The organism is Arthrobacter sp. Y3224055, from assembly GCF_059090825.1.
Map to the genome: position 1 here is coordinate 399,163 of NZ_JBNHGB010000003.1, position 56,351 is coordinate 455,513.

A 56,351-nucleotide genomic window follows, 5' to 3' on the forward strand; every position below is an offset into this window, starting at 1 on the left:
GTATCCGCAGATGTGGGCGAAATCCGGACTGCCTTACACCGAGTTGATCGACGAGCTGCTGTACCTGGCCCTCAACCGCAAGACCGGCCTCCGCTGACCATGCCGGCCAGCGCGGTGTCGCCGGCCGTGCCGCCTACAGGACGTCGGAAATGCTCAGGCATTCGCGTTCCTGCGGGATCTCCGACGCCGCCGCCGAGATGTCCATCAACACGGAGCTCTCTGCCACGTCATCGGGCTTGAACAGCAGTTCCGTGGCCGGGGTGCGCCCGTAGGTCGTGGCCGTCCAGTAGCCGTTCTCGCCTTCGCGCAGTACCCAGTCGACGCCGTCGACCGAGACGCATTGGTCCGTCGTCGGGCCGGGAACCGGCACACCGCACCGCAGGATGACCTGGGAAGGGTCCCCCCAGGCGGCGGTCGCCTGGCTGCTCGTTTCACGGCGCGGGAAATCGGCGACGTACTGGGGGAGGATGACCATCATCGGGGCGCATCCGGGGTTTGCCGCGTCCGGAGCGGCGTCAACGTCGACAACAGGCGAACACGCCGTGAGGCTGCCCAGGGCTCCTAGCGACAAAAGGACGGCAAAACGGCGGCGTCGGGGGAAGGCGCGGGTCATACAGCCAGCGTATCCCGACCATCGCGGCCCGCCGGAGCGACAGTGACCGCAGCCACGCCAGACCGGCCCTGCGGTGAGGAGACGGCCGCGGGGTTTATCCTTTTAGGTAGCCTCACCCCTAGGAAGTGACCCCATTGACTGCTGACCACGACAACGAATACCGCCCGCGGCGGCAGCGCCGCCAGCGGAAGAAAGATCCCATCCGCACCATCTTCTTCACCCTCGTGGGCATCGTTGTCGTCGCTGCAATCGTCGGAGGTGGCTACTTGTTCAACTTGGCCAACTCCTTCAACAGCAAGTCCCAAACGATCGAATCGGCCTTCCCGGACAATCGGGCCGAGAAGGACCCGAACGACAAGACGGTCAACATTCTTCTGATGGGCTCCGACAGCCGCGCCACGGGTACGCAGAATCTGACCGAGGTCTCGGACGGCAGCCGCTCCGACACCATGATGCTGATGCACATCCCGGAGAATCGGGAGAACGTCTACGTCATGTCGATCATGCGCGACACCTGGGTGGACATACCGGGCCAGGGCGAGCACAAGATCAACGCCGCCATGGCGTTCGGCGGGGTACCGCTTGTCGTCGAAACCATCGAAGGGCTGTTTGAGACCCGCGTCGACCACGTCGCCATCATCGACTTCTCGGGGTTCAAGGAACTGACCGACGCCTTGGGCGGGGTGGAGATCAACAATCCGGCGGCCTTCTCGGCAACCGGGTCGACCGGCGAGTTCTTCCCTGCGGGCACCCAGACTCTGGACGGCGAGTCTGCCCTGTCCTTCGTGCGCGAGCGCAAGGCCTTCAGCGACGGCGACTATCAGCGCGTGCGCAACCAACAGCTCTTCGTCAAGGCTCTGATGTCCGAGTTCCTGACGGCCGAGACACTGACAAACCCCGTGCGCATTAACGAGGTAGTCGACGAATTTTCCCCGTTCGTGAGCGTTGACAGCGAATTCGACGCCATGACCGCAGGCTCCCTGGGCGTCTCGCTTCGGGATGTACGGTCAAGCGACGTTCAGATGTTCACCCTTCCGACCCTGGGCACCGGCACTTCCGCGGACGGCCAGTCGATCGTCGTGCCGGACGAGGCGGCCATCGCCGAGATAGCCGACGCGCTGCAGAACGACAGCCTCGGCGAATATCTGAGTACTGCGGATCTCGAGTGAGCCGCGACGCGGCCGTATGCCGGTGAGCGGAGCCGGCTGCGGTAGGCTCAGGTAACGCCGGAGGACTGAGATCGATCGTTGGCGGGCATCGCCGGCGCATGCAGATGGGACCCCTTTGCAGACGAAAATTGCTGCCAATGCCGAAGCGCTGCGCCGCTGGCTGTCCAGGGCCGAGGTCGTCCTCGGCAACCACAGCGACCGCCTGAACGCCATCAACATCTTCCCGGTGGCCGACGGCGACACGGGGACCAACCTCTATCTGACCGTCCGGGCGGCGGCGAAGTCGGCCGCCGAAAACCGGACGGCGGACATCGGCGAACTCCTGGCCGGAGCAGGCCAGGCGGCGATGGAAGAAGCGCGCGGGAACTCGGGCACCCTGCTGTCCGTTTTCCTGGCCGCCCTGGCCGAACCCTTGCGGGGCACGACCCGGTTGACGGGGCCGCTGCTGGCCGCGGCCCTCCAGCGTGCCGAAATCAGGTGCTGGTCCGCGTTGAGCGAGCCCGTGGAGGGCACCATGCTCTCCGTCATCGCGTCGGTCTCGCGGGCGGCATCGGCGGTACATGCGGCGAAGAACGGCGACGACAGCAACCACGGCCTGGCGGCAACGCTGGAATCGGTCGTGGAAGAGGCGGTGGCCGCGGTCGTCAGGACCGAGACACAGCTCGGGGCACTTGAATCGGCGCACATCGTCGACGCCGGCGCCGTCGGGTTCCTGCTCATCATGGACACCCTGCGGGCCAGCGCCCTGGGCGTGGAACTGCAGCCGGAACTGCTGGACGGCCTGCACGGCTACAACGTGCAGGATCCGCACCTGCACCTGGACCACGTGCACGAAGGTGTCGAGGTCATGTGCACCGTCAACCTCAGCCCCCTCGACGCCGCGACGCTGCGCCTGAAACTGGACGAACTGGGCGACTCGGTCATCATGAGCGCCGTGACAGAAATCGAGGGCGGGTACCGTTGGCGCGTCCACGCGCACGTGCCGGACGGCGACGCGGCACTGGAGGTTATCCGGGAGCTGGGTGAACCGATGAACGTCAGCATGACGGAGCTGGCCGGCCCGCCGGAGCAAAACCATGGCGGTTGACCCAGCCGACGAGCTGAGCGTCCCGCTGGAGCGGCGGCTCGGCAAGCGCTCGGCCTCGGCACTCGAAAAGCACCTGGGCATGACGGTGACCGGGGAACTGCTCAACTACTTCCCGCGGCGATACATGAAGCGCGGAGAACTGACCATGATCGCCGAGCTGCCGATCGACCAGGACGCAACCCTGGTGGCCCGGGTGCTGAGCTCCAGTTCACGCAAGATGCGGGCCCGCCGCGGTTCGCTGACCGAGGTCGTCGTGACCGACAATTCCTCGGACATCAGCCTCACCTTCTTCAACGGCTATCAGGCTGAACGGGAACTGCGGCCGGGGACCATCGCCATGTTCTCCGGCAAGGTGACGTCCTACCGCGGAAACCTTACCTTGACCAACCCCGACTACCAGTTGCTCGAAGACGCCTTCGACTTCGACGCCGAGGAGGCCCTGCGCCCGGTGCCCATGTATTCGGCGACGGCAAAACTGGGCAGCTGGCGCATCAAGGCGGCCGTTGACCTGTTGCTCGATGCCGTGGACTTCGGGCGCCTGGGGGACCCCATCCCGACCGACATCGCCGTACGGGACGGAATGCTCTCACTGGCTGAGGCCTACGAACAGATCCACCGGCCCTCGACGATGGAAGCCGCCAGCGCGGCCCGCGACCGCTTCCGCTATCAGGAAGCGCTGGTCCTGCAGGCGGCCCTCGGGCGGAAGCGGGCCATCGCCGCGGCCGAACAGGCGACCGCACGCCCGGGCCGGAAGGGCGGTATTGCCGACAAGTTCGACGCCCGCCTGCCCTTCGACCTGACCGCGGGACAGCGCGAGGTCGGCGCGACGATCGCGGCGGAGCTGGCCGGAGATTCACCCATGAACCGGTTGCTGCAGGGGGAAGTCGGGTCGGGGAAGACCCTGGTTGCCCTTCGGGCCATGCTGCAAGTGGTCGACTCGGGCGGCCAGGCCGTCCTGCTCGCGCCGACCGAGGTCCTGGCGGGCCAGCATTTCGCATCGATCACCCGGACGCTTGGCCCGTTGGCGCAGGGCGGCATGTTGGGCGGCGACCCCGACGGCACTAAAGTCGTGCTGCTGACCGGCTCGATGACCGGAACGGCCAAACGCAGGGCCTTGCTCGATGTGGCGGCAGGCGAGGCGGGCATCGTCGTCGGCACGCATGCCCTGCTGTCCGACACGGTGCAGTTTTTTGACCTCGGCCTCGTGGTGGTGGACGAACAGCACCGCTTCGGCGTGGAACAGCGCGATCGCCTCCGGAGCCGCTCGGCCACGCCACCGCACCTGCTGGTCATGACTGCCACGCCCATTCCCCGGACGGTGGCGATGACCGTCTTCGGGGACCTGGAAACGTCCGTGCTGACGGAGCTGCCCGCGGGCCGCGCTCCGATCACCACCCACGTGGTGGCCCTCCAGGAACATCCTGCCTGGGAGGACCGGATCTGGGAACGGGCCCGGGAGGAGGTCGCCGCCGGCCGGCAGGTCTACGTCGTGTGCCCCAAGATCGGGGATGACGAGCTCGAAGAGGCCGATCCGCCGGACGAGCTGTCAGGGCAGCCGGAGCAACAGCGGCCCATGGCATCGGTGGCCGCCCTGGTCGAGTACCTGGGCGGGCTGCCGGTCCTGGACGGAATCCGGATCGGCATGCTGCACGGCCGGATGGAGCCGGAGCAGAAGGCCGCTGCCATGGCGGCGTTCAACGACGGAACGTTGGACATCCTGGTGTCCACCACGGTCATCGAGGTCGGCGTCGACGTGCACAACGCCACCATGATGGTGATCCTGGACGCCGACCGCTTCGGCATTTCGCAGCTCCACCAGCTCCGCGGACGGGTGGGCCGCGGCGGGCTCCCCGGCACCTGTCTGCTGGTCACGCAGCTGGAGCCCGGGCACCCCAGCCGCGAGCGGCTGCAGGCCGTAGCCGCGACCACCGACGGGTTTGAACTCTCGCAGGCAGACCTCCAGCTGCGTCGCGAAGGCGACATCCTCGGGGCGTCCCAGTCCGGCGGCAAATCCACCCTGAGGCTGCTGCGCGTGATCAAGGACGAGGCCGTTATCGCCCGTGCCCGGGAAGACGCCACGGCCATCCTGCAGCGGGACTCTACCCTGGCCCGGTATCCCGAGCTGGCGGCCGCCATCGAGCTGTACCTGAACCCCGAGCGGGAGGCCTTCCTTGAGCGCGGGTAACCGGTGAGCCGCATCGTGGCCGGCGTGGCCGGGGGACTGGCCCTGGCCAGCGTGCCCGGGGAGAACACCCGGCCGACGACGGACCGGGTCAAGGAGGCGTTGTTTTCCCGGCTGGAGTCCTACGATGTCGTGGCCGGCGCCCGGGTACTCGACCTTTTCGCCGGCTCCGGGGCTCTGGGAGTCGAGACCGCCAGCCGCGGCGCCGCCACGGTGGACCTGGTCGAAGCGGCCGACAAAGCCGCGGGGGTCTGCCGCCGCAACGCCGAGCTGGTTAACGGCAAACTGGGCCGGAAGACGGCCACGGTGCACCGGATGAAGGCGGAACGGTTCCTCAAGGACCTTCCGCCGGGACACCATTGGGACCTGGTGCTGATGGACCCGCCGTACCCGCTGGCCGAGGACGCGCTCGCCGGCATCCTCGCCTCCTTGTCCGGATTCCTCGCCGACGGCGCCGTCGTCGTCGTCGAACGCTCTTCGCGGTCACCCGAACCGGAATGGCCCGAAGGCCTCGTCCGGTTCGCCGTCCGGAAGTACGGCGAGACGCGTCTCTGGTTCGCCGAACCCGCCGTGGACCAGTCAGCTGCGGGCGAATGAATCGAGCTCCGGGCCGCTGAGGACCGCCGCCGGGTGCGGGCCCGCCGCCAGCAGGGCGGCCGACCATTCCGGCGGCCACAAACCGCCGCGGGCGGCCAGGACGATGTTGCCCGCCCTCCGGCTGCCGAACATGCCGGCCTCGCCCAACGCCGCCACCGAACCGGCGACGGACGCGAGCTCGGCGATCTGCCGCTTGGCGAACGCCAGCGGCGGGTCGTCTCCGACGTTGACCAGCAGCACCCCGTCCGGTTCCAAAGCCTCCAGCATCTCCGCGTAGAAGTCCGCCGTGGTCAGGTGCTCCGGGGCGTCGTCGCCGGCGAAAACATCCAGCACGATCACATCGAAGGTGCCCTCGATGTCCCCGAAGGCCAGTTCATGCCGGGCATCGCCGAAGTGGACCGTCAGGTCCGTGCCGTCGGGCATGGGAAGGTGCTCGAGGACGAAGTCCAGCAGCTCCCGCTCCAGCTCGACGGCGACCTGCCGGGAACCGGGCCGGGTGGCCTGCACGTACCGGGCCAGCGTCAGGGCGCCGGCGCCCAGGTGGAGGCAACGCAGCGGGACCCCTGCCGGGCCCGCCAGGTCGACGACGTTGGCGATCCGGCGCAGGTATTCGTAGAACACGTCGCCGGGATGACGCAGGTTGACGTGCGATTGCTCGGCGCCGCCAATGCTCAGGACGTAGGATCCCGGTACCCGGTCGTCCTTGTCGATGCCGGCGTGGAGGCCGGTGCCGCGCAGGTAGCGTTCGGCCACGGCTCAGATCCTGTCCGGCAGGGAGGCGAGGCGTTGCGCGGCGTCCTGCAGGACCTCGGTCCGCTTGCAGAACGCGAAGCGCAGCAGCGAGCGGGTCCGCTCGGCGCCGTCGGGGTGGCAGAAGACCGGCACCGGGATGGCGGCCACGCCGATCAGCCCGGGCATCCGGCGGGCCAGGTCGAGTGCGTCGGTGATACCCAGCGGTGCCGTGTCCACGTTGACGAAGTAGGTGCCCTGCGGCGTGAAGACATCGAAGCCGGCCTGCCGCAATCCGTCGCTGAGCAGGTCCCGCTTGGCCTTCAGGCCGGCGGCGATCCCGCCGTAGAACGAGTCCGGCAGCCCCAGCCCCGCCGCCACCGCATCCTGGAACGGTGCGCCCGAGCTGTACGTGAGGAATTGCTTGACCGTGCGGACGGCTGCTACGAGGTCCGCCGGGCCGGAGAGCCAGCCGACCTTCCAACCGGTGAACGAAAACGTCTTGCCGGCCGACGAAATGGTGAGCGTCCGCTCGGCGGCTCCCGGCAGGGTGGCGATGGGGATGTGGGGTGCATCGAAGGTCAGATGCTCGTAGACCTCGTCGGTGACGATCAGCGCGTCGTAGCGCTCAGCCAGCTCGACGATGCGCAACAGGGCCTCGCGGGAGAAAACGCTGCCCATCGGATTGTGCGGGTTGTTGACCAGGACGATGCGGGTGCGCTCCGAAAAGGCCGCTTCGAGTGAGTCGAGGTCCGGCTGGAAATCGGGGGCGAGGAGCGGGGCCGTGGTGTGCCGGGCTCCGGCCAGGCCGATGATCGCCCCGTACGCGTCATAGAAGGGCTCGAACGTCAGCACGTCGTCGCCCGGTCCGCTCAGGGCCAACAACGTCGCTGCCAGCGCCTCGGTCGCTCCGGTCGTGACGATGATCTCGGTTTCCGGGTCCGGTGACAGGCCGTAGAACCGCTGCTGGTGGGCGGCAACGGCGCTGCGCAGCGTGAGTGTTCCCTTGCCCGGCGCATACTGGTTGGCTCCGCCGCGGATGGCGTCAATGGCGGCGGCGGCGATTTCCGCCGGGCCGTCCTCGTCGGGAAACCCCTGCCCCAGATTGATGGCGCCGGTCCGCGCGGCAAGGGTCGTCATCTCCTCGAAAATGGTGAGGCCGAGGCCTCCGTCGTCGCCGAGGAGGTTCGATCCGGCCGCGGTCCGCTGCCACGGCGCCGGAACGCCGGCCCGCCGGCCGTGAACGAGTTGCCGCATAGCTGTGCTCATGACTCCCAGTATTACCACCGAAGCGTGGTGCACCGCCCGCCCGGATCGACTAGATTCGACTCTATGCGCCGTGCCGTCTGCCCAGGATCCTATGACCCGCTCCACAAAGGCCACGTGGAAATCATTGCCCGTGCCGCCAGCATGTACGACGAGGTCATCGTCGCCGTCTCGACAAACTATGCCAAGAAATACCGTTTCAGCCTGGACGAGCGGCTGACCATGGCCCGCGAGACGCTCTCCTACCTCCGCGGCGTGAGCGTTGAAGCGATGGGTGAAGGCCTGCTGGCCGAATACTGCCGCAGCCACGGCGCCGGCGTCATCGTCAAGGGCCTGCGCTCGTCGCAGGACTACCACTACGAGCTGCCGATGGCCCACATGAACCGGCATCTGGCCGGCATCGAGACGGTTTTCCTCGCCGCGGAGAGCAGCTACACGCACCTGTCGTCGACCTTGATCAAGGAGATTGCCTCGCTGGGCGGGGACATCTCGGAGTTCGTGCCGAAGGCCGTACTCGCCGGTTTCCGCGCCGCGGAGCAGCCCCGGTAGCCCGGCCCGGATCGCTTCCGGCGGTTGCGGCGGAGCCCGCGTTTGCTAACGTTTGACCATGCCTCAAGCTCAATCCGTACGAAAAGCCGTTCTGCCCGCCGCCGGGCTGGGGACCAGGTTCCTGCCGGCCACCAAGGCCATGCCGAAGGAAATGCTGCCCGTCGTCGACAAGCCGGCCATCCAATATGTCGTCGAAGAAGCGACGCGCGCCGGCCTGGACGACGTGCTGATGATCACCGGGCGCAACAAGCGTTCCCTGGAGGACCACTTCGACCGGGTCCCGTTTATCGAGCAAACCCTGGAGGACAAGGGCGACGCCGACAAGCTGGCCGCGGTCCGGGAATCTTCCCAGCTGGCCGACATTCACTACCTGCGCCAGGGCGACCCCAAGGGGCTCGGCCACGCCGTTCTCTGCGCCAGGCAGCATGTGGGCAACGAGCCCTTCGCCGTCTTGCTGGGCGATGACCTGATCGACGAGCGCGACGAACTGCTCACGGAGATGATCGCGGTCCAGCAGGCGACCGGCGGCTCCGTCATTGCCCTGATGGAGGTCGATCCGGAAGCGATCAGCGCCTACGGGTGCGCGGACATCAGCCGCATCGACGGCGCGGCGCACGTGAAGGTGAACGGCCTGGTGGAGAAGCCCGACGCCGCCGAGGCGCCGTCGAACCTGGCCGTGATCGGACGTTATGTCCTGCACCCCGCGGTCTTCGACGTCCTGGAGGAGACCCCGCCGGGCCGCGGCGGAGAAATACAGCTGACGGACGCGCTGCAGGTGCTGGCCGGCTCCGAGGAGGCCGGCGGCGGTGTTTATGCCGTGGTCTTCAAGGGGCGCCGCTACGACACCGGCGACAAGCTCAGCTATCTCAAGGCCGTCGTCTCCCTGGCCACGGAGCGCGAGGACCTGGGACCCGAGCTGCGTTCCTGGATCGTCGACCTGGCATCACAGATCCAGGCCGAGAGGCCGTTGGAGCCCGCCGGACGGGACTGACACCCCCGCAGCGCCGCCGGTTTGGGCCCGCGGGAGATCCGGGCTAAGATGATACGTCGGTCGTATGTTCTTTAGGAGTTCTCAGTACTGTGGTCTTGAACCATGATCAAAGTTCGGCCTTGACCCTTGCGGTCAAGGACCTCGGGCGCAGCCCGGGCACCATGCGGACTCTTGAAGAACGTATCGCTGCGCCGAAGGATTTCGGGGCAGCACTCATTGGCGTTCAGGAAGGCTCCGACATGGAGCTGGACCTGAAGCTTGAGGCCGTGCACGAGGGAATCCTGGTTTCCGGCACCGTTTCCGTGGCAGTCACGGGCGAGTGCGGGCGTTGCCTGGATCCCATCGCGTACGACCTCGACGTCAATGTGCAGGAACTCTTCTACTACGAGGAAGCTGAACTCCTCGAGGAAGAAGAACAGGACGAACAGCGGCGGGTTGAGCGCGATCTGATCGATCTCGAACCGGCGCTGCGGGACGCAGTGGTGACCGCCCTGCCGTTCCAGCCGGTGTGCCGGGAAGACTGCCAAGGCTTGTGCCCGGAATGCGGGATGCGCCTTGAAGAGGATCCGGGTCACCACCATGAGGTCGTGGATCCTCGCTGGGCAGCCCTTGCCGGGTTGGCCGGTACGGCCGCCGACGAGGCGCCCGAAAGTAAAGAGTCAGACGAGAGAGAAGAGAGTTAGCCGTGGCTGTTCCCAAGCGGAAGATGTCCCGCTCGAATACGCGCGCACGCCGGTCCCAGTGGAAGGCCACTGCGCCCAACCTGGTCAAGACCGTTGAGAACGGCCGTGTCACCTACAGCCTGCCGCACCAGGCCAAGGTTGTCACCGACTCGGCAGGCACCGCGCTGTTCCTTGAGTACAAGGGCCGCAAGGTAGCCGACGCGTAACAACGTCCGGCATGCCTTCAACTGAAGAGCTTTTGGAGCGTCTCGGCGTTGATATCGACGCCGAGACGCTCCGTCTTGCTTTAACCCACCGTTCCTACGCCTACGAGCACGGCGGACTGCCGACCAACGAGCGCCTGGAATTCCTCGGCGACTCGATCCTGGGCTTTTCCGTGACCGACGCGCTGTACCGGGACAACCCGGACCTGCCCGAGGGCGAACTGGCCAAGCGGCGCTCCGCCGTCGTCTCCACCCGGGCGCTGGCCGGCATCGCGCGCAGCCTGGACGTCGGCCGGCATGTGCTGCTCGGGCAGGGCGAAAAGCTCACCAACGGGGCCGACAAGTCCTCCATCCTGGCCGACACGATGGAGGCCCTCTTCGGCGCCGCCTACCTGTGCCAGGGCATCGAAACGGCGCGCCAGCTGGTGATGCGCCTCGTCGGGCCGCTCCTGGCGGACGCCGACGCCCTGGGCGCGGGCACAGACTGGAAGACCAGCATCCAGGAGCTGGCCGCCGCCCGGAAGATGGGCACCGTGACCTACCGGGTGGACGGATCGGGCCCGGACCACGCCCGGACCTTCGTGGCCACGCTGCTGATCGGCACCACCGAATACGGCCGCGGCACCGGACATTCCAAGAAGGAAGCCGAGCAGGAAGCGGCCGCCACCACGTGGCGGGCGCTGCGTGCCTCGCTGCCCGTATCGGTGACGGAGACCGCCGACTCCGATGCCTGAACTGCCTGAGGTGGAGGTTGTCCGCCGCGGGCTCGCCCAGTGGGTCCGCGGGCGGACGATCACCGGAGTGGACGTCCTGGACGAGCGTTCCATCCGGCGCCACGCCCTCGGAGCCGACGACCTGCGCGGCAACCTCATCGGCGCCCACGTGGCCGACGTCGCCCGGCGCGGGAAATTCCTCTGGATGCCGCTGCTGGAGACCACGCCGGACCCTTCGCCGCACCCCGGCGCCGTTAACGCCGTGCCCGACGAGCCCAAACTCGCCCTGATGGCGCACCTCGGCATGAGCGGCCAACTGCTGGTCGAAGACAGCGGGCAGCCCGACGAGAAGCACCTGAAGGTCCGGTTGACGCTCAGTCCGGCCGGCGAACCCGACGGCCCGCCGATGCCGGCCGAGCTGCGGTTCGTGGACCAGCGGATATTCGGCGGCATGTTCCTGGCCGACCTGATGCCCACTCCCGACGGCCATGCCGGCGGGATGTCCGAGACCGGCCTGCCGCTGATCCCGGTCGAGGCCGCCCACATCGCCCGCGACCCGCTCGACCCCGCCTTCTCCTTCGAGGCGTTCTACCAGCGCCTGCGTGCCCGCAAGACCGGCATCAAGCGCGCCATCCTGGACCAGGCACTGGTCTCCGGCATCGGCAACATCTACGCCGACGAAGCCCTCTGGGCCGCGCAGTTGCACTACGCCCGCCCGACCGACACCCTGCGCCGCAAGGAAGCGGAGCGGCTGCTCAGCGCGTGCCGGGACGTCATGAGCAGGGCGCTCGAGGCCGGGGGCACCAGCTTCGATTCCCTCTACGTGAACGTCAACGGCGCCTCCGGATACTTCGAACGGTCACTGAACGCCTACGGCCGGGAGGGCGGGCCCTGCCACCGCTGCAGCGCCCTGGGCCTGTCCACGAAGATCCGCCGGGACACCTTCATGAACCGGTCGTCCTACACCTGCCCGGCCTGCCAGCCGAGGCCCCGGAACGGCCGCTGGTAACGGGCTACCTTCCCAGCTCCGCCAGCACCGCGTCCGTGTAATCGGGCCACGCGTCTGCGGCCCAGGGCCCGAAGTCGCGGTCGGTGAGCGCGATGCAGGCGGCGCCGGCCTCCGGATCCACCCAGAGGAAGGTGCCGGACTGGCCGAAGTGGCCGAACGTTTTCGGCGAGCTCTTGCTGCCGGTCCAGTGCGGCTCCTTGTGGCCGCGGATCTCGAAACCCAGGCCCCAGTCGTTGTTCTGCTGGCGGCCGAACCCCGGCAGCACACCCGCCAGCCCCGGGTAGGCCACCTGCGTCGCCTCCTGCACCGTGGCGGCGGCCAGCAGCGACGGCCGCTGCAGTTCCGCTGCGAAACGGGACAGGTCGGCGGACGTGGAGGTCGCCCCGGCCGCGGGGGAGCCGTCCAGGCTGGTGTCCTTCATGCCGAGGGGAACGAGCACGCCCTCGCGCAGGTAGTCCGCGAACGCCATGCCCGCCGCGGCCTCAAGCGTCTCGCCGAGCACCTCGAAGCCGGCGTTGGAGTAGAGCCGCCGGTCGCCGGGGGAGAACCGCACGGTGCGGTCGCCGAAGTCGTAGCCGGCGCTGTGCGCCAGCAGGTGGCGGACGGTGGCGCCGTCGGCGCCCGCCGCCTGGTCCAGTTCCAGCGCGCCTTCCTCGACGGCCAGCAGCACCGCATAGGCGCTGAGCAGCTTGGTCACGGACGCCAGCGGGAAGCGCCGCTGCTGGTCGCCATGGGAGGCAACGACGGCGCCGTCGGCCGCGACGACGGCGGTGGCCGCGTTGTCCACCGGCCAGGAATCGATCAGCTTCACGCTTTCCAATGCTTGCTCCTACCTCGTCGTTCCGCCGTAGTGGGCTGCCAACCGTCGCAGCCCTTCTTCGATGCTGACCTCGGGCACCCAGTCCAGCACCTCGCGGGTGCGGCGCTGGTCGAACCAGTGCGCGGTCGACAGCTGCTCGGCGAGGAAGCGCGTCATGGGCGGTTCGTCGCGGACCAGCCCGCGCGCTCCGGCGGCCGTCCAGGCCCGTTCGATAACCGAACCGGCGCCGCGGGCCAGCCAGCCGGGAACCGACCAAACGGGCGCCATCACGCCGGCGGCCCGGCAGATGCCGGCGATCAGTTCGCCTACCGGCCGGGGCTGGCCGTTGGTGACCACCAGGGCTTGGCCGTGCGCCTGGTCCATCCGTTCGAGCGCACGGACAATGGCTGCCGCGGCGTTGTCGATATAGGTGGTGTCGATCAGCGCGGCGCCGTTGTCCAGCAGCGGCAGCCGGCCGGCCCTGGCCCGCGCAATGACGCGTACCACCAGCTGGGTGTCGCCGGGGCCCCAGACGATGTGGGGGCGCACGGCCGCGACCCGGAAGCCGGGGGAGTCCGCGGCCAGCGCGAGCAGCTCGGCGGCGGCCTTGGACCGGGCGTAGTTGCCGCGGGCACGGTCCGGGTCCGCCGTCCCCGCGCCGGCGCCGGCGATGGCCTCGCCGACATGGGCGACCGAGGGGGAGGACACGAACACCACGTCGCGCACGCCCGCCGACCTCGCCGCGTCCAGCAGCGTGCGCGTGCCGTCGATGTTGGTGGCCACGAACTCGCTCCACTGGCCGGTGAACGAAACTTTCGCCGCCAGGTGGATCACGGCGTCGACTCCCTCGACGGCCCGGGCGACGGCGCCGGCGTCCGTCAGCGAACCGAGGACGGTCCCGACGGCGGAGCCCACGCCGGCGGCGGGGCGGCGCTGGAAGGTGCGGACGCCGTGGCCCTCCGCCAGCAGCAGCCGGGCCACGGCGGCGCCGAGCATCCCGCTGGCACCCGTGACGAGGACGGTCCGGGTTTCGGCGGCGCTCACGGTGCGGTGATCCGTCCGCCGGCCAGCGCCTTGCCGGCCCACACGGCCAGCCCGGCGCGGTCGATCTTGGAGTTGTGCCGGATGTCGGTGGGCAGCTCGGGCAGCACCAGGACGGCGGCCAGCTCCAGACCCGTGGCGCGGGCGACGGCGGTGCGCACCTCGGCGCCGAGGGCGTACGGCGCGGTGTCCGGCTTCGAGGACGGCGGCGCGGTCTCCAGCACCGCGACCGGGACCTGGGCGCCCGCGGGACCGACGCCGACGACGGCGGCAAGCCGGACGCCGTCGTGCGTTTCCGCGGCCTGCTCGGCGGCCACCGGGGTGGCGACGCCGTTCGCCGTCGTGATGATGTGCGCCAGCCGGCCCTCGACCCACAGGCGCCCGTGGGCGTCGAGATGGCCCACATCGCCGGTGCGGTGCCAGCCGGGCACGGACGCGCTGTGCCGTTGCGTGATCCAGAGCCGGTCGTACCGGTCCTTGACGTGTGGGGCGCTCACGAGGATCTCCCCGGTGACGTTGGGGTCGGTCGTCGGCAGTTCCGCCACGCTGCCGTCCGGGGCCACCGCAGCGATGGCCACCGTGGCCCCCGCCACGGGGGTGCCGACGCAGACGCCGTTCCCGAAACCGGCCGCGCGGATTTCCGCCAGGCTGATGTCCGTCACCGGCAGCGCTTCGGTCATGCCGTAGGGGGTGTGCAGCTGGGCGGACGGCATCAGCGACTGCACCTTGGCCAGCAGCGGCTCGGGGATCGGCGCGCCGGCCGAGAGCAGCAGCTTCACGTCGGCCAGGGCCACCCGGTGTTCGTCCGTGAGGCCGTCGGCGGTGGCGAGCACGTTCGCGAGGGCGGCCGGCGAGGCGAAGACGGCGGTGGCGCTGACCGCCGCGGCAGCATCGGCCAGGGCCGCGGCGGTGAGCGTCTTGGGCGCGGTGACGTCCATGTCCGGGGTCACCGAGGTGGCCCCCAGCGCCGGGCCCAGCAGGGCGAACGGCGCGAAGCCGGCCACCAGCGAGGTGCCGGCTTCCAGCCCGTAGGTCTCCTTGAGGGTGTCCCGCATGGCGGCCAGCCGGCGGTGCGTATAGACGACGCCCTTGGCCGGCCCGGTGGAGCCGGAGGTGAAGAGGATGGCGGCGTCGTCGTCGGGCTCGGGGGCGGTGCGCCCGGCGCGGCCGCCGGCCGGGCCAGCCGCGGCGGCGGCGGCGGCGGATTCGAGCAGTTCGGGCACGGTGTGGGCGACCCCGAAGAGCCGGCGCTTGGCCCCGCCCATTTCGGTCACGCTGATCCGCTCGCCCGGCCAGTCGAACAGCCGCGCGGCCGCGAAGGCACGTTCGATGCCGATGATGAACCGGGGGCCGGCCCCCTTGATGGCCCGGCTCAGGCCGGCGGGCCCCAGCCCGGCGTCCGCCACCACGATAACGGCGCCGAGCTTCAGGCAGGCGTAGATCAGGCTGGTCAGTTCGATGCCGGGCGGCACCAGCAGGTTGACGCGGTCGCCTGCTTTCACGCCGATCCCGGCCAGGCCGTCGGCGAGCAGGTCCACCTGGCCGGCGAGCTCGGCCCAGGACAGCGTCCGCTTTCCTGCCGCCGCGGCGCCCAGCGGGGCCATGTCGACGACGGCGGGGGAGTCGTCGGTCCGGCGTTCGTCCAGTTCGGCGAGCATGGAGCGGAAGGGGGCCGCAACCCGCGGCCCTTGGGCGGCGGCCGCGTGCCCGCAGCCGGACACGGCGGCGTCGAGCCAGGTGAACACGGGGCCGGCGATGTCGCGGTCTTCGGGGAGCAGGTGTCCGGCGCCTTCGAAGCGGTGCACATCGGCCTGCGGCAGCCGGTCCAGCAGGTCGCGCAGGTAGCGGTCGGAGAACACCGGATCCCTGGGGCCCCACAGGATCAGCGCCGGAACGTCCAGGCTGCGGATGCCCTCGGCCACCCCGTTCAGCGCGTCCCAGCTGGGCGCGGCCTCGTCGGCCGGGATGTCGGCCACGAAGTTGCCCACCCCGGTGCGGCGGGCCGCGTGCCGGTACGGGGCCATGAACGCGGCCCTGACGTCCTTCGCCAACGGAGGATGCGCCAAGGCGTGCGTGACGCGCAGGAAGGCGGCCGACGTCGTCGTTCCCCAGCGATGCACGGCGGGGTGCAGCGCCAGTTTGAGCGGGGCGGGCAGCCCGAACCCGGCGGGGTGGACGGCGGTGTTGGTCAGGACGACGCCGGCGAGCTGGTCGCGGTGCCGGGTGGCCCAGCCCAGCGAGATCACGCCGCCCCAGTCGTGTCCGACGGTGACGACGGGGCCGGTGATGCCCAGTTCTGCGGTCAGGTCGCCCAGGTCGGTGATCCGGTCCTCGAGCCTGCGGAAGCTTCCGGTGCGTTCGGAGAAGCCCATGTCCAGCTGGTCGACGGCGACCACGCGCCACGGGGCCGCGGCGTCACCGGCGGCGGCCAGCAGGCTGCGCCACAGGTAGGACCAGGTGGGGTTGCCGTGCACGCACAGCAGGGTGCCGGCTGGTTCGATGCCGCGTTCGGCCAACTGCGGGCCGTTGTCCAGGAGGTGCCAGGTGTGGGCGCTGCCGGCCTGGTCTACAGCGGCGGTGGAGCGAACGCGGACGCGGCGGGACCAGGCCGGGTCGACGCCGGGCCAGAGGGGGGTGTCTACCACGCAATCTCCATCATGGTGGTGTTCAGGCCGGAGCCCACGCCCATGCAGAGCACGCGGTCGCCGGTGCCCAGGGTCTGGGCCTCCTGGGCGAGGGTCATCGGCAGCGAGGCCGGCCCCACGTTGCCCCACTTCGGGAAGGTGATCGGCACACGCTCGCGGACCAGGTTGACGGCCTTGATGATCGCGTTGGTATACGAGGTGGAGACCTGGTGCGTGACGTACCGGTCCATGGCGGTCCAGTTCCAGCCGTCGCGGTGGGCCTCGTGCCAGGCGTTGACCACCAGTTCCAGCCCGTTCTCCAGCAGGCCCTTGGTGTCCGTGAACATGCCGGCCGGCCCGCCGACGCACAGCTCGTGGTGTTCGGTGCCCGCGCGGGAGACGCCGCCGAGGATCCGGTGCGAGCCGGGGTGGGCGTCGGCGGGGCCGATCACGGCCGCGGCGGCCCCGGACCCCAGGGTCAGCGTGGCGAATTCGCGCAGGTAGTCGGCGCGGGTGGAATCCGGGTGGTTCAGCCGCTCGAAGGTGGTTTCCTGGGTCGGCTGCGCGTCCTCGCCGGCGACGATCAGCGCGTACTTGATCTGCCCGGCATCGATCATGTTGGCGGCCAGCGTTATTCCGTTGACGAAGCCCAGGCAGGCGTTGGCCAGGTCGAAGTTCATGGCCGACGACGGCAGCCCCAGCCCGTGGTGGATCTTCACCGCGACGGACGGCTCAAGGTTCTTGCGGGTGACGGAGGTGTTGATCAGCAGGCCGATCTGGCCCGGCTCCACGCCGGCCTCGGCGAGGGCCTTGGCGCCGGCTTCGATGGCGGCGTCGTCGAATGATGAACCGGGCGACCACCAGCGGCGTTCGGTCACGCCGGCAACACGTTCCAGCAGCTTCCGGGAGAGCTTCAGGCGCTTCAGGCTGGGTGCCAGCCGGTCGTCGAAGTCGGCGGAAGTGACGGCTACCGGGGCCTCCACGCTCGAGACGGCCAGCAGCGCCGTGTTGTCATGTCGAAACGTCGCGTTACCGATCAATATCCAGCCTTTATTCGTCTTCGGGGACGTTCACCTGTACACGGAAAATCCCCCATTGGTACCCGAACTCTTAACTATGCACCCCGAACCAGCGTTCCGCACATGCAGAGAATGGCATGCGTGTGTGGTCATTGTCTCTCCGGCTGCCTTTGCCCGTGCCTCGGATCGCCTTGCAGACGTTACTCGGGGGCCCCGGAGCGTGATTCGAGGGGGCGTTCGGATCCACCTGGATGCGGGCTGGAATCTTTTGGAATTCCCTTGTTGTTTAAGCGGCGGTCCGCCAGAAAGAGCACCCCTGCAAGTGTGCAGGCGACGGCGGGCCAATAGCTGTAGCGGTAGTCGGCTGCCGGCACAATGGGGAAGTACCCCACCAGGTAGAGGAGCGCCGACCAGCCCAGGGCCGCGACCTGCGGCCGCAGGTGCCGTGTCTTGGGGAGGGCCACGATCAGCGCTATCGAGGCGGCGAGCCAAAACCAGGCTTTAAAAAACCAGGGAAAAGTCTTCAGGCCGAACTCAACCACGTAGTCGTAGAGGATGTTGTCCGCCTTCGACGGCTCCACGCGGTACTCAGCGGGGACAACCTCTGCGCCGGTACCGACGAATTCCAGCTTGCTGGTGAAGAGGAACCGGGCGTACGTCTCGGCGCGGTAGTACAGGTAGCGGGCCGGATGCGTCACCACTTCATCAATCCACAGGTCCCGGACCTCCGACTGATAAGCGATCGGTTCAAAGGATTTGCCGGTTGCCCCACGGCCGTAGCACTTCCAATAGGCATCCCAAATAGCTTCTTCGGCCCGGCATTTTTCGCCCGCGGCAAGCAGTTTGTCTTCCAGTTCCTGGGGGATATCCGCGTCCCTTATCTCTTCGGCGGGCACGGTGAAGATGATGTCGTCGAGGAAGACTTGGGATAGCTGGCCGGTGGGTTTGGGCTGGAATGCGGCGTTGAACGCCGCGCCCGTGCCCAGTATCAACACCAGGAACGTCGCGGCGGCCACGACATATCCGCCCCGCACGCGTCGCCGGTTGGCTGTCAGCCGCCTGCGCCGCTTGGGGGATGCGTTCCGCCAGGCCCGGTAGAGGAGGAAGACGAGGGGAAGGATCGCAAAGAACGCGTTTTTCCGGACCATCCCTCCGTACAGCAGGAACAACAGCGACAGGGCGAGCAACGGATACCGGAGCCTCGGGAAGCGCTCGGCGAGCAGGATGAGGACGGTGCCGCTGAAGAACGCGATCATCATGTGCACGTCCTTCCACAACACGCCCAGGAACGTGATGGTGAACGGCAGCAACGGAATCGCGAGGGCGAGCGAGGACATGAGCCGGCTGCGGGTGAGATCGTGAAGATAGATGGCCAAGAGCAGCGCGGCACTGAACGTCACCGCGACCTGCACCAGCACCAGCGAGCCGACGTCGCCGGTCAGCCTGTACAAACCTGTCCAGCCGACGGTCATGACGGCGGGGTGCCAGTCGTCCAGCGGAATCAGGCCGAGAACCTGCTTGAGCTGATGGGCGGAATCATTCGTCATCCGCCCGGGGTGGTTCGCCACCCACAGAAAAGCCGTGGCCAGGAAAGCGGAGGCGCCCAAGACTGTAAGCCACCCGTAGTCCGCCGCAGTCCAAGCGGTGCGCACACCCCTCGGGCCGCCGGCCCGGGCACGGGGGGAACGTGCCGATGCATCGCTCACGTGTTCGTCCCGTCCAGACGCGCGTGGGCCGGGTCCGCCCACGCCCCGCCTGCATCCTGCCGGTGCTGCGGCGGCTCCAGGCGCAGGTATGCCAGGCGCGCTGCTTCATGCCGTCCCCGCTTAAGGCCGTCGAGGATGATGCCGATACAACCCACCAGTACCGCCAGGCCCATCACGGCAGCAGCCAGGATCGCCGTCGGGAAGCGGGGCACCAGGCCGGTCTGGAAGAACTCGACGACCACGGGCACCCCCAACCCCAGCGAAGCCAGTGCCAGCACCGCGGCGATGATGCCGTGGAAGAGGGCCGGCCGTTCATGGCGGACGAGCTCGAAGATGAGGGACAGGATTTTGAAGCCGTCCGAATAGGTATTGAGCTTGCTTTCGCTCCCCTCGGGCCGTTGGCGGAATCCGACCTCGACCTCGGCCTGCGGCAGCCGCAGTGACGTGACGTGCACCGTGAATTCGGTCTCGATTTCGAATTCCTTGGACACGGCGGGGAATGACTTAACGAAGCGGCGCGAAAAGACGCGATATCCCGACAACATGTCCGAAACCTGGGATCGGAAGAGGACGCTGACGACCCGGTTGAACATCCGGTTCCCCATGGCGTGCCCCGGGCGGTACGACCCGGTTTCCGACGTGTCGGCACGAACGCCGAGCACATGATCGTAGGGTCCGTCCAACAGGGCGTCGATCAGGCGTGGCAGGTCCGCTGCCTCGTACGTGTCGTCGCCGTCGATCGTGACGTAGATATCGGCGTCAATATCGGCAAACGCCCGCCGGATGACGTTGCCCTTGCCCTTGCGCGTTTCCGCCCGGACGATGGCGCCGGCGGCCCGCGCCAGCTCGGCGGTCCGGTCGGAACTGTTGTTGTCGTAGACATAGACCGTTATCCCCGGGACGGCGAGCTCCAGATCCCGGATGACGGTGGCGACTGTCTGTTCTTCGTTGTGGCAGGGGACAATGGCGGCAATGCGCTGCCCTGGATGACGGGCTGGATCTGACACTGGCGAAAGCACTCCTCACCGGACGTGGACTGGCCTTCAGGGTAGTTCTCCGTGGCCCTTACACAAGGTTGCCACCCCGCCCGCCGGGATGCGCGCACCTGCACACGCCGGCCGCTCCACACGTTTGTCCACCGCGACAAGCCCGTCGTGCCCGTGTATCCGCGGCGGACACGGTAGATTGAGGCAAGGAAAACGTCCGCCGCGGGAGACACAACGTGCATCTTAAATCTCTGACTGTGCGGGGCTTTAAGTCTTTTGCGTCGGCGACGACCTTCGACTTCGAGCCCGGCGTCACCGCCGTGGTCGGTCCGAACGGGTCGGGAAAGTCCAACGTGGTGGACGCCCTCGCCTGGGTGATGGGGGAGCAGGGCGCCAAGACGCTGCGCGGCGGCAAGATGGAGGACGTCATCTTCGCCGGCACGGCGGGCCGCCCGCCGCTGGGCCGGGCGCACGTGTCGCTGACCATCGACAATGCCGACGGCGCCCTGCCGATCGAATACTCCGAAGTCACCATCTCCCGCACCCTGTTCCGCACGGGCGGCTCCGAATACGCCATTAACGGCAGCAGCTGCCGGCTGCTGGACATCCAGGAACTGCTCTCGGACTCCGGGCTGGGCCGGGAGATGCACGTGATCGTCGGCCAGGGCCAGCTGGACAAGGTGCTGCACGCGACGCCGGAGGACCGCCGGGGCTTCGTGGAGGAAGCCGCCGGCATTCTCAAGCACCGGCGCCGCAAGGAAAAAACGGTGCGGAAGCTGGAGTCCATGCAGGCCAACCTGCAGCGGCTGACCGACCTCACCGGCGAGATCCGCCGGCAGCTGACGCCGCTGGGCAAGCAGGCCGAGGTGGCCCGCCGGGCCCAGCAGGTCCAGTTCGAGGTCCGCGATGCCCGGGCCCGGCTGCTCGCCGACGAGCTGGTGGAGCTGAGCACCTCACTGGCCCAGGAAGTGGCGGACGAGGCCGCGCTGAAGACCCGGCAGGCCGAGGTGGAGAAGACCCTGGAGTCCGGGCGCCGGCGCCTGGCCGAGCTGGAGCGGCTGGCGGCCGAAGCCACCCCGGAGCTCAATGCCGCGCGCGAGCGCTGGTACCAGCTCTCGTCCACCCGCGAACGCTTCCGCGCCCTCGCCGGCCTGGCCAATGAACGACGGCGGCTGCTCGGCTCCGCGGACCGGGAACCGGAGGGCGGGCGGGACCCGGAGGTCCTGGAACAGCAGGCGGCCGAGGTCCGCGAGGAGCAGGCCGAGCTGGAGTTCGAGCTCGAGGACCGCCGGGCCGCCCTCGACGACGCGATCGAAGGCCGCGCCGCCGCCGAACGGGCTGCCGAGGACGAGGAAAAGCGGCTGACCGGCATCCTGCGCGCCGCCGCGGACCGGCGCGAGGGACTGGCCAGGCTGGCCGGCCAGGTGGGGGCAGCCAGGTCCCGGGTGGAGTCCGCCGAGGCCGAGCTGGGCCGGCTCCGCGCCTCGATCGGCGAGGGCGAGGAACGCCGGCGCCAGGCGCAGGCCGAATTCGCCGCGCTGGAGTCGCAGGTGGCCGGGGTGGAACAGGGCGAAGAGGGCCTGGACGCCGCGTACGAGGACGCCAGCGACGAGCTCGCCGTCATTGAGGCGGAGCTGGAGCAGCTGCGGGCCGACGAACGCGAGGCCGAACGCGAACGCGACGCCCTCGCCGCGCGCAAGGAGGCGCTGGAAGTCGGGCTGAACCGGCGGGACGGCAGCGAGCTGCTGCTGGCCTCCGGAACCGAGGGCGTGCTGGCCCCGCTGGCGGACCTGGTCACGGTGGAGCCCGGCTATGAGGCGGCGATTGCGGCAGCCTTGGGGCCGCTGGCCGAAGCCGTCGCCGTCGCGGACCCCGACGCCGCCGTCCGGGCGCTGGAACTGATGAAGGCCGACGACGCCGGCCAGGTGGACCTCCTCATCGCCGGCGCCCCGGTGCCGGCGGGCGGAAGCGCCGACGGCAGGGCGGAACTCCCGGACGGGGCGATCCCCGCGGCCGGCCTGGTCCAGGCCAAGCGGGGCGTCGAAGGAACGGTCCGCACGCTGCTGGGCTCCGCCGTCGTCGTGGCGGACCTCCCGATGGCGGCAGGGGTCATCGCGGCCGACCCGGCGCTGACCGCCGTCACCCGGGACGGGGATATTTTTACCGCCTGCTCGGCGCGCGGCGGGTCCGCCGGCGGCCCCAGCCTGCTGGAGGTCCAGGCAGCGGTGGACGAGACCATGCACAAGCTCGAAGCCGCCACGGCCCGGGCCGAGCGGGCCAAGTTCGCGATCGCCGGCGCCACCTCGCGCCGCGACGAGGCCAGGCTGCGGGCAGAGGCCGCCCTTGAGCAGCTGCACGAGTCCGACGCCCGGCTGGCCGCGGTCGCCGAACGCCTGGGGCAGCTGGGCTCGGCGCTGCGCTCCGCCACCGGGGAGAGCGAACGGCTGGCCAAACTGGTGCAGGCCGCCGAGGCCAACATCGTCACCGAACAGCAGAAGCTGGCCGACATCACCGCGCGGCTGGCCGCGGCACAGGCCGCCGAGGATGCCCCGGCCGACGCCGAACCGTCCACCGAACAGCGGGACGCGCTCGCCGCGGCGGCCGCCCGGGCACGCCAGGTCGAAATGGAGGCGCGGCTGGCGCTGCGCTCGGGCGAGGAACAGCTGACGGCCATCGGCAACCGGGCGGCCTCGCTGGAACGGGCCGCCGCCACCGAACGGCACGCCCGGGCGCAGGCCGCCGAGCGCGCCCGCAAGCGCCGGCTCCAGGCCGCCAAGGCCGCCGCCGTCGCACAGGGCGCCCGGGAGGCACTGGCCTGGCTGGACGTCTCGGTGGACCTCGCCGAGCGGGAACGGGACGAGGCCGAAGAGGTGCGCGCGGCGTGGGAGGCGGAGCTGTCCACGGTCCGCTCGTCGACCGACGCGCTCGCCGCCGAACTGCGCGAACTGACGGACACGGTGCACCGCGACGAGCTGGCACGGGCCCAGCAGCGGCTGAAGATCGAGGCCCTGCAGACCCGGTCCATCGAGGAGCTGGGCCTGACCCCCGACCACCTGATCGCCGAATACGGGCCGGACCAGCCGGTGCCGGTCGCCACCGCGGCGTCGAACGACAAGTGGGCCGCCCTGCGGGCGCCGGTGGACGAGGACGGCAACGCCGTCGCCGAGGGTGTCCCGTTCGTGCGCGAGGAGCAGCAGAAGCGGCTCAAGAAAGCGGAGCGCGACCTGGCCGCGTTGGGCAAGGTCAACCCGCTGGCGCTCGAGGAGTTCGCGGCGCTGGAGGAACGCCACCAGTTCCTGAGCACCCAGCTGGAGGACCTCAAGGCCACGCGCAAGGACCTGCTGGAGATCATCAAGGAAGTCGACGAGCGGGTGGAACAGGTCTTCACCGAGGCCTACCGCGACACCGCCGTGCAGTTCGAGCGCGTGTTCGGCCGGCTTTTCCCGGGCGGCGAGGGCCGGCTGGTGCTGACCGACCCGGAGGACATGCTCACCACGGGCATCGACGTGGAAGCCCGGCCCGCCGGCAAGAAAATCAAGCGCCTGTCCCTGCTCTCCGGCGGCGAGCGCTCGCTAACCGCGGTGGCCCTGTTGGTGGCGATCTTCAAGGCCCGGCCGTCCCCGTTCTATGTGATGGACGAGGTGGAAGCGGCGCTGGACGACACCAACCTGGGCCGGCTGATCACCATTTTCGAGGAGCTGCGCGAATCCAGCCAGCTGATCGTCATCACCCACCAGAAGCGCACCATGGAAGTGGCCGACGCGCTGTACGGTGTAACGATGCGCGGCGACGGCGTCACCACCGTCATCTCGCAGCGGCTGGAACACGCAAAGGCTCTGGTCGACTGAGCAGAAAGGCAGGCGAATTGGCGGGAATACCGGGCGAGACAGCCCAGATGCTGACCATCGACGGATGCGAGGTCCGCATCCGGACCGTCGGCTCCGGGCCCACGGTCTTCGTGCTGGTACACGGCATCGGCGTCTCCGGACGCTACTTCGAACCCCTCGCGGCCGAACTGGCACGGCACGGAACGGTACACCTGGTCGATCTGCCCGGACACGGCGGAACCGCCAAACCCGACCGGGCACTTTCGCTGGTGGACTTCGCCGGGCTGGTCGACGCGGCCATGGGCCGGCTGGACATCGGCCCCGCCGTGCTGGTGGGCCACTCGATGGGCTGCCAGATCGTCGTCGAGATGGCGCTGCACCACCCGCACACCGCCGCCGCGCTGGTGCTGCTGGCGCCGACGGCGAACCGCCGCGAGCGCACGGCCTGGCAGCACGGCCTCCGGCTGCTCCAGGACGGGTTCCGGGAACCGCTGACCGTGGACATGATCGAGGCCACCGACTACCTGCGCTGCGGGCCGCGCTGGTTCCTGAAGACACTGCCGGCCATGCTCGACCAAAAGCTGGAGCAGCGGATCGCCGGGGTGCAGGTGCCGGTGCGCATCGTCCGCGGCGACCGGGACCCGATCGTGCCGCTGGACTGGTGCCGCGAACTGGCCGATGCCTGCCCGGGCGCCACGGTGGACAGCATCCCCGGCGAGGCGCACGTGATGATGTTCCGTTCGCCCGGTCCGGTGGCCCGCCTGTGCCTGGCCACGGCCGGCTTCGACGATGCTGCCGTCATAGACCGGCAATGAACCGTCTGCTCCCTCGACTGCGGCTGGGCCGGGCCTGGCTGCTGGACTACGCCTACATCGGCCGCCGGCAGGTCCGCGGACTCTTCGACCGGACCGGCCCGGCGCGGTACCGGGAGGCCGGAACCCGCGCGGCGGACCCCGTCGTCGTACTTCCGGGCATCTACGAGTCCTGGAAGTTCATGCGCCCGCTGATCGAGCACGTCCACGGGCGCGGGCATCCGGTGCACGTGATCGAGCCGCTGGGCTTCAACGTAGGCAGCATCGAGCGGATGGCCGGGCTGGTCGCCGACTACCTGCGCGGCCAGGACCTGGACAACGTGACCATCATCGCGCACAGCAAGGGCGGACTGATCGGCAAATACGTGATGACGGGCGCGGAGTCCGGGGCGCGGGTGAAGCGCATGGTGGCGATCGGAACGCCGTTTTCCGGCTCCCGCTACGCGTCCTTCGCGGTGACGCCGATGCTCCGGGCGTTCGCGCCGAACAACCGCGTCCTGCGGCGGCTGCTGGCCAACCTGGCTGTCAACCACCGGATCGTGTCCGTCTACAGCGCCTTCGACCCGCACATTCCCGGCGGCTGCCGGCTCGAGGGCGCAACCAACATCCGGCTCGAGACCAGCGGGCACTTCACGATCATTGCCGAGGACCGCGTCCGGGACATCATCGACCGGGTGTTGGACGGCGCGACGCCGGAATAACCGGCCCGGTCATAACCGATCCGATCCGCGTGACCGCGGGCCCGGGAGGACTTTCGCGCCGGAGGCGGCCATTGTCCGGCCAGCGACGGGCCGTTAGTGTCGAAACCAAGGACCACTTCAGAAGGAAACCGGGCAGCCGCGCAGCCGTGACGGCGGTCCGGGGCAACACAAGGAGGGCAGTCATGACCGGACACCGGTTCGATGGAGGTTCGCGATGGGCTCCGTAGTTATTTTCGCTCCCTCGCCCGTGCTCACCGTGACGGTGGAGGACGTCGAGGGCACCGCCGATATCCACCTGCACGCCGGTGGCCAGGGCGTCTGGCAGGCGCGGATGCTGACCGCACTCGGCGCGTCCGTCACGATGTGCGCGGCGTTCTCTGGCGAAGCCGGCGGCGTGATCCGGCATCTGATCGCCGACGAGGGGGTCAAGGTCCTCCCGGTAAAGGGCGAGGGCAGCAGCGCGGCGTACGTCCATGACCGGCGCGGCGGCGACCGGGAGGTCATCGCCGAGAGCCCCGGGGAAAAACTGACGCGGCATGAGCTCGACGAACTTTACGGCCTGACCCTGCAGGCCGGGATCGAGGCGGGCACGGCGATCCTCAGCGGCGCGGTCCGCGAAGACGCCGTACCGCACGACGTCTACCGGAGGCTTGCCGCCGACCTGAGCACCGCCGGCTGCCGGGTGATCACCGACCTCACCGGCGACCGGCTCACCGCCGCGCTCGCCGGAGGCGTAAGCGTGGCTAAAATCGCCGACGACGAACTGACCGAGAGCGGGCGGGCCGCCTCGGACGAACCCGAGGCGATCATTGAGGCGATGCGCGGCATGCACGACGAGGGGGCCGGCACGGTGATTGTCACCCGCGCCCACCTGCCGTCCCTGATGCTGCATGACGGCGCTCTGAGCGAGATCCGGGTCCCCGAGATGCAGAGCGTGGACACCCACGGGGCGGGAGACTCGCTGACCGCCGGGGTCGCCGCGACCCTGGCCGACGGCGGCACCATCCACGAGGCGGTGGTGCTGGGCACGGCCGCCGGCGCGCTGAACGTGACCCGCCACGGCCTGGGCACCGGCGAAGAGGGCGCCATTCGGAACCTGACCAAGCTGGTGACGGTCTCGCCCTACGACGGCGGCGGGAAGGCAGCAGGACGGCAAATCAGCCCCGACGAGTTGGCGCGGAAGGTTCAAGAACAATGAGCAAGCCGAAGATGGTCCTGATCACCAACGACGACGGCATCGACTCCCCGGGCCTGCACGCCCTGGCAGCGGGAGTCCTGGAGGCCGGCCTGAACGTGACGATCGCGGCGCCGGTTGCGGAAGCCAGCGGCAGCAGCGCGTCCATTACGGCCCGGGAGGACGAGGGCCGCATCCGGATCGAGCGGCGCACGTTGAAGGGCCTGGAGTCCGTGCCGGCGTTTGCCGTGCACGGCACGCCGGGCTTCATTGCCATGATCGCGCCGCACGGTGCCTTCGGGGACGGCCCGGACGTGGTGCTCTCCGGCGTGAACCGCGGCGCGAACGTGGGCCGGGTGATCCTGCACTCCGGCACGGTCGGCGCCGCGCTGACCGCGGGCGTGAACGGCGGCCGCGGGATGGCCGTGTCGCTGGACACCGGGCTGGAGCCGGAACAGCTGAACTGGGACACCGCGGCGCGGCTGGCGACCGGGCTGCTGCCGTACCTGATGGACCAGCAGACCGGAACCGTGCTGAACCTCAACGTGCCCAACGTGGACGGCACCCGGCTGCCCGAATACCGGTCCGCGACGCTGGCCGAATTCGGCATCGTGCAGACCACGCTGGCCGAACGCGGCGACGAGGACCTGCGCCTGGCCATCGCGGACAGCCAGGAGGAAGCCCCGCCGGAGAGCGATTTCGCGCTGCTGGCCGCCGGCTTCGCCACGGTCACCGGAATCCAGCCGGTCACCGAGAGCAAGATCCCGGAGCTGTCGGCCACCATGGCCAGGGTTCAGTGGTAATCGCGAAAACCCCATGAGGGAGGCCAGGGTCCGGATGGATCCTGGCCTCCCTTTTCTTAGTGCGCCGCCGGCTGCATGTCCGGCCCCCTGGTCAGACGAGCTGCCGGGGGATGCTGCGCTGCCAGTTCTGCGAGTAAACGCGGGGGTTGCCGCTTACCTCGTCCAGCTCGTACGCATCCAGCTGCGCGTTCACCACGAAGTCGGTCGGCGTCGACGTCAGCACCGTCCTGGTCTGCACCTCGACCCGCCAATCGCCGCGTTCGTAGCGGCGCACCGTCTGGGTTTCGCCGCGGACGGAGTTCACGTCGTTCCCGCGGGAGGTGTACCACTCATTGGTGACGCGCCGGATGTCGGTGCCCGTTTCGTCGATCCGGAACCGGCCCTGGTCGTTGATGATCTCCACCGTTGATGTGCCGGCCTCCAGGTCGCGGATCGTGCGCCAGTGGTGGTTGCCGGGGTTCAGCAGCGTGGTCTCCAGCTCCGGGGCGGTCTCCGGCTCCGCGAAGGGACGCAGTTCGCCGTCGTCCGCCCGCGGCTTGCGCACCGGAAGGTCGAGGGTGCCGCCGGCGAAGACGGTGACCGTCGCCGGTTCCGGCGACGGCCAGACCAGCGGCCAGTACGACGTCGACACCGAGAGCCGCAGACGGTGCCCGGCCGGGAACGACTGGGCCAGGCCGTTGAGCGGTATCTCGACCCGGTAGCGCTCGCCGGGTTCCAGCGGCTCCGGATGCTCGCTGCCGTCGCGGTGCGTCAGGTTGAGCAGGCCGTAGGTGACCCGCGTTGCCTCGCCGTTCGGTGCGACGTCGGAGAGCCGGACCACCAGCTGGGCGACCGGCTTGTCCGTGGCAACCTCGAAGGCGGCGACGGGGCGGCCGAAGACCTCCACGTCGCCCTCCAGCGGGTCGGTCTCGTAGACGAGCGCGCCGCCGTCCTCCTCGCGCTGGTCGGACGGCAGGTCCGGCAGCGCCGCGTAGGACGCCCACTTGCCGGCGAACATGCCGACGCTCAGCGGCGAAAGCAGGTCGACGCTGCCGCCGGGCTCCACCGGCGAGCCCTCCGGGAACAGCCCGTAGCGGCCCAGCTGCCACCGCTGGTTCTCGATGTTCGGCGACGGCCAGGACGGTTCGGCGACCCAGTGGCCGGGCCTGTCCTCATAGGACGGTTCGGGGGAGACCGCGTCCTGCATCCAGGCCCGGACCATCGGTTCCTCCATCAGGCCGGTGTCCTTGCCCTTCAGCCAGTGGTCCCACCAGCGCACCGTTTCCTGCAGGAACCCGATGGCCGGGCCGGGCACGCCCAGATGCGGGTACTTGTGCCCCCACGGTCCGATCAGTCCCTTGCGCGGTACCTCCAGGTTCTCCATCAGCCGGAAGATGGCGTTGGTGTAGCCGTCGGCCCAGCCGCCGACCGCCATGACCGGGATCTTGATCTGCGAATAGTCTTCGCAGACCGACGCCGGCTTCCAATAGTCGCCGCGGGTCTGGTGCTCCAGCCAGGTCTCCAGCCAGAGTCCGCTGCCGGAGAGCCGCTCGTGCCACATCTCGCGCCACTTCTCGCCGACGATTTCCGGGTCCGGCGGCAGGCTGTTAAACGCGAACATGACGGTGGCCTCGGAGAGGTTGTCCGCCAGCAGGCAGCCGCCCATGTAGTGCATGTTGTCCACGTACAGGTCGTCGGTGGCCGAGGCGCTGATGATCGCCTTCAGCGCCGGCGGCTGCCGGGCGGCCATCTGCAGGCTGTTGAATCCGCCCCAGGAGATGCCCATCATGCCCACGTTGCCGTCGCACCAGGGCTGGTCCGCCAGCCAGGCGATGACGTCTTCGGCGTCTTCGTGTTCCTGCGGCCGGTATTCGTCCACCAGCACGCCGTCGGAGTCGCCGCTGCCCCGCATGTCCACCCGGACGCTGACGTAGCCGTGGCCGGCCATGTAGGGGTGGTTCAGCTGGTCGCGGCCGCGCGAGTTGTCCCGCTTGCGGTAGGGGATGTACTCAAGGATGGCCGGCACCGGCCGATCCTCGGCATCGGTCGGCATCCAGATCCGCGCGGCCAGCCGGGCGCCGTCGCGCATGGGAATGAAGACATTTTCGATCGAACGGACGTCGTGCGGAAAGCTTTCAACAATGTTCATGCAGTGCTCATTGCTCCTTTCTGCCGCCGCCGCGGCGGCGGTTGGTGATCGCCTGCAGGGCGGCCGCGGGGGCAAGCCGCACGGGCTCCCACGACCCGGGGACCCGGGGAGACTCGCAGACCGCGGCGGCTCCAGGCGGCGTGACGGCGGCCGGAGGCGGGCGGGATGACGGGAGTCTGCCCGGGTCGGCACAGGCTTATCGGGAGGCGGCGGCGACGGGTTCGAACTCGAAGGGCAGCGCTTCCAAGGCGGCGTCGTAGCGCTGCACCAGCTGCTCCCGGTCGTCGGCGCCGAGATACAGGATGCCGATGACGTAGCGGTAGCTGTCCTGGTTGGGCAGTTCGGAGAGCCGGTCGCCCACATTCACCTGCGGCGTGAAGTTGGCGTGCGGGATCTGCTTTGCCAGCCGCGCCGTGTCCTGCTCGTCCGGCACGCGTGTCACGATGGCGTCCTCGTCGTGGAAGACCATGCACTGGGAAGCGACGGCAAATTCGCCCTTGCGGTGCGGCATGGACGGCTCGACGCCCAACGCGATATCGATGGCGACCTCGTGGTTGGAGACGCCGTCCACCTTCGCAAACAAGTCGCTGTGGGACTGGGAGATGCGGGTGTTGACCTCGATCAGCCAGAGCTGGTCCTCCGCCTCGTCCCACATGAACTCGGCATTGAAGCAGCCATTGTCGAAGCCCACATGGCGCAGGTACCGCTCGGACAGGTCGATCATGCGCTGCTGGACGGACTCCGGGACGCTGTTGGCGGGGTAGTCCAGCCGCTCGAAGCTGGTGCCGGCGGCGTCCTTGTGCATGTCGAACACGCCGTGGGCGTTGTATTTTCCGCGGAACATGGTTCCCTCGGGGGCGGCCTGGGTGCCGGTGACGAACTGTTCGGCCAGGCAGGTGTTGCCGCCGGCGTCCTGCAGTTCGGGCGGCAGGTCCACCATCTGCAGGACCTCGTTGAAGGCGTCGCCGACCTGCGCAATTTCCGCGCGGATCGCCCGGATGGCCTCGTCGAAGTCCTCCTCGTTGCGGATCTGGAACCCGAGGTTGGACGAGTGCGCCTTCACCGGCTTGACCCAGAAGGGGAACGGGATGTCGATCTGCTGCAGCGCATCGTCGTTGAACGGGTTGAAGGAAGCGAACTCCGGGACACACTCGGGGATGGATTCCCGCTGTTGCAGCCGGCTCCAGTACTTGTGCTCGCACTTGAGCACGCTCTCCAGGGAGGGAGCAGCGATCCCGTATTCCTTGGCCAGGATCGGCCCGATCACGCTGGTGGGGAAGTCCCAGTGGGAGACGATGGCGTCCACACTGCCGTCAAACTCGCGCAGTTGCTGCCGCGCCGCGTCCAGCAAGGCGGTGAAGTCGATGTCCTTCTCGCGGACCAGCCGGTCGTAGTCGAGCAGGCTGTGGAAGGTGTAGTTCTCGGCGCCGCGGACGGTCTGCAATTCGCCGGCTTGGAAATCGGTCAGTCCGAGGATAAATACGTTCTTCAAATTAGTGCCTCCCGTTCTTGGTGATGAACCTCATCGGCCGGTGCGAGGGGCGAAAGGTCATGGGGACGCGCTGGTTGATTGGTTGGGGGGACAACTTCGACACAACCATGCACCGGATAGGCCGTCAAGGCGGCATCCGTCCCCCCCAGGGCGTCCGGCGGCGGCATCGGCGTCCAGTACGGCATGATGTGGGCATGGCGCAGAAACAGGCAACAACCGGGCAGCTGATGGACGACTTCGTGCGGGGCTTCGACTATCCGATGTACATCGTCACGGCAGCGGGGGCCGGAGGCGAGCGGTCCGGCTGCCTGGTCGGTTTCGCCACGCAATGCAGCCTGAAGCCGGCCCTGTTCCTGGTGTGCATCTCGCAGCAGAACCGCACCCATCCCGTGGCGCTGGAGGCAGGCGTGCTTGCGGTCCACGTGCTCGGGCGCGGCCAGCGGGCGCTCGCAGAACTGTTCGGCACCGCGACGGGCGACGACGTGGACAAGTTCGCGCATTGTGACTGGCTGCCCGGACCGGAGGATGTTCCGCTGCTGGCGGACGCCGCCCGCGTCATGGTCGGGCGCGTCGTGAAGAAAGTCGATCTCGGCGACCACACCGGTTTCCTGCTGTCCCCGCTTGAGACCCGTGGCGGCGACATCACCGACCTTTTGTCGTTCAGCGACGTCCAGGATCTCGACGCCGGCCACCCCGCCTAGGGATTTCCGGCGCCAACCACCCGCCCAGGATCCTTCGGGGGCGGCCATCCCGCTAGGATTCGACGGTGACTACACCGTGCGCCAGCCCCGACCGTGATGCCGCCCTGCAGATGTGGAGTGAGTACGCAGCCGCGCGGCCGGAAGCCATCAGCCCCGGTGAGGAAGCCGTCGTCGACCATTTCGGCGACAGTGCCGCGCTCGCGGACGCGCTGCTGGGGCTGGTCATCGCCGGCCCGAAGCGCGCCACGGCCGCGCTGGTGGCCGAATTCCACCGGCAGGGGGAACGGCTTCCGCGGATCGGGGACCACTGGGTGGCCTGCGACGGCTCGGGCAAGCCCCGGGTCATTTTGCGCTCCACCGAGCTTCGGCTGGGGCCGCCGGACAGCGTGGACGACGCGTTCGCCTGGGATGAGGCCGAAGACGACCGGCAGCGCTCGACCTGGCTGGAGCAGCACTTGATCTACTGGAAGCGGGTCTGTGCCGCGCAGGGGATCGAGTGGCGCGGAGACAACGAAGTCGTGTTCGAGCGCTTCCGGATCGTCTGGCCGCCCGAGTTGGCGGACTGACCTTTCACCGCTTTGGTTACTGCCCCGCCAGCCGCCCGCGGACCATCTCGCTGACGGCCTTGCCGTCGAAGCGGCCCGCCACCTTCTCGGTGACCGGCTTCATCACGGCTCCCATCTGCCGCATGGACAGCTCCGCACCGTCCGCCTTGAGCCCGGCGATGGTGTTGTCCACGATCTCCGCGACCTCGGCCTCGGTGAGCGGCTGGGGCAGGTACGCCTCGATGACCTCGGCTTCCGCGATTTCCGCGGCGGCCCGCTCCGGCTCTCCGGCTTCCGCGTAGATGCGGGCCGTGTCGCGGCGCTTGGCGGCTTCCTTCTGCAGCAGCGCGGTGGTCTGGGCATCGTCCAGCTCCACCGGCGTCTTGCCGGACTTTTCCTTGGTTGCTATCTCGCCCAAAACGTTGCGCACCGTGGTCAGGGCCGTCTTGTTCCCTGCCTTCATGTGGGCGACGACGTCGGCCTGCAGTTGCTCTTTCAAACTCATTCGGTTCCTCGTTCCGGTGGGGTTCGTGGGGTTCGGTGGGTGCTGTGTCGGTCGGTGGCGTAGCGGGTGACGAAGTTGCGAAGTATCCGCTGCGGGATCGTCACGGTGCGTCCGCGCACCCGTCCCATGACGGCATCGGCCTGGTCCGGCGGGAAATAGCCGGCGTCCCGGTAGATCCAGATCCGGGTCAGCAGGCCGTCGACGTCCAACTCGGCGTGGAACTGGGTGGCGTAGAGGTTGTCCTGCAGCCGGAACATCTGGTTGGGGCAGTGCTCGGACCCGGCCAGGCGCACTGCGCCCGCGGGCAACACCGAGCATGCCTCCTTGTGGCCCACGAAGGCGCCGAACTCGCGGGGCAGGCCGGCCAGCAGGGGATCGGCGGCGCCGTCGTCGGTCAGCACGATCTGCGCCTCGCCGATCGGCTCGCCGTACTGCCGGTCCACCACGCCGCCGCCGTACCGGCCCAGGGTGCCGACGCCGTAGCAGGCGCCCAGGAACGGGAAATCGTGGGCGACGACGGTGTCGAGCAGCTGCTCCAGCTCGGCCTCGACGCGCAGCTGGGCGGCGGACTTGAACGCGTCGTCGTCGCTGGAGGTGTACGGGCTGCCGCCGAGGATGATTCCGCTGTAATCGTCCAGATCGATGGCCGGCATTGGTCCGGCCTCCAGCCGCACGCGCTGCAACTGGCCCGGTTCCAGGCCGCCAAAACGGGCGAAGGCCGCGTACTCCTCATCGGCTGCGGTGTCTTCGGCGCGCGTGGCCAGGAGCAGGAACGGCTTCATGCGTTGATCGTACAGTCGCTGCGCCGGGCCTTGGAACGTGGATGTCCGGCCGCGCCGCCCGACCCGTGACGCGGAACGGTCAGCGGCTAGGCTAGGAACCGTGGACGCAACCATGATCATCATTTACGTAGTTATCGCCATTGTCGTCATCGGTTTGGTGGCAACGCTGCTGCTGCGGGGCCGCAGGACCCCGCCCGGCAGATACACCACCACCCGGGACGCGAACGACCCGGCCATGCCGCCGACCGGGGGCGGTACCGGCACCCTGGAAGCGCCCCGCGGACAGACGGCCCCCGCACCGCCCCTCGGCGCACCGACCGAGGAGGAACTGCCGCCGGCCGACGTCGAAATTCCGGAGGACGCCGCCGCGCTGGAGACCATCCCGGTGGAGACGCCGGCGCCGGTGCAGGGCCGCCTGTCCCGGCTGCGCGCCCGGTTGGTCAAGTCCAACAACGCCCTGGGCAAGGGGCTCCTGGCGCTGCTCGCCAGCGACAAGATCGACGACGACGTCTGGGACGAAATCGAAGAGACGCTCCTGCTGGCCGACCTGGGCACCGAGCCGACGATGGAACTCGTGGACGCGCTCAAGGACCGCGTGAAGGTGGAGGGCAGCCGCAGCCCGGAGCAGGTCAAGGCCATGCTGCGCGAGGAACTGATCAAGCTTGTGGACCCGTCCATGGACCGATCGCTGGCCGTGATGCGCCATGCCGACCGCCCCGCGGTGATGATGGTGGTGGGCGTCAACGGCGTCGGCAAGACCACCACGGTGGGCAAGCTGGCCCGCGTGCTGGTGGCCGAGGACAAGGACGTGATCCTCGGTGCGGCGGATACCTTCCGTGCGGCCGCGGCCGAGCAGCTGGCCACCTGGGGATCGCGCGTGGGCGTGCCCACCGTGAAGTCCGACGTCGATGGCGCGGATCCCGCGTCCGTCGCCTTCGAGGCGGTAAAGGCCGGTATCGAGCAGGAAGTCGATGTGGTCATGGTGGATACCGCCGGGCGCCTGCAGAACAAGGTGGGCCTGATGGACGAACTGGGCAAGGTCAAGCGCGTGATCGAGAAGCAGGCCACGGTGGACGAGGTGCTGCTGGTGCTGGACGCGACCACCGGCCAGAACGGCCTGAACCAGGCCAAGGTGTTCGCCGACGTCGTCAACATCACCGGCATCGTGCTGACCAAGCTGGACGGCACCGCCAAGGGCGGCATCGTCGTCGCCATCCAGCGCAGCCTCGGCGTGCCGGTGAAACTGGTGGGCCTGGGCGAAGGCGCCGACGACCTGGCGCCGTTCGAGACCGAGGACTTCGTGGACGCTCTGCTGAACTAGCGCCAGCTGGTCTGGTCCGCCAAACGGGCGTTGCTGCCGGACGGGCGCCGGTCGCTGTCCGGCCGGTGCCCGTCGCTGCCAGTCATGCGTCACTCTCGGTCGTGTGCCCGTCGCTGACCACCCCGGCCGCCGTGACGGGTTTTTCACCGGCGGCCGACTCCGGGCCCGCGACACGCAGCGCGATGAGCAGCCCCCAGACAAGGGCCGCGACGGCCAGCACTGTGACGTCGACGCTGCCTCCTGTTTCCGGCCCCAATAGCCAGCTGGTGCCCAGCGAGACGGCACTGAAGGCCAGCACGGTGCGCAGCAATGCGCGTGCGGGCGGCCAGAGCGCGTGCAGCAGGCCGGCGGCGGCCAGCGTGATGCCCAGGGCGCCTTGGACCGGCCAGTGGTCTATGCCCATGGTCCAGTACTCGGGTTTCGAGCCCGCGGCACGCGAGACCCCGACGGCGTACCAGGCGTAGGCGGCCCAGAACGGCAGGGCCAGCACGGCCAGCACCATCAGCGGCCAGTCCACCGCCATCCGCGGCGCCGAAAAGCGCGTCCCGGCGCGCCGGGACGACCACCACAGGCCCCAGGACATGATGCCGAGTGCCGCGGCCATCACCACGGGTCCGGGGCTCGCGCCGAGCAGGGCACCCAAGAGGAGCGCCGCCGTCGTCAGCCACAGCAGGGCGAGCACCGGCGCGATGTCCCTTGGCCGGAACGCCGCCCAGCCGAAAGCCAGTGCGACGGCGAAGGTGGTGAGCACGCCCCAGCTGGTTTCCAGCGCCGCAACCTCGGCGAAATAGGAATCTTCGACGAACATGGTCGACAAGTCGGTCAGTCCGAACCCGGGCAGTACGGCCCAAAACACGACGGCCACCGCCGCCACAACGCGTCCCCCAAAGGTCATGGATCAGAGACTAGCGGCGAACGCGGCGCCTGGCTACCGCTGGAATCCAGGTGGGGCTAACAGCTGTTTCCAGGGTTGTTCGCTGCCGGGATCAGCCCGCCGCAGGTTCCTCCTGGGGCTTCACCAGCGTCTCGCGGCCGAAGAGCAGCCACAGGAGCGCCGCCGCCAGCATGATCGCGCCGGTGACCCCGAAGGCCCAGGCGTAGTTGAGCCGGTCGGCGAGCGCTCCGGCCAAGACCGGGCCGATGATCGCGCCCGCGTCGGTGCCCATCTGGAAGACGGCCAGCACCTTGCCGCCGCTGCGGTCGTTGCCGATGATGTCCGCGACGGCGGCCTGCTGCGCCGGTCCGAGCAGTCCGGACCCGAAACCGGCGATGACCGAAGCTGCGACGAACACCGGAACTGACTCGGTAAACCCGATGGCTGCGATCGCAAGCCCGGCCACGGTCAGCCCGGCGACCACCAGGGGGCGGCGCCCGGCGGTGTCCGAGAGGCGGCCGGAGAACGTCAGCGCCAGCGCGTTGCCGACCGCGAAGACGGCCAACGCCAGCCCGGCGGTCTCCGGGCCAGCGCCCAGCACAGCCGCGGCGAAGAGCGGAATCAGCGCCATGCGGACCCCGAACGTGGCCCAGCCGTTGGCGAAGGCGGACACGACGGCGGCCCGGTACCCCGGGTCCGAGAGCGCCTCGCGCAGATCCATCGCCTCGGGAGCCGGAGCGTCGTTGGCCGTGCGGGCGGCGGGTTTCTTGAGCATGACGGCGACGACGGCGGCCGCCACGAGCAACGCGACGGCATAGACCACGAACGGCATCCGCAGCCCGAATCCTGCCAGCAGGCCGCCGGCCACCGGGCCGAGGATGCCGCCCATCAGGAACGTGCCGGCATACAGGCTGGAAACCCGGCCGCGGCCGTCCGGCGGGGCCAGCCGCAGGATCAGCGCCATGGCCGACACCGTGAACATGGTGGAGCCGAGGCCGCCCAGGCCCCGGAAGATGAGCAGCTGCCAGTAGTCCTGCGCCAGCGCGCAGGCGCCGGTCGAAGCGGCGACTATCAGCAGCCCGGTCAGGTAGACCCGGCGTTCACCCCAGCGGCCCACCAGGGCGCCGCCCGCCGGCGCGAAGACCAGCCGGGCGAGGGCGAACACGCTGACGATGATGCTGGCAGCCGCGACACCGACGTCGAAACTCGCGGCGAACTGAGGCAGGACTGGCGCCACCAGTCCGTATCCCAGCGCGATGACGAAGGCAGCGGCAACGAGGACCTTGATGTCGCGCGGAATCGGAGTGGGTGCCGGCTTGCCCGGTCGCTGGTGGCCGGACAGGCGAAACTGACGCGCCGTGCGGCGGAAAACTGGCATGCCAACCAGCGTAGCCCGACCCGCGCGCCGGCTCGGTGTCAACGCCGGGCCGCGCACCGCCGTCGTCCTCTATGCCACTCTGTGCCGCTCTCGGTGCCGCGCGAAACACTGCCGAAACACGCCGGTTGCACCGGTTTTACCTGCGCGGGCTTCTTGTAACGCGGCCGCAATGAAGCATCCTGCTGGGCGAAACACGCCGTCGTCAGTCTTGGTTCACCGGTGGGAAATTACCCGCCAACGAACGAGGGGACGTGAAACATGGATCTGTCGGCAGGTCACGTCTGGGTAATGATTTCGGCGGCCTTGGTGCTGCTCATGACGCCGGGACTGGCATTCTTCTACGGCGGGATGACGCGGGCCAAATCGGCCCTGAACATGATGATGATGAGCTTTTCCGCCGTCGCGCTGGTGGCGGTGGTCTGGGTGCTGTGGGGTTACTCGATGAGCGGGGGCGAGGGCGTGGCCCAGCTCTTCGGCAATCCGTTCGCCGCGTTCGGCCTGGAAGGGCTGCTTAGCACCCCTGACTTGATCAGCGCCGGGTACGGTGCCACGTTCGCGATCATCACGGTGGCACTCATCTCCGGCGCCATCGCCGACCGGGCAAAATTCAGCGCCTGGGCGGTCTTCGTGCCGGTCTGGGTCACGCTGGTTTACTGCCCGCTGGCCTTCATGGTCTGGGGCGGCGGCTTGCTGGGGGCCGAGGGAGCCGTCGGCGCCTGGGCCGGGGAGGCGATTGATTTCGCCGGCGGCACGGTGGTGCACATCAATGCCGGTGTAGCGGGCCTGGTCCTGGCCCTGATTCTGGGCAAGCGCAGAGGCTTCGGCAAGGACCCTGCACAGCGCCCGCACAACATTCCGTTGGTGATGATCGGCGCAGCGATGCTGTGGTTCGGCTGGTTTGGATTCAACGGGGGAGCGGCGGGCACGGCGGAGGAAGCCGGGCTGATCTGGGTCAACACCATGGCCGCCCCGGCAGCCGCCATCGTGGGCTGGCTGGTGACCGAGCGCCTCCGCGACGGCCGCCCCACGTCCCTCGGGGCGGCCTCGGGTGTGGTCGCGGGTCTGGTGGCCATCACCCCGGCCTGCGCCAACGTATCCCCTCTGGGGGCGGTGGGTCTGGGCCTGGTGGCGGGCGTGCTGGCCGCGCTGGCGGTGGGGCTGAAGTACAGGCTGGGCTACGACGACTCGCTGGATGTGGTGGGCGTCCACCTGGTTGCCGGCCTGGTCGGAACGCTGGCCCTGGGCTTCATCGCCCTGCCGGTCGAAGGTGCAGGCGGTGGTCTCTTCTACGGCGGCGGCGTCGCCCAACTGGGGGCGCAGGCCGTGGCGGCGCTGGTCTCGATGGTGTTCTCTGGCGTGCTGACCCTGATCATCGGCTTGGCGATCCACAAGACCCTTGGCTTCCGGGTAACCGCAGAGGATGAGGTCACCGGCGTGGACCTCGCCCAGCACGCCGAATCCGCCTACGAATTCGGCGGCCTGGGCACCGGCGGAACATTCATCCCGCACCCGGCAACCGACCCCAGCGCCCGCAGCACGATCAAGGAAGAGGTCAACGCATGAAACTGGTCACCGCAATCATCCGGCCGGAAAAGCTGGAGGCAGTCCGCAACAGCTTGGAAAGCTATGGGGTCCAAGGGCTGACCGTCAGTGAGGCCAGCGGGTACGGGCGGCAGCGCGGCCACACGGAGGTCTACCGCGGCGCCGAGTACACGGTGGACCTGCTGCCCAAGGTCCGCGTCGAGGTCTTGGTGGGGGAAGATCTGGCCGACGACATCGTGGACGTCCTCGTGGCCACCGCCAACACCGGCCGCGCGGGCGACGGCAAGGTCTGGCTGGTGGATGTGCAGGAAGCGGTCCGCGTCCGCACGGGCGAACGCGGCGAGGCTGCCATCTAGGACTGGAACCTTTGGCAGATTTCCCTGGCCCGGTTGTTCCGGTCACCCCTGCGGCGTCCGGAGCAACCGGGTCTTCCGGTGCGCGGGCGTGCACTTACGGAGTCTGCGGCGGCCCGGAAACCGCGGCGGTGCCGCGGTTTCGTCGGATGAAGGTGGCTGGTTCCCCTCCAGACGCGCCCGTCGGCTTCGCGTTCAGCCGTTAGCCTGCTGAGTTGTCCTCCACAGGGAAGGACGGTTCCCCGTTCAGCCGTCCGGACGCTGAGTTGTCCTCCACAGGGAAGGAGGGTTCCCCGTTCAGCCATTGGCCTGCTGAGTTGTCCTACACAGGGAAGGAGGGTTCCCCGTTCAGCCATTGGCCTGCTGAGTTGTCCTCCACAGGCAGCTGTCGAGGGCAGGTTATGCACTTTCCTCGAAGGTTCGTTCTACCCGGGGCGTGGGCTGCGTAGCGTTGAAGTATGGCAGCGGAACCGTTCGACGAGGCGCAGGAGCCGGAGGATCACTCCGGTACCCCTGCCGCGCCCGATGACGGTGCCACGCCCGACAATGGTTGCGCGCCCGACAATGGTTCCGCCGAACCGGTACCGGTCCCGCGGGGGTGGGCGGACGACTGGCGGGAGCTGGGACCGGCGGAACTGGCAGGCCTGCTCGCCGGCACCGACCCCGCGGCTCTGGACGATTGGTCGACCCTCGACTACCTCCAGGCGGTGCGCAAACACGAGGCCTGGACCCAGTCCCGCCGGCTGCGGGCCCTGCACCGCCTGGCCGTGCTCCGCCCGGCAACCGGGCCCGACGCCGGGGCACCGGACGGGATCTGCCGGCACGCCGCCGCCGAGCTCGCACCCATCCTGGCCGTGCCCCGCCAACGCGCTGCCGCGGAACTGGCCGACGCACACCAGATCGCCACCTGCCTGCCCGCCACCCTCGCCGCCCTGGACAACGGCGACCTCGACCTGCCCCGCGCCGCCGCCATCGCCCGCAAAGGCGCCGGCCTGCCGCCCGAGGTCCTGGCCGGCTACGAGGCCGGCGTTGTTCCCGGCGCCGGGACCATCACCCTGGAATCCGTGCAGGCCCGGGCCCGCACAGTCCGCGACCGGCTGCACCCCGAACCCCTCGAGACCCGGCACCGGGCCGCGATGGAACGCCGCACCGTCCACTACCAGCCCCAGGACGACGGGATGGCCGAACTCTACATCCGCACCAGCGCCGACAAAGCGCTGCTCGCCTACAACCTGATGCAGGCCCACGCCCGCAAACTCCAAACCGTCGACGAAACCCGCACCCTGGGCCAGCTCCGCGCCGACGTGTTCACCGACATGCTCCTGCGCTACCCCGGCCACGCCTACCAGCCCACGGCCACCGCCACAGACACAGACACCGGACCCGCCGCCGGCGACACAGCCGCCACCCAGACGGCCACCGACAACTGCGGAACAGCGGCCACCCAAACCGCAGCCAACCCGCGGGAAACGGCCCAGTCTGGAACTGCTGCCGCAACCGCAGCTGCAACCGGGTCCGCAGCCGCCGGGACTCTACCGGGCACCACCAAAGGAACCGGCCCAGAAATCCCGGACGCGGAAGTTGCGGCGTGCACCGCCCGAAACACGGCAGCCGGAGGGACGGCAGGACAGGGGCCCTGCACCTGCGGGGCCGGGAACATGACCGCCTCCGTCGCCGTCACCGCACCACTGCACACCCTGCTCCGGCTCGCCGAAGACCCCGGCGACCTCACCGGCTACGGACCCATCCCGCCCGGCATGACCCGCGACCTCGCCGCGCTGGCGAAGTCCTGGTTGATCGTGCTCACCGACGACCACGGCCACGCCATCGCTGCCGCCAAAGACCTGCGCACCCCGCCCGAATGGCTCAAACGCCTCGTCCGGCTACGTGACCGCCACTGCCGCGACTACGGCTGCACCGTCCCCGCCGACCAATGCGACATCGACCACACCATCGCCTGGGAAGACGGCGGCAAAACAGTCATCGAAAATCTCAGCGCCAGATGCAAACCCGGGCATAAAACCAAACACAACGGCGGCGGAACCGTCACCCAGGATCCCGACGGGACCCTCCACTTCACCACCCGCTCCGGCCATACCCACACCACCACCCCCGACGAAGGCTGGACACTCACGCTCCCCTCAGCCCTCGGCGCAGAAGAAGCCACGGAAAGCCCGGGCAACGGGGCCAAAAGTCCCCGGGGCTGTAATACCCGCGGCGAGGGCGACACCGGCGGAGAAGCCACGGACGGCCCATGGGACAACACCCCGCCACCGTTCTAGACGCCCCACCGCCCGTTCTAGGTATTTGGTGGCCTCGATTTCCGTTAGGGAAGCGGCCTGTCGCTCCGGGAAGTTGACCAACCGGCCGGACCGTTGCTGCCCGCTTCGTACCCTTCCAGCGGCACTTCGTCTTGTTCCCAAGCCTTCAGCACGGGCTCGACTATCCGCCAGCACTCCTCGGCGGTATCCCCGCGGACGGACAGGAGCGGGTCGCCGCGCAGCACGCCTTCCAACACTTCGCCGTAGGGCAACAGATCGGCCGAGTGCAGGTCGGCGCTCATGACCGCCCGGTCCAGCGTGAAGATGTCACCTGGACCGTTCACATCGATCTCAAGTTGAAGGGTTTCGGGTCCGAGCCCGATCCGCAGCCGCGTCGGGGCGTCGATGCCCTTGAAGCCCGTCGGCAGGTGGTTGACCGGCCTAAAGGTGATGATTACTTCCTTCTGCGGCTTGCCCAAAGCCTTGCCCGAGCGGAGGATGAACGGCACGCCGGACCACCGGGAGTTGTTGATTGAGACTTCAACCTCGGCCAGGGTTTCGGTCTTCTTGGCCGGGTCCACGCCCTGTTCGTCGGCGTAGTCCGGGATGTCGCGGTCGCCGATCCTGCCGGCGGTGTAGCGGGCACGCCGAGTGCTCTTGCCGAAATCCGGGTTGACGCTGCTGGCGCGCAGGACGCTGCCGATATGGTCGCGCAGGTCCCGCTCATGGATGGTGGCCGGGGCGTTGAGGGCGGTCAGCGCCATCACCTGCAACAAGTGGCTTTGGATCATGTCACGCAGCGCGCCGGCCCCGTCGTAGTAACGGGCACGACCCTCCAAGGCCAGCCCCTCATCGTAGAAGATCTCGACTTTCGCCACATGTTCATTGCTGAGCAGCGGCTCCAGCAGGCGGTTGGCGAAGCGCAGGCCGAGGATGTTGAAGACCGTTGCCTTGCCCAGGAAGTGGTCCACCCGGTGGATATGGTCCTCCGGCACCAGCTTCAACAGCGTCTTGTTCAGCGATGCGGCCGATTCACGGCTGGAGCCGAACGGCTTTTCCAACACCAGCCGTGTTCCCTCCGGCACGTCCTCGGGCCGGAGAAGCTCGCAGGCTTTCTGGCTGACCGCGGGCGGCAGGGCAAAGAACACGGCCACCGGGCCATCCAGCGCGGCCAGCAATTCCGCCAGTGCGCCCTCCGCCGTCACGTCCACCGAGTGGTACCGCGTGTTTTCCTGGACGTCGCGCAGTTGCCGCCGTCCGTCGTCGTTCGCGTCCACCGCGCAGGAATCAAAGGCGCCGCGGACGCGTTCCTGCCACCTGCCCTCGTCCCAGTCATCCGAGCCGGCGCCCACTACTTTCAGTCCGCTGGTCCTGCCTTGCGCGATCAATTTGCCCAGCCCGGGCAGCAGCAGCCGGCCGGTCAGATCGCCGGAAGCTCCCAAAATCAGCAACGTCCGGATCTGCAGCGGCCCGTCGGCAGCGGGGGCGGATACGTCCTCGGGCTGGGTCTTTTCCTGTGTCTGGGTCTGTTCAACGCTCACGTTCCCACCTTGCCACGGCTGTACGGCAGGGGGAACGGTCCATGGGCCGGGCGAGCTCGGACCCCACCGGCGTTCCTCCTTGCCGCGTTCCTCGGCGGGATATGAGCCGACGGCCGAGTGGTCGCGATTTCCGGCGCGACTGCTGCCACCGCCAGTTGATACCCTTAAGTGCTGAACTCCGGCGCGGCCCGGGGACTGTGAACCAGATCGACGAAAGTAGACACGGCGCGTGTTCAATTCACTCTCTGACCGGTTGGCCTCGACCTTCAAGAATCTGCGCGGCAAGGGACGGCTGTCCGAGGCCGACGTCGACGCCACCGTTCGCGAAATCCGGCGAGCCCTGCTCGACGCCGACGTCGCGGTGCCCGTGGTGCGCGAGTTCGCGGCCCACGTGAAGGAACGCGCGCTCAGCGAAGAGGTCTCCGCGGCCCTGAACCCGGCCCAACAGGTCGTCAAGATCGTCAACGACGAGCTGGTCAACATCCTCGGCGGGGAGACCCGGCGCATCAAGCTGGCCAAGACCCCGCCGACGGTGATCATGCTCGCCGGCCTGCAGGGTGCCGGCAAGACCACCCTGGCGGGCAAGCTGTCCAAGTGGCTCAAGGGCCAGGGCCACAGCCCGCTGCTGGTGGCGGCCGACCTGCAGCGACCCAATGCCGTGACCCAGCTCCAGGTCAACGGTCAGCGCGCCGGCGTGCCGGTCTACGCCCCGCACCCGGGCGTGCAGTCCGAGTTCGACGCCGTTACCGGCGATCCGGTGGCCGTGGCCCGCGACGGCGTGGCCGAGGCGCGGCAAAAGCTGTACGACGTCGTCATCGTGGACACCGCCGGACGGCTGGGAGTCGATGCCGAGATGATGCAGCAGGCAGCTGACATCCGCGCCGCCGTCAACCCGGACGAAGTGCTCTTCGTGATCGACGCGATGATCGGCCAGGACGCGGTCAACACCGCGCAGGCCTTCAACGAAGGCGTCAATTTCACCGGCGTTGTCCTCTCCAAGCTCGACGGCGATGCGCGCGGCGGCGCGGCGCTCTCCGTCGCGTCGGTGACCGGCAAACCGGTGATGTTCGCTTCCACCGGCGAAAACCTGGACGACTTCGAGATCTTCCACCCGGACCGGATGGCCAACCGCATCCTCGACATGGGCGACATGCTCACCCTGATCGAGCAGGCGGAGAAGTCCTGGGACAAGGGCGAAGCCGAGCGGATGGCGCAGAAGTTCGCCGACCAGGAAGACTTCACCCTGGACGACTTCCTCGCCCAGATGCAGCAGATCCGAAAAATGGGCTCGATGAAGAAGATGCTCATGATGATGCCCGGCGCCGCCAACATGCGCCAGCAGCTGGAGAACTTCGATGAACGGGAAATCGACCGCGTGGAGGCCATCGTCCGGTCGATGACCCCGCACGAGCGCGTTGCCCCGAAGATCATCAACGGCTCCCGCCGAGCCCGCATCGCCAAGGGCTCCGGCGTGCACGTGTCCGAGGTCAACGGCCTGCTGGAGCGTTTCGGCCAGGCCCAGAAGATGATGAAGAAGATGGCCCAGGGCGGCGGCATCCCGGGTATGCCGGGCGTGGCCGGGCCGGGTGGCTTCGGTGGCGCCCGGAAGAAGCAGCAAACCGCGAAGGGCAAGAAGAAGGCCCGCTCCGGCAACCCGGCCAAGGCGGCACAGGAGCTGCGCGAGGCCGAGGAACGCCGGAAGAACAAGGCCTCCGTTCCCGCCGGAAGCGCCTTCGGCGTCCCGCAGGACGGGCAGGACTTCGACCCGTCGGCGCTGAACCTGCCCAAGGGATTCGAGAAGTTCCTCGGCAAGTAGCCCAGAAGCTGTACCGCGAAGGCTGAACCGCTGCAGGTAAATGCCCCGTCGATTCTCGGCGGGGCATTTGCCATTCCGCCGGCGGGGGCGCTTATCCACGCCGCGCCGCGCTTTCCGTGCTCCGGAAGGTAAGCTGGTTGTCGAATCGTTTCAACTGGGGACACGCACCGGCGGGTTACGCGGCTCCTCTGCACGGGCGGCCCATTCGCCCGGCGACGACCGGCCACCGGCGGCAGCGCAGCGAAGGAGTTTTGTGGCAGAGCAGGCACGCGGCGACGACGACGGCCAGCCCGGAAAGCGGCGGGACACCGTCGCGGTGATCGTGCGCAGTGTCGGCGGCTCCGTGGTGCTGGTGGACAATCCCGGCGGGCCCCGACTGCCGGCGACGCCGGTCCGGCCGGGCGAAGACCCGCGCGCGGCAGCGGCCCGGGTGCTCGCCGAGTCCTCCCTGCTCGTACCGCCCGGGCGCATCCTCGCACTGGATTACCAGCCGCTGGACGGCGAAGCCGCGGAAGCCATTACCTTCGTGTACGACGGCGGAACGTACGACGGCGGTGAGCTCGCCGCCGGTGCCGGGGGACAGGCGGTCTTCCTGCCCGTCGAGCAGGCCGAAGCTGTCCTGGACCCGGCGCAATCGGCCCAGCTGGCCGCGGGGCTCCGGGCCCACGAACTGCTCACCGTGGTTGAACTGCGCCACGGGCAGCCGCTGCGGACCGGGCAGTTGCGCGTCCCGGAACGAGAACTGGTGCCCCACGTCTGGGCGGCGGAGGCCGCCGGCGACTCCAAGGGAACCGTGGGTTCCGGCGTTTAGTATTTCTCCCATGGCAGTCAGTGGCAGCGGAGAGCGGGTGGTCTTTGTCCACGGCACCGACAGCTTCGGGGCCGCAGCCTGGCCGCGCCAGCACCGCCTGGCCGGACGCTACGACTGCCTGTTCCTGCGCCGCCACGGGTTTGATCCGCAGGCTGAGCCCCGGCCGACCGACTTTGACGAGGACGCCCGGATCGTCGGCCGGCACCTCGGCCCGGGTGCCCACGTCGTCGCTCACGCCCAAGGTGCCGTCGCGGCGATGATGGCCGCGGTCGAACACCCCGGCAGCGTGCACTCGCTCACGCTGTTCGAACCCGCCTGCCTGTCCTTGACCGCGGACCTGCCGGCCACCCGTGCCTACCGCGAGCGGCTGGAGCCGTTGTTCGACGCGCGGCGGGAGCTGACCGACGAGGAATACCAGCGCGCCTTCGTCCGGCTGGTGGTCGGCGCAGAAGCGCTGCCGCTGGCCACCGTGGCGGACCGGGCACAGGCGATGCGGGTCCGCCTGCAGGCGCCGCCCTGGCAGGCGCCGCTGCACATCGTCCCGGGCCTGCCCACCCTGGTGGTCACCGGCGGCTGGGAACCGCTGTACGAGGAAGTGGCCGAATACCTGGCCGCCACCGGCGCCGTCCACCGCCACGCCGGCGGGCACCACCGCCCGCAGGACACGGACCGGGGCCATGCCCTGCTGGCGGCCTTCCTGGCCGGGGCAACACTGCCGGACTGATCAGAGGTTGCTAGCGTGGAGCTATGAATGAATCAGCCTGGGAACCGGCGTCAGGACAGCTGTGGTGGCCGTGGCCGCTGGACGAAGCGGGCGTGGCCGCCCTGCAGCAGCAGCTCACCGACCGTTCGCTGCTCGGTGCCTTCGCGGGCGGCGCCCCCCAGGCCGGCGACAGCGTTGTCTCCGTGCTCCTGGCCGTGAACGGGGAACAGCGCGCCGCCGTCCTGGATCCGGCCGGACGGGCAGTGCCCGGGCCCGACGTCGCGGCTTTGGTCCGCGGGCTCTCCGCCGACCTGGGGGCGGCCGTGGAGATTGACGGCATCGAATACGAGGCACCGGCACCGGACGCGGCTTTGGAAGTGGAGGAGATGCCGGAACCGGACGAGGCCGAGGAGCTCGAAGCGCCGGACGCCGCCGAGCTGCGCACCGTGCTGGTGGGCAGGTTCCGGCGCGAGGACCTGATGATGTTCGGCGCCCTCAACGGCGTAGAACTCCACGTCCTGGAGCCCGATGCGGGCACGCCGGGCGCGCCGGACCGGGCCGCACCCGGCCAGCGGATCGTCTTGGTCTACGGGGAGGCAGCGCCCGGGCTCTACAACTGGCCGGCCTCGGCCAAACCGATCGTGGCGCTGATGGACCTGGACGGCTTCCGCGCCGTCGAGGCATGGCTGCCGGGCACGCGGAGCGACCCGGACACCAGCTTCTGGCACGCCTGGGAGGCGCCGGCCAAGCCGTTCCCTTCGGCGTCCCGGGCCGACGCCGAGGCGCTGCGGCTGCTCGGCCGGATCGTTCACCCGGAAGGCCCCGACACGCAACGGCTCAGCGATGTGCTGGGCCTGGAACCGGGCGCCGTCGAGGGGCTGCAGGACCTGCTGTCCTCCCCGGACGAGCCCGGAATCCTGGCCCGCGCCGGCCAGTTGCTGCAACTGCCGCCGATCGCCGCCCGGCTCGCCGAAGGGTCGCTGCAGCCCGACCGGGTCCCCGGGATGGAATCGATTCCCGTCCAGTCCATCGGCAAGGCGCTGCTGGAACTGGCCAGCACTCCGGCCGAGGGCAGGGGGCCGTTGGCGGCGTGGCAGCGCGCCGTCGTCGCGCGCCCGGCCCTGCTGGCCGGCAGCGCCGCGGCGGCCGCCACCGGCGCCGCCCTGCTGTTCCGCGCCGCCGGACGCCGGCCCGCAAGCTCCCGGTTCCTGCGGGCGGGCGCGCTGGGGCTGGTGCTGCAGGCGGCCGGAGACGTGGCCCTGGGCAGCTACCTGGCGTACCGGCGCCGCCGCTGACCACTGATACACCGGCAGGTGTTCGGACTGGAATAAACGTGAAGCTTCAAGTATTGTTAATTGCATGAACATTCAAGTAAACCCCCAGGACCTGCTCTCGGCCGACCTCAGCATGGGCACCGTGATGCTCAAGGTCGGCGACATGAAGAACATGACCAACTACTACCAGCAGGCGCTGGGACTGGACCCGGTCTCCGAGGGACTCGGCGGGGTTTACCTGGGCCGCGGCACCACGCCGCTGCTCCACCTGGCCCCGGCCAACGGGCTGCAGCTGCCGTCCCGCGGCGAAGCCGGCCTCTTCCACACCGCCTTCCTGTTCGAGAACCAGTCGGACCTGGCCGCCACCGTGGCCACCGCGGCGCAGACCGACCCCTCCCGGTTCGCCGGCAGCGCCGACCACCTGGTCAGCGAGGCGTTCTACTTCACCGACCCGGAGGGCAACGGCATCGAGCTCTACTGGGACCGCCCCCGCGACCAGTGGTCCTGGAACGAGACCGCCGACGGCAAGGAGGTCCACATGGACAGCCTGGCCCTGAACCCTCAGACCTACCTGCAGAGCCACCTGACCGAGGAGTCACTGTCCACCCAGCGCGAGGCCGGCGCCGGAATCGGCCACGTGCACCTGCAGGTCGGCGACACCAACGTCGCCGAGGAATTCTACGTGAAGACCCTCGGCTTCGAACGCACCGCCGGCTGGCACGGCCAGGCACTGTTCGTCGCCGCCGGCGGCTACCACCACCACATGGCCATGAACGTCTGGAACAGCCGCGGGGCAGGGCCGCGCAAGGACACCCTGGGCTTGGGCGAGGTGCTGATCCACGTGCCGAACGAGGATGAGGTCGGCGCCCTGACCGAACGCCTCACCAGCGCCGGCATCGCCCACCACCACACCGGGGCCGAGCTGCGCTTCGAGGACCCGTGGCGCAACCAGCTGCGCGTCGCCGTCGGCTGAGGCGGATTCCCGCCCGGTGCGGCTAGGCTGAAGAGGTACCACTCGGTCTAGCCGCGGAAGGACCTGCAGATGTCCGGAACCACCGAAATCTTCGTCGCCACCCACGATGTCGCCGTCCGGCGCGCCGCCGAGCTTGAGGCCAGCGTCGACTCCCGCGGGGAGACCGACGGGCCGATGGCCGAGGTCGAGGATGCGCCCAGCCTTCGCCTCAACGGGGTCACCGACCTGGAGGTCGAGATCCTCGGCGGCCTGGCCGCGAAGGCCGTCGGCGCCGCCGGCGGCGAGGCCCTGGACATGGCCGACGTCTCCAGCGACTACCTGATGGTGGCCCCGGATGCCATGGTCCAGTCGCTGGCCGAACTGCTGACCTACACCGACGACGACGGTGCCTCCCTGATCCCGGAGGTTGCCTCGCGGTGGGCCGCGGAAGAGGACATGCCGTTCAGCGGGGCCATCGCCGAAGACAACGTGCGCCGGATTGCACAGCTGGCGTCGCTGGCGGAGCAGGCCGAACGCCAGCAGCTCTACGTCTGGTCCACGACCGCCGAAGCCTGACGTTTCCCGGGTCGAGCGGCCTGAAGTGCCTGCCGCCGAACCGGTGGCAACGCGCCGCCGTCGCCAAGTCGCGCGGATTGGTTCCCATCTGGCACAATAGACAGGTACTCGATCTGCGCGGCCCCTCTCTCCGCGTGTGTATCTTGTCCTTTGAACCCCAACCATGGCCCGCCCCACGGGAGCAGACATACGGGTTCGCCCATTTTCAGAACCAGGAGTGACCACAACAGTGGCCGTAAAGATTCGCCTTAAGCGCTTCGGTAAGAAGTTCTCTGCCCACTACCGCGTCGTTGTCATGGATGCCCGCGCCAAGCGCGACGGCCGTGCCATCGAGGAGATCGGGCAGTACCACCCGACCGAGGAGCCCTCGTTCATCGAGATCAACTCCGAGCGTGCCCAGTACTGGCTCGGCGTCGGCGCCCAGCCGACCGAGCAGGCCGAAGTTCTGCTCAAGATCACGGGCGACTGGCAGAAGTTCAAGGGCATTGAGGGCCAGGAAGGCACCCTCAAGACCAAGGCTGCCAAGGAAGCCTTCGTGGCTCCCGAAAAGGACTCCGTGATCGTCCCCGAGGCCATCACCCCGAAGGCCAAGAAGGAAGAAGCTGCCGAGGCTCCGGCCGAGGAAGCAGCCGCAGACGAAGCCGAAAAGGCTGAGTAATGCTGGCCGAAGCGCTCGATCATCTGGTCCGCGGGATCGTTGACAGTCCTGACGACGTCAAGGTAACGCAGAAGAGCAACCGCCGCGGTGACATCATCGAGGTGCGTGTTCATCCGGAGGATCTGGGCCGCGTCATCGGCCGCCAGGGCCGCACCGCCCGCGCACTGCGCACCGTGGTGAACGCCTTGGCCGATGACCAGGTCCGCGTGGATGTGGTCGATACCGACCGCCGCCGCTGATCCGGATCGGCGCCTGCCCGGCATCGAGCCGGGCACCCATTCCATAGCCTCCGGCCCCTGTACCAGATAATGGTCCAGGGGCCGGACGTTTTTCTTCCAAAGGAGTCTGCATGCAGGTACAAGTTGCCCGGATCGGCAAGCCGCACGGCATCCGGGGCGAGGTCACGGTCCAGGTGCTGACCGACGCTCCGGCCGATCGCTTCGTCCCCGACGTCGAGCTGACCGTGGAGCCGGCCGGCCTGGGGCCGCTGACGGTGCGCAGTGCCCGCTGGAACAAGGACATCCTGCTGCTGGGTTTCCATGAAGTCGCCGACCGCAACGGCGCCGAAGAACTCCGCGGCGCCAGGCTCTTCGTCGACACCGAGGACGTCGAGGACGACGACGACGCGTGGTACGAGCACGAGCTCGTCGGCCTCGAGGTGCGCATCGGGGAAGACGTGGTCGGCAAGGTCTCCGGCCTGAACACCATGCCCGCCCAGGACCTGCTGGTCGTGGAGGACCTGGACGGCGGGGAAGTCCTCGTGCCGTTCGTCGAGGAGATCGTGCCGGAGGTGGACGTGGAGGCCGGCTTTGTCCGGCTCACCCCGCCGGCCGGGCTGTTCGAGCTGAACTCGCCGGATGCGCAGGAGGCTCCCGACGACGGCGAGGGGGAGCGCTAGGTGCGCATCGACGTCGTCAGCATCTTTCCGGAGTACCTGGCCGCGCTGGACCTGTCGCTGATCGGCAAGGCGCGCCAGGACGGGCTGCTGCAGCTGCAGGTCCATGACCTGCGCGACTTCACCACCGACCGCCACCGCACCGTCGACGACACTCCCTACGGCGGTGGCGCGGGCATGGTCATGAAGCCCGAACCCTGGGCGCAGGCGCTCGAATCGGTCGTTGCCGCGAGCCCCGGCGGAGACCTGCCGGCGCGCCCGGAGCCCGGCGCGGACACGGTCCCCGAACCGGCCGCCGCCCGGCCGGTCCTGATCGTCCCGTCCCCGGCCGGCGAGGTCTTCAACCAGGCCCTCGCCTACGAGCTCGCCGCCGAGGACCATCTGGTGTTCGCCTGCGGCCGCTACGAAGGCATCGACGAGCGAGTCCTCGACTGGGCGGGCGGACATTTCCGGGTCCGCCCGGTCAGCCTCGGCGACTACGTGCTGAACGGGGGAGAGGTGGCCGTGCTGGCGATGGTCGAGGCCGTGGGCCGGCTGGTTCCCGGCGTCGTCGGCAACCCCGACTCGCTGGTGGAGGAGTCCCACTCGGACGGGCTGCTGGAGTATCCGGTCTACACCAAACCCTCCGAGTGGCGCGGCCGCGGTATCCCGGACGTGCTGCTCAGCGGAAACCACGCCAAGATTGCCCGGCACCGCCGCGACGAACAGCTGCGCCGCACCGCCGCGCGCCGCCCGGACCTGGTCCTGGCCCTGGATCCGGAGACCCTGGACAAGCAGGACCGCGCCACGCTGGCCGGACTCGGCTATACCGTCACGCCCGAGCGGGTCGTGCCGGATTCGGCGCACCCGGAGCTTCAGCCGCGCCGCATGTAGGGCTGGGGCGGCATGTGGGGCCTGGGCGGCGGCGGAATTAGAGCTTGGGCCCTGCCGTGTGGCAAAATAGAGGATTGTGTCCGCTGGGCACGTTCCTGCCACAGGGGGAGCGTCGCCAACAGCCGGACTCTCCGGCCGCCGATTCCCGGATGGCCGGTTTCCTGAATTTCGGCAGCAACCGTTGCAGGCACCGCCTGACCGTCCTGCCGTGACCAAAGTGAATGACCTGTGGCGTTCACCAGGAGTGAGAAATGCATATCCTCGACTCTGTTGACGCAGCATCGCTGCGCAGCGACGTTCCCGAGTTCCGCGCCGGCGACACCGTCAAGGTGCACGTGAACATCATCGAAGGCAAGACCGCCCGTATCCAGGTTTTCCAGGGTTTCGTCATGGGCCGCCAGGGCCATGGTGTCCGCGAGACCTTCACCGTCCGCAAGGTTTCCTTCGGCGTGGGCGTGGAGCGTACCTTCCCGGTACACTCCCCGATCATCGACCACATCGAGGTCGTCACCAAGGGCGACGTGCGCCGCGCCAAGCTGTACTACATGCGCAAGCGCCACGGCAAGGCAGCCCGCATCAAGGAGAAGCGCGACTTCGGCACCGCCAAGTAAAGTTGCCCACCGGCAATTTCTTGACCTAACCAGTGCAGCACCTCCCTGGTTCCCCCGAAGCCTCGGGGGAACAACCAAGACGCCGGCCCGGACTTCCGGGCTGGCGTTTTGTGTTGGCCGTCGTCGCCTGCGCCGTGGTGCTCAGCGCCGTCGTGCGCGCCACGCTGCTGGACGTGTACTACATCCCGTCCGGCTCGATGGAGCCGCTGCTGGAGACCGGCGACCGTGTCCTGGTTTCCCGCACCGACTACCACTTCGGCGGGATCCGGCGGGGCGACCTGGTGGTCTTCGACGGGCGGGGCTCGTTCGCGCCCTTTAATAGCGGCAAGTCCCCGTTCGTGGACGCCGCGCAGCAGGCCGGCCAGTGGCTGGGCATTGCCGGCAGCGACACCATCTACGTGAAGCGCGTGATCGGCCTGCCGGGGGACTCGGTCGAGTGCTGCGGCCCGGACGGGCGGCTGCTGGTCAACGGCGAGCCCGTCGAGGAGGATTACCTCCTTCCCGGCGACGCGCCCAGCGAGGTGGAGTTCTCGGTCCAGGTGCCCAAGGATAGATTGTGGTTAATGGGGGACCACCGGTCGGCCTCGGCCGATTCGCGGGCTCTCCTCGGCGCGCCCGGCGGCGGCATGGTCCCCGTCGAGCGGGTCATTGGCCGCCCGCTGAGCATCATTTGGCCGCTCGACCGGGTGTCCGGGCTGGAGCGGATACAGTTGGATGCCCAGCCAGCGGAGAATCGAGGATAGTGAGTATGGACCAGGACCCGAAGGACACTGGCGGGTACCAGCCGGATGCCTCCGGGCCGCGGAAGCGCGAACGCCAGCGCGAACGGCAGAGCGAACGGAAGAACGCCGGACGGAACTCCCTGTTGTCGTGGCTGAAGGAGATCGCCACGATTGTCGCGGTCGCCGTCGTCCTTTCTTTCCTGATCAAGACCTTCCTCTTCCGCGCCTTCTTCATCCCGTCCACCTCGATGGAGGACACGCTCGAGGTCGACGACCGGATCTTCGTGAACCTGCTGGTCCCGCAGCCGTTTGAGCTCAGCCGCGGCGACGTGGTGGTTTTCCAGGACAAGCTCAACTGGCTGCCGCCGAACGGGGCGGATGAAGGCAACTGGTTCCAGCAGATCCTCACCTTCGTCGGGCTGATGCCGGATGCGTCCCAGCAGCACCTGGTCAAGCGCGTCATTGGCCTGGGCGGCGACCAGGTGGTCTGTTGCGACGCCGATGGCCGCATCTCGGTCAATGGGGAGCCGCTGGACGAGGATCCCTACCTGGCGCCGGGCTCGGACAACACCCGGATTCCCTTCGACGTGACGGTGCCCGAGGGTAAAATCTGGGTCATGGGCGATAACCGGAACCATTCCGCGGACTCGCGCGAACACCAGGACGAGGCGTCGAGGGGCTTCGTGGACCTCGAGTCCGTCGAGGGCAAGGCCAGCGTCATCGCCTGGCCGCTGGACCGGCTGGGCTTCCTGGGCAATTACCCCGAGGTGTTCGACGGCGTTCCGGAACCGTCCGAAGCGTCCGGCGGCGGGAAGCCGGCCCTGGCCCGGCAGGACGAGGCGCCGTGACCGGCAGGAACCCCACGCTGCGCTTCGAGCGGTCTTTTGCGGAGGCGGGCCACCGGCTGGTCGCCGGTGCGGACGAAGTGGGCCGCGGGGCCCTGGCCGGACCGGTCAGCGTAGGGATGGTGGCCATCGACGCGACCTCGGCCAAGCAGATCCGCGGCGTCCGCGACAGCAAACTGCTCAGCCCGGCGGACCGGGTGGCCCTGGTGCCCAAGATCCACAAGTGGGCGACGGCCTACGGCGTGGGGCATGCCAGCGCGGCCGAAATCGATGCGCTGGGCCTGATGGCGGCCCTGCGGCTGGCCGGCGCGCGGGCCTGGGGCCAGGTGCTGGCCACCGCGCGCCCGGACATCGTGATCCTCGACGGCAACCACGACTGGCTGTCGGCGGGGGAGCCGTCGCTCTTCGACGACGTCGCGCAGCCCGGCTGCGACGCGCCGGTCAGGACCAGGATCAAGGCGGACCTGCAGTGCCTCAGCGTGGCCGCGGCCAGCGTCCTGGCGAAGGTGGAGCGCGACGCGATGATGACCGGCTACGCCGCGGACTATCCGGACTACGCCTGGGACATCAACAAGGGCTACGCCACCGCCGCGCACCGCGCCGCCTTGCTGGGCATCGGTCCCTCGGAGTTGCACCGCCGAAGTTGGCGGCTGACCCCCGAGGAACCGCTGATGCCCGCCGTCGAACTCGCGGAGTAAACGCCGCGGGGCAATCTGGGGCAGGATGGATACATGAGCGCCGAAGACCTTGAGAACTACGAGACCGACATGGAGCTGCAGCTCTACCGGGAGTACCGCGATGTCGCCGGCCTGTTCAGCTACGTCGTGGAAACCGAGCGCCGCTTCTATCTGGCCAACCACGTGGACCTGCAGGCGCGCTCTGCCGACGGCGAGATCTACTTCGACCTGACCCTGCAGGACGCGTGGGTCTGGGACGTCTACCGTTCCGCCCGGTTCGTGAAATCCGTGCGTGTGATCACGTTCAAGGACGTCAACGTCGAGGAGTTGGCCAAGAACGACGACCTGACCCTGCCCAAGGGCGGGCTCGGCGGCTGAGCGGCTACCGGCCGCCGACCCCGTCCAGGGTGATGTACGTCTTGCGGACGGTGTCGTGGACTTCCCACGTGCCCTTCCAGCCGGCGGGCATGACGACGGTGTCGCCGGCGCCGGCTTCCACCGGCTTCTGCCCCTCGGCGGTGATGGTGACCCGCCCGGCCAGGATCTGGCAGACCTCGTGGTAGCCGTCCCGCACCGCGGTGAACAAACCGGGGGAGCACTCCCAGATGCCCACGTTGAGGCTGTCCGCGCTCCAGATTTCGCGCGATGCCTCCTGCTGCCCCTCCGTGACCGCCGTGGGCTTGGGCCCGGGCGCTCCGAGCGCGGCGTGGGGCGCCGCCGGGAGGTGAATGGTGTCAATGGACATGGTTGGATCCTTTCCAAGGGGTGGGCCGCGCTGGGCGGGCAGGGCACGTCGCGCCGCCCGACCAGCGCGAAGTACTTCAGGCGCGGCCGGAGATGAGGTCTGCGGCCTTGGCAATCGGGGAGGTTGAGGTACGGCCGGAGTTCTCCGACTTGTCCGCGGCGTAGTACGCCGCGTACATGGCCTGGACGGCAATCCAGCGCAGGGGTTCCACTTCCCAGGTGCGCACCCGGCGGTTCACCCACGGCATGGTGGTCAGTTCGCTCTCCGTATCCAGCACCAGGTCCCGCAGCGTGCGGCCGGCCAGGTTCGTCGCGGTCACGCCGGTGCCGACATACCCGCCGGCCCAGCCGATGCCGGTCTCCCGATCCAGGCCGACGGTGGCCTTCCAGTCGCGCGGGACGCCCAGCACACCGGCCCAGGCATGGTCGATCCGTGCGCCGCGGGTGGCCGGGAACATGTCGTGCAGGATCGCGGCCAGGTTCTGGATCGTCTCGGGCTGGGTGGCCCCGTCCGTGTCCGTCTTGGAGCCAAACCGGTAGGGCACGCCGCGCCCGCCGAGCGCAATCCGGTTATCGGCGGTGCGCTGGGCGTACATGTAGGCGTGCGCCATGTCGCCCACGGTGTCGTACTCATTCCACCCGATTGCCGCCCAGACGTCGTCTCCGAGGGGCTCGGTGGCGATCATCGACGAATTCATCGGGAGCCATTCGCGGTGCGAGCCCTTCAGGTTCGCGGTGAAGCCCTCCGTCGCCCGCAGAATGTACTCGGCCCGGACAGCCCCCCTCTCCGACCGCGCCAGCCGGGGGCTGATTTCGGTGACGGTGGTGTCCTCGTAGATGCGCACGCCCAGGGCTTCCACCCTTTCCGCCAGGCCGCGCACCAGCTTGGCCGGATGGATCCGGGCACAGTGCGGCTGGTGGACGGCGCCGAGCGTGCCGGCAATCCGGACCCGCTCGCTGCTTTCGGCCGCGCTCAGCAGGCGGACGCCGGCCTCGGGCCACTCGGCCTCGGCTGCGGCCAGGGCCTTGAGCCGTTCCAGCTGGGCCGGATTGCGGGCCACATTCAGCTCGCCGCCCTTGCGGACACCGGCGTCGATGCCCTCCGCACCGGCGACCGCGATAACCTCGTCCACCGTCTCGTTCAGCAGCGTCTGGAAGCGGCCCACCAGCGCACGGCCGTGCGCCTTGACGTACTGGCCGCGGCCGCCGGTGATGCTGTTGGTCAGCCAGCCGCCGTTGCGGCCCGAGGCGCCGAAGCCGGCGAAGCGGCTCTCCAGCACGACGATATCCAGCTCCGGCCGGGCTTTCTTGAGGTAGTACGCCGTCCACAGCCCGGTGTAGCCGGCGCCGACGATGGCGACATCGGCCGTCGTGTCGCCGGCCAGGGCCGGCCGGGGCGCGGGCAGCCCGTCCTCGGCAAACCAGAAGGAGACGTTGCCGTTAACCGTCGAGGCCGTCTCGGTGATCAGTTTTTTGCTCATGGTGGGG

55 protein-coding genes (1 of these 55 running past the window's edge) are annotated in these 56,351 nt (G+C 69.0%); 37 read left to right on the forward strand and 18 right to left on the reverse strand.

Features of this window, described 5'->3' with window-relative positions; genetic code table 11:
* A protein-coding gene (locus AC5RTY_RS09990) for a D-alanine--D-alanine ligase family protein (protein WP_494001270.1) crosses the window boundary here: on the forward strand, positions 1-97 show its final stretch. 1,040 nt of this gene lie to the left of the window's left edge; the window shows 97 of its 1,137 coding nt (coding positions 1,041-1,137); its start codon lies off the left edge, out of view; the stop codon is at positions 95-97.
* Between the two features lie 36 nt (positions 98-133).
* Here the strand turns inward: AC5RTY_RS09990 and AC5RTY_RS09995 are convergent, their stop codons facing one another.
* Positions 134-613, reverse strand: a complete 480-nt coding sequence (locus AC5RTY_RS09995) for a DUF3515 domain-containing protein (protein WP_494000005.1) — start codon at positions 611-613, stop codon at positions 134-136.
* Positions 614-738: 125 nt separating this feature from the next.
* On the opposite strand from AC5RTY_RS09995, the gene AC5RTY_RS10000 reads away from it, so the two are divergent.
* From AC5RTY_RS10000 to rsmD, 4 genes are all read left to right on the forward strand, one after another.
* Positions 739-1,782 carry an LCP family protein gene (locus AC5RTY_RS10000; protein ID WP_494022895.1) on the forward strand — a complete coding sequence of 348 codons (1,044 nt, stop codon included), beginning with the start codon at positions 739-741 and terminating at the stop codon, positions 1,780-1,782.
* Positions 1,783-1,930: 148 nt separating this feature from the next.
* Positions 1,931-2,869, forward strand: a complete 939-nt coding sequence (locus tag AC5RTY_RS10005; protein ID WP_494001269.1) for a DAK2 domain-containing protein — start codon at positions 1,931-1,933, stop codon at positions 2,867-2,869.
* Positions 2,859-5,054: an ATP-dependent DNA helicase RecG gene (locus AC5RTY_RS10010; protein WP_494012336.1), complete on the forward strand. Its 2,196-nt coding sequence runs from the start codon at positions 2,859-2,861 to the stop codon at positions 5,052-5,054. Before AC5RTY_RS10005 ends, AC5RTY_RS10010 begins: the two co-directional genes overlap by 11 nt.
* Positions 5,055-5,057: 3 nt before the next feature.
* Positions 5,058-5,648: a 16S rRNA (guanine(966)-N(2))-methyltransferase RsmD gene (gene rsmD, locus AC5RTY_RS10015; protein ID WP_494012335.1), complete on the forward strand. Its 591-nt coding sequence runs from the start codon at positions 5,058-5,060 to the stop codon at positions 5,646-5,648.
* Here rsmD and AC5RTY_RS10020 read toward each other — a convergent pair.
* A complete protein-coding gene (locus tag AC5RTY_RS10020; protein ID WP_494012334.1) occupies positions 5,631-6,401 on the reverse strand; it encodes a spermidine synthase in 771 nt (256 codons plus the stop codon). The genes rsmD and AC5RTY_RS10020 overlap by 18 nt on opposite strands.
* A 3-nt stretch (positions 6,402-6,404) precedes the next feature.
* A complete protein-coding gene (locus tag AC5RTY_RS10025) occupies positions 6,405-7,646 on the reverse strand; it encodes an aminotransferase class I/II-fold pyridoxal phosphate-dependent enzyme (protein ID WP_494012333.1) in 1,242 nt (413 codons plus the stop codon).
* A gap of 63 nt (positions 7,647-7,709) precedes the next feature.
* On the opposite strand from AC5RTY_RS10025, the gene coaD reads away from it, so the two are divergent.
* The 6 genes from coaD (at position 7,710) to mutM (ending at position 11,791) form a co-directional block, all read left to right on the forward strand.
* On the forward strand, positions 7,710-8,192 hold the full coding sequence (coaD, locus tag AC5RTY_RS10030; RefSeq protein ID WP_493999999.1) for a pantetheine-phosphate adenylyltransferase: 483 nt from the start codon (positions 7,710-7,712) through the stop codon (positions 8,190-8,192).
* A 58-nt stretch (positions 8,193-8,250) separates the two neighbouring features.
* Positions 8,251-9,183: a UTP--glucose-1-phosphate uridylyltransferase GalU gene (galU, locus tag AC5RTY_RS10035; protein ID WP_494012332.1), complete on the forward strand. Its 933-nt coding sequence runs from the start codon at positions 8,251-8,253 to the stop codon at positions 9,181-9,183.
* A gap of 119 nt (positions 9,184-9,302) precedes the next feature.
* On the forward strand, positions 9,303-9,866 hold the full coding sequence (locus tag AC5RTY_RS10040; RefSeq protein WP_494012331.1) for a YceD family protein: 564 nt from the start codon (positions 9,303-9,305) through the stop codon (positions 9,864-9,866).
* A 2-nt stretch (positions 9,867-9,868) separates the two neighbouring features.
* Positions 9,869-10,072 carry a 50S ribosomal protein L32 gene (rpmF, locus tag AC5RTY_RS10045; protein WP_127511582.1) on the forward strand — a complete coding sequence of 68 codons (204 nt, stop codon included), beginning with the start codon at positions 9,869-9,871 and terminating at the stop codon, positions 10,070-10,072.
* An 11-nt stretch (positions 10,073-10,083) separates the two neighbouring features.
* The gene (rnc, locus tag AC5RTY_RS10050) at positions 10,084-10,803 is read left to right on the forward strand and encodes a ribonuclease III (RefSeq protein WP_493999996.1); all 720 of its coding nucleotides are present in this window, start codon (positions 10,084-10,086) and stop codon (positions 10,801-10,803) included.
* Entirely contained in the window at positions 10,796-11,791 is a 996-nt protein-coding gene (gene mutM, locus AC5RTY_RS10055; RefSeq protein ID WP_494012330.1) for a bifunctional DNA-formamidopyrimidine glycosylase/DNA-(apurinic or apyrimidinic site) lyase, read from the forward strand. The genes rnc and mutM overlap by 8 nt, the downstream gene beginning before the upstream one ends.
* A 4-nt stretch (positions 11,792-11,795) precedes the next feature.
* On the opposite strand, the gene AC5RTY_RS10060 is transcribed toward mutM, so the two are convergent.
* The 6 genes from AC5RTY_RS10060 to AC5RTY_RS10085 form a co-directional block, all read right to left on the reverse strand.
* Positions 11,796-12,611, reverse strand: a complete 816-nt coding sequence (locus tag AC5RTY_RS10060) for a serine hydrolase domain-containing protein (RefSeq protein WP_494012329.1) — start codon at positions 12,609-12,611, stop codon at positions 11,796-11,798.
* Positions 12,612-12,620: 9 nt separating this feature from the next.
* On the reverse strand, positions 12,621-13,586 hold the full coding sequence (locus tag AC5RTY_RS10065; RefSeq protein WP_494012983.1) for an NAD-dependent epimerase/dehydratase family protein: 966 nt from the start codon (positions 13,584-13,586) through the stop codon (positions 12,621-12,623).
* Positions 13,587-13,630: 44 nt separating this feature from the next.
* Positions 13,631-16,276 carry an alpha/beta fold hydrolase gene (locus AC5RTY_RS10070; protein WP_494139472.1) on the reverse strand — a complete coding sequence of 882 codons (2,646 nt, stop codon included), beginning with the start codon at positions 16,274-16,276 and terminating at the stop codon, positions 13,631-13,633.
* Entirely contained in the window at positions 16,270-17,295 is a 1,026-nt protein-coding gene (locus tag AC5RTY_RS10075; protein WP_493999991.1) for a 3-oxoacyl-ACP synthase III, read from the reverse strand. Before AC5RTY_RS10075 ends, AC5RTY_RS10070 begins: the two co-directional genes overlap by 7 nt.
* Before the next feature lie 179 nt (positions 17,296-17,474).
* Positions 17,475-18,821, reverse strand: coding sequence for a hypothetical protein (locus AC5RTY_RS10080; protein ID WP_494012327.1), 1,347 nt, complete (start codon positions 18,819-18,821; stop codon positions 17,475-17,477).
* 155 nt (positions 18,822-18,976) lie between these two features.
* A complete protein-coding gene (locus AC5RTY_RS10085; protein WP_494139473.1) occupies positions 18,977-19,987 on the reverse strand; it encodes a glycosyltransferase in 1,011 nt (336 codons plus the stop codon).
* A gap of 215 nt (positions 19,988-20,202) precedes the next feature.
* Here AC5RTY_RS10085 and smc point away from each other — a divergent pair, with 215 nt between their 5' ends.
* The 5 genes from smc to surE all read left to right on the forward strand — a co-directional run bounded on the left by smc (position 20,203) and on the right by surE (position 27,283).
* Positions 20,203-23,814 carry a chromosome segregation protein SMC gene (smc, locus tag AC5RTY_RS10090; RefSeq protein WP_494012325.1) on the forward strand — a complete coding sequence of 1,204 codons (3,612 nt, stop codon included), beginning with the start codon at positions 20,203-20,205 and terminating at the stop codon, positions 23,812-23,814.
* Between the two features lie 17 nt (positions 23,815-23,831).
* The gene (locus AC5RTY_RS10095) at positions 23,832-24,608 is read left to right on the forward strand and encodes an alpha/beta fold hydrolase (protein WP_494012324.1); all 777 of its coding nucleotides are present in this window, start codon (positions 23,832-23,834) and stop codon (positions 24,606-24,608) included.
* Entirely contained in the window at positions 24,605-25,306 is a 702-nt protein-coding gene (locus AC5RTY_RS10100) for an esterase/lipase family protein (RefSeq protein WP_494075373.1), read from the forward strand. The genes AC5RTY_RS10095 and AC5RTY_RS10100 overlap by 4 nt, the downstream gene beginning before the upstream one ends.
* A 214-nt stretch (positions 25,307-25,520) precedes the next feature.
* Positions 25,521-26,504: a PfkB family carbohydrate kinase gene (locus AC5RTY_RS10105; protein WP_494075372.1), complete on the forward strand. Its 984-nt coding sequence runs from the start codon at positions 25,521-25,523 to the stop codon at positions 26,502-26,504.
* Positions 26,501-27,283 (forward strand): 5'/3'-nucleotidase SurE, encoded by a 783-nt coding sequence (gene surE / locus AC5RTY_RS10110; protein WP_493999983.1) that lies wholly within the window; start codon positions 26,501-26,503, stop codon positions 27,281-27,283. The genes AC5RTY_RS10105 and surE overlap by 4 nt, the downstream gene beginning before the upstream one ends.
* Before the next feature lie 91 nt (positions 27,284-27,374).
* Here surE and AC5RTY_RS10115 read toward each other — a convergent pair whose 3' ends face one another.
* Complete coding sequence (locus AC5RTY_RS10115; protein WP_494012320.1) at positions 27,375-29,411, reverse strand: CocE/NonD family hydrolase; 2,037 nt, start codon at positions 29,409-29,411, stop codon at positions 27,375-27,377.
* Between the two features lie 196 nt (positions 29,412-29,607).
* The gene (locus AC5RTY_RS10120; RefSeq protein ID WP_494012319.1) at positions 29,608-30,903 is read right to left on the reverse strand and encodes an ATP-grasp domain-containing protein; all 1,296 of its coding nucleotides are present in this window, start codon (positions 30,901-30,903) and stop codon (positions 29,608-29,610) included.
* A 194-nt stretch (positions 30,904-31,097) separates the two neighbouring features.
* Here AC5RTY_RS10120 and AC5RTY_RS10125 point away from each other — a divergent pair, with 194 nt between their 5' ends.
* Both AC5RTY_RS10125 and AC5RTY_RS10130 read left to right on the forward strand, forming a co-directional pair.
* Positions 31,098-31,604, forward strand: a complete 507-nt coding sequence (locus AC5RTY_RS10125) for a flavin reductase family protein (RefSeq protein ID WP_494012318.1) — start codon at positions 31,098-31,100, stop codon at positions 31,602-31,604.
* A gap of 65 nt (positions 31,605-31,669) precedes the next feature.
* Positions 31,670-32,170 (forward strand): ASCH domain-containing protein, encoded by a 501-nt coding sequence (locus tag AC5RTY_RS10130; RefSeq protein WP_494012317.1) that lies wholly within the window; start codon positions 31,670-31,672, stop codon positions 32,168-32,170.
* 16 nt (positions 32,171-32,186) lie between these two features.
* Here AC5RTY_RS10130 and AC5RTY_RS10135 read toward each other — a convergent pair whose 3' ends face one another.
* Both AC5RTY_RS10135 and AC5RTY_RS10140 read right to left on the reverse strand, forming a co-directional pair.
* Positions 32,187-32,654, reverse strand: coding sequence for a GatB/YqeY domain-containing protein (locus AC5RTY_RS10135; protein ID WP_494012316.1), 468 nt, complete (start codon positions 32,652-32,654; stop codon positions 32,187-32,189).
* A complete protein-coding gene (locus AC5RTY_RS10140) occupies positions 32,651-33,436 on the reverse strand; it encodes a glutamine amidotransferase (RefSeq protein WP_494012315.1) in 786 nt (261 codons plus the stop codon). The genes AC5RTY_RS10135 and AC5RTY_RS10140 overlap by 4 nt, the downstream gene beginning before the upstream one ends.
* Positions 33,437-33,548: 112 nt before the next feature.
* On the opposite strand from AC5RTY_RS10140, the gene ftsY reads away from it, so the two are divergent.
* Positions 33,549-34,757 (forward strand): signal recognition particle-docking protein FtsY, encoded by a 1,209-nt coding sequence (ftsY, locus tag AC5RTY_RS10145; protein ID WP_494139493.1) that lies wholly within the window; start codon positions 33,549-33,551, stop codon positions 34,755-34,757.
* 82 nt (positions 34,758-34,839) lie between these two features.
* Here ftsY and AC5RTY_RS10150 read toward each other — a convergent pair whose 3' ends face one another.
* Positions 34,840-35,652: a hypothetical protein gene (locus tag AC5RTY_RS10150; RefSeq protein WP_494139474.1), complete on the reverse strand. Its 813-nt coding sequence runs from the start codon at positions 35,650-35,652 to the stop codon at positions 34,840-34,842.
* A 91-nt stretch (positions 35,653-35,743) separates the two neighbouring features.
* The gene (locus AC5RTY_RS10155) at positions 35,744-37,009 is read right to left on the reverse strand and encodes an MFS transporter (RefSeq protein ID WP_494049807.1); all 1,266 of its coding nucleotides are present in this window, start codon (positions 37,007-37,009) and stop codon (positions 35,744-35,746) included.
* 258 nt (positions 37,010-37,267) lie between these two features.
* Between AC5RTY_RS10155 and AC5RTY_RS10160 the strand changes: the two genes are divergently transcribed.
* The 3 genes from AC5RTY_RS10160 (at position 37,268) to AC5RTY_RS10170 (ending at position 41,186) form a co-directional block, all read left to right on the forward strand.
* A complete protein-coding gene (locus AC5RTY_RS10160; protein ID WP_494025717.1) occupies positions 37,268-38,572 on the forward strand; it encodes an ammonium transporter in 1,305 nt (434 codons plus the stop codon).
* Positions 38,569-38,907 (forward strand): P-II family nitrogen regulator, encoded by a 339-nt coding sequence (locus AC5RTY_RS10165; protein ID WP_494025718.1) that lies wholly within the window; start codon positions 38,569-38,571, stop codon positions 38,905-38,907. Before AC5RTY_RS10160 ends, AC5RTY_RS10165 begins: the two co-directional genes overlap by 4 nt.
* 455 nt (positions 38,908-39,362) lie before the next feature.
* The gene (locus tag AC5RTY_RS10170) at positions 39,363-41,186 is read left to right on the forward strand and encodes an HNH endonuclease signature motif containing protein (RefSeq protein WP_494139475.1); all 1,824 of its coding nucleotides are present in this window, start codon (positions 39,363-39,365) and stop codon (positions 41,184-41,186) included.
* 44 nt (positions 41,187-41,230) lie between these two features.
* On the opposite strand, the gene AC5RTY_RS10175 is transcribed toward AC5RTY_RS10170, so the two are convergent.
* Positions 41,231-42,625, reverse strand: a complete 1,395-nt coding sequence (locus AC5RTY_RS10175; protein ID WP_494023299.1) for a glucose-6-phosphate dehydrogenase — start codon at positions 42,623-42,625, stop codon at positions 41,231-41,233.
* A gap of 310 nt (positions 42,626-42,935) precedes the next feature.
* On the opposite strand from AC5RTY_RS10175, the gene ffh reads away from it, so the two are divergent.
* The 15 genes from ffh to AC5RTY_RS10250 all read left to right on the forward strand — a co-directional run bounded on the left by ffh (position 42,936) and on the right by AC5RTY_RS10250 (position 54,497).
* Positions 42,936-44,522, forward strand: coding sequence for a signal recognition particle protein (gene ffh / locus AC5RTY_RS10180; protein ID WP_494012310.1), 1,587 nt, complete (start codon positions 42,936-42,938; stop codon positions 44,520-44,522).
* Positions 44,523-44,775: 253 nt separating this feature from the next.
* The gene (locus AC5RTY_RS10185; protein WP_494022918.1) at positions 44,776-45,333 is read left to right on the forward strand and encodes an NUDIX domain-containing protein; all 558 of its coding nucleotides are present in this window, start codon (positions 44,776-44,778) and stop codon (positions 45,331-45,333) included.
* 10 nt (positions 45,334-45,343) lie between these two features.
* Positions 45,344-46,057: an alpha/beta hydrolase gene (locus tag AC5RTY_RS10190; RefSeq protein ID WP_494022919.1), complete on the forward strand. Its 714-nt coding sequence runs from the start codon at positions 45,344-45,346 to the stop codon at positions 46,055-46,057.
* 23 nt (positions 46,058-46,080) lie between these two features.
* Positions 46,081-47,331 (forward strand): eL24 family ribosomal protein, encoded by a 1,251-nt coding sequence (locus AC5RTY_RS10195; RefSeq protein ID WP_494022920.1) that lies wholly within the window; start codon positions 46,081-46,083, stop codon positions 47,329-47,331.
* A gap of 64 nt (positions 47,332-47,395) precedes the next feature.
* A complete protein-coding gene (locus AC5RTY_RS10200) occupies positions 47,396-48,283 on the forward strand; it encodes a VOC family protein (RefSeq protein ID WP_494022921.1) in 888 nt (295 codons plus the stop codon).
* Positions 48,284-48,352: 69 nt separating this feature from the next.
* A complete protein-coding gene (locus AC5RTY_RS10205) occupies positions 48,353-48,838 on the forward strand; it encodes a hypothetical protein (RefSeq protein ID WP_493999966.1) in 486 nt (161 codons plus the stop codon).
* A gap of 229 nt (positions 48,839-49,067) precedes the next feature.
* Entirely contained in the window at positions 49,068-49,496 is a 429-nt protein-coding gene (gene rpsP, locus AC5RTY_RS10210; RefSeq protein ID WP_493977360.1) for a 30S ribosomal protein S16, read from the forward strand.
* On the forward strand, positions 49,496-49,735 hold the full coding sequence (locus tag AC5RTY_RS10215) for an RNA-binding protein (RefSeq protein ID WP_493977361.1): 240 nt from the start codon (positions 49,496-49,498) through the stop codon (positions 49,733-49,735). The genes rpsP and AC5RTY_RS10215 overlap by 1 nt, the downstream gene beginning before the upstream one ends.
* Positions 49,736-49,845: 110 nt before the next feature.
* On the forward strand, positions 49,846-50,394 hold the full coding sequence (gene rimM, locus AC5RTY_RS10220) for a ribosome maturation factor RimM (protein WP_493999965.1): 549 nt from the start codon (positions 49,846-49,848) through the stop codon (positions 50,392-50,394).
* Positions 50,395-51,264 carry a tRNA (guanosine(37)-N1)-methyltransferase TrmD gene (trmD, locus tag AC5RTY_RS10225; RefSeq protein WP_494022922.1) on the forward strand — a complete coding sequence of 290 codons (870 nt, stop codon included), beginning with the start codon at positions 50,395-50,397 and terminating at the stop codon, positions 51,262-51,264.
* A 251-nt stretch (positions 51,265-51,515) separates the two neighbouring features.
* Positions 51,516-51,875, forward strand: a complete 360-nt coding sequence (gene rplS / locus AC5RTY_RS10230) for a 50S ribosomal protein L19 (RefSeq protein ID WP_493941266.1) — start codon at positions 51,516-51,518, stop codon at positions 51,873-51,875.
* Positions 51,876-51,988: 113 nt separating this feature from the next.
* Complete coding sequence (lepB, locus tag AC5RTY_RS10235; RefSeq protein WP_494023300.1) at positions 51,989-52,618, forward strand: signal peptidase I; 630 nt, start codon at positions 51,989-51,991, stop codon at positions 52,616-52,618.
* 5 nt (positions 52,619-52,623) lie between these two features.
* Positions 52,624-53,445 carry a signal peptidase I gene (lepB, locus tag AC5RTY_RS10240; RefSeq protein WP_494012304.1) on the forward strand — a complete coding sequence of 274 codons (822 nt, stop codon included), beginning with the start codon at positions 52,624-52,626 and terminating at the stop codon, positions 53,443-53,445.
* Positions 53,442-54,140 (forward strand): ribonuclease HII, encoded by a 699-nt coding sequence (gene rnhB / locus AC5RTY_RS10245; protein ID WP_494022923.1) that lies wholly within the window; start codon positions 53,442-53,444, stop codon positions 54,138-54,140. Before lepB (AC5RTY_RS10240) ends, rnhB begins: the two co-directional genes overlap by 4 nt.
* 33 nt (positions 54,141-54,173) lie before the next feature.
* Positions 54,174-54,497: a DUF2469 domain-containing protein gene (locus AC5RTY_RS10250; RefSeq protein ID WP_493999960.1), complete on the forward strand. Its 324-nt coding sequence runs from the start codon at positions 54,174-54,176 to the stop codon at positions 54,495-54,497.
* A gap of 4 nt (positions 54,498-54,501) precedes the next feature.
* Here the strand turns inward: AC5RTY_RS10250 and AC5RTY_RS10255 are convergent, their stop codons facing one another.
* The gene (locus tag AC5RTY_RS10255; RefSeq protein WP_493999959.1) at positions 54,502-54,864 is read right to left on the reverse strand and encodes a cupin domain-containing protein; all 363 of its coding nucleotides are present in this window, start codon (positions 54,862-54,864) and stop codon (positions 54,502-54,504) included.
* 76 nt (positions 54,865-54,940) lie between these two features.
* Positions 54,941-56,344 carry an NAD(P)/FAD-dependent oxidoreductase gene (locus AC5RTY_RS10260; RefSeq protein ID WP_494022924.1) on the reverse strand — a complete coding sequence of 468 codons (1,404 nt, stop codon included), beginning with the start codon at positions 56,342-56,344 and terminating at the stop codon, positions 54,941-54,943.
* Positions 56,345-56,351: the final 7 nt, after the last annotated feature.

Coding starts and splice junctions, on each gene's coding strand:
- AC5RTY_RS09995 (WP_494000005.1), bottom strand. CDS start 613: ATGACCCGCGCCTTCCCCCGACGCCGCCGTTTTGCCGTCCTTTTGTCG.
- AC5RTY_RS10010 (WP_494012336.1), top strand. CDS start 2,859: ATGGCGGTTGACCCAGCCGACGAGCTGAGCGTCCCGCTGGAGCGGCGG.
- AC5RTY_RS10025 (WP_494012333.1), bottom strand. CDS start 7,646: ATGAGCACAGCTATGCGGCAACTCGTTCACGGCCGGCGGGCCGGCGTT.
- coaD (WP_493999999.1), top strand. CDS start 7,710: ATGCGCCGTGCCGTCTGCCCAGGATCCTATGACCCGCTCCACAAAGGC.
- galU (WP_494012332.1), top strand. CDS start 8,251: ATGCCTCAAGCTCAATCCGTACGAAAAGCCGTTCTGCCCGCCGCCGGG.
- rnc (WP_493999996.1), top strand. CDS start 10,084: ATGCCTTCAACTGAAGAGCTTTTGGAGCGTCTCGGCGTTGATATCGAC.
- mutM (WP_494012330.1), top strand. CDS start 10,796: ATGCCTGAACTGCCTGAGGTGGAGGTTGTCCGCCGCGGGCTCGCCCAG.
- AC5RTY_RS10065 (WP_494012983.1), bottom strand. CDS start 13,586: ATGCTCGGCGCCGCCGTGGCCCGGCTGCTGCTGGCGGAGGGCCACGGC.
- AC5RTY_RS10080 (WP_494012327.1), bottom strand. CDS start 18,821: ATGACGAATGATTCCGCCCATCAGCTCAAGCAGGTTCTCGGCCTGATT.
- AC5RTY_RS10100 (WP_494075373.1), top strand. CDS start 24,605: ATGAACCGTCTGCTCCCTCGACTGCGGCTGGGCCGGGCCTGGCTGCTG.
- AC5RTY_RS10105 (WP_494075372.1), top strand. CDS start 25,521: ATGGGCTCCGTAGTTATTTTCGCTCCCTCGCCCGTGCTCACCGTGACG.
- surE (WP_493999983.1), top strand. CDS start 26,501: ATGAGCAAGCCGAAGATGGTCCTGATCACCAACGACGACGGCATCGAC.
- AC5RTY_RS10115 (WP_494012320.1), bottom strand. CDS start 29,411: ATGAACATTGTTGAAAGCTTTCCGCACGACGTCCGTTCGATCGAAAAT.
- AC5RTY_RS10125 (WP_494012318.1), top strand. CDS start 31,098: ATGGCGCAGAAACAGGCAACAACCGGGCAGCTGATGGACGACTTCGTG.
- AC5RTY_RS10135 (WP_494012316.1), bottom strand. CDS start 32,654: ATGAGTTTGAAAGAGCAACTGCAGGCCGACGTCGTCGCCCACATGAAG.
- AC5RTY_RS10140 (WP_494012315.1), bottom strand. CDS start 33,436: ATGAAGCCGTTCCTGCTCCTGGCCACGCGCGCCGAAGACACCGCAGCC.
- ftsY (WP_494139493.1), top strand. CDS start 33,549: ATGATCATCATTTACGTAGTTATCGCCATTGTCGTCATCGGTTTGGTG.
- AC5RTY_RS10150 (WP_494139474.1), bottom strand. CDS start 35,652: ATGACCTTTGGGGGACGCGTTGTGGCGGCGGTGGCCGTCGTGTTTTGG.
- AC5RTY_RS10155 (WP_494049807.1), bottom strand. CDS start 37,009: ATGCCAGTTTTCCGCCGCACGGCGCGTCAGTTTCGCCTGTCCGGCCAC.
- AC5RTY_RS10160 (WP_494025717.1), top strand. CDS start 37,268: ATGGATCTGTCGGCAGGTCACGTCTGGGTAATGATTTCGGCGGCCTTG.
- AC5RTY_RS10165 (WP_494025718.1), top strand. CDS start 38,569: ATGAAACTGGTCACCGCAATCATCCGGCCGGAAAAGCTGGAGGCAGTC.
- AC5RTY_RS10170 (WP_494139475.1), top strand. CDS start 39,363: ATGGCAGCGGAACCGTTCGACGAGGCGCAGGAGCCGGAGGATCACTCC.
- AC5RTY_RS10190 (WP_494022919.1), top strand. CDS start 45,344: ATGGCAGTCAGTGGCAGCGGAGAGCGGGTGGTCTTTGTCCACGGCACC.
- AC5RTY_RS10195 (WP_494022920.1), top strand. CDS start 46,081: ATGAATGAATCAGCCTGGGAACCGGCGTCAGGACAGCTGTGGTGGCCG.
- AC5RTY_RS10200 (WP_494022921.1), top strand. CDS start 47,396: ATGAACATTCAAGTAAACCCCCAGGACCTGCTCTCGGCCGACCTCAGC.
- AC5RTY_RS10205 (WP_493999966.1), top strand. CDS start 48,353: ATGTCCGGAACCACCGAAATCTTCGTCGCCACCCACGATGTCGCCGTC.
- AC5RTY_RS10215 (WP_493977361.1), top strand. CDS start 49,496: ATGCTGGCCGAAGCGCTCGATCATCTGGTCCGCGGGATCGTTGACAGT.
- rimM (WP_493999965.1), top strand. CDS start 49,846: ATGCAGGTACAAGTTGCCCGGATCGGCAAGCCGCACGGCATCCGGGGC.
- rplS (WP_493941266.1), top strand. CDS start 51,516: ATGCATATCCTCGACTCTGTTGACGCAGCATCGCTGCGCAGCGACGTT.
- lepB (WP_494012304.1), top strand. CDS start 52,624: ATGGACCAGGACCCGAAGGACACTGGCGGGTACCAGCCGGATGCCTCC.
- AC5RTY_RS10250 (WP_493999960.1), top strand. CDS start 54,174: ATGAGCGCCGAAGACCTTGAGAACTACGAGACCGACATGGAGCTGCAG.
- AC5RTY_RS10255 (WP_493999959.1), bottom strand. CDS start 54,864: ATGTCCATTGACACCATTCACCTCCCGGCGGCGCCCCACGCCGCGCTC.
- AC5RTY_RS10260 (WP_494022924.1), bottom strand. CDS start 56,344: ATGAGCAAAAAACTGATCACCGAGACGGCCTCGACGGTTAACGGCAAC.